This window comes from Microcella putealis (genome assembly GCF_004216575.1).
Lineage (GTDB): Bacteria > Actinomycetota > Actinomycetes > Actinomycetales > Microbacteriaceae > Microcella > Microcella putealis.
In genome coordinates this window covers 31980-89650 of record NZ_SGWW01000004.1, presented here as the reverse complement: position 1 = coordinate 89650, position 57671 = coordinate 31980, and the positions used below count along the sequence as shown (strand labels likewise).

At 69.4% G+C, this 57671-nt stretch carries 48 protein-coding genes, 1 tRNA gene and 1 other RNA gene (1 of these 50 only partly in view); 40 read left to right on the top strand and 10 right to left on the bottom strand.

Translation table 11 applies throughout. The features are described from left to right. From EV141_RS10350 to EV141_RS10335, 4 genes are all read left to right on the top strand, one after another. Positions 1 to 1187: the 3' portion of an ABC transporter substrate-binding protein gene (locus EV141_RS10350; protein ID WP_130485900.1), read on the top strand. It extends 184 nt beyond the left edge of the window; only the last 1187 of its 1371 coding nucleotides appear in the window; the start codon falls outside the window, past its left edge; its stop codon occupies positions 1185 to 1187. A 122-nt stretch (positions 1188 to 1309) separates the two neighbouring features. Beyond that, positions 1310 to 2293: a carbohydrate ABC transporter permease gene (locus EV141_RS10345; protein ID WP_130485899.1), complete on the top strand. Its 984-nt coding sequence runs from the start codon at positions 1310 to 1312 to the stop codon at positions 2291 to 2293. Then, a complete protein-coding gene (locus EV141_RS10340) occupies positions 2290 to 3246 on the top strand; it encodes a carbohydrate ABC transporter permease (protein WP_130485898.1) in 957 nt (318 codons plus the stop codon). The genes EV141_RS10345 and EV141_RS10340 overlap by 4 nt, the downstream gene beginning before the upstream one ends. Before the next feature lie 70 nt (positions 3247 to 3316). Continuing rightward, the gene (locus tag EV141_RS10335) at positions 3317 to 5188 is read left to right on the top strand and encodes an ABC transporter ATP-binding protein (protein WP_130485897.1); all 1872 of its coding nucleotides are present in this window, start codon (positions 3317 to 3319) and stop codon (positions 5186 to 5188) included. Here the strand turns inward: EV141_RS10335 and EV141_RS10330 are convergent. Then, complete coding sequence (locus tag EV141_RS10330) at positions 5185 to 5898, bottom strand: DUF305 domain-containing protein (protein WP_130485896.1); 714 nt, start codon at positions 5896 to 5898, stop codon at positions 5185 to 5187. The two genes, EV141_RS10335 and EV141_RS10330, sit on opposite strands and share 4 nt — an antisense overlap. Before the next feature lie 2 nt (positions 5899 to 5900). After that, the gene (locus tag EV141_RS10325) at positions 5901 to 6581 is read right to left on the bottom strand and encodes a DUF3105 domain-containing protein (protein ID WP_198675538.1); all 681 of its coding nucleotides are present in this window, start codon (positions 6579 to 6581) and stop codon (positions 5901 to 5903) included. A 163-nt stretch (positions 6582 to 6744) separates the two neighbouring features. On the opposite strand from EV141_RS10325, the gene EV141_RS10320 reads away from it, so the two are divergent. From EV141_RS10320 to EV141_RS10270, 11 genes are all read left to right on the top strand, one after another. Then, positions 6745 to 8133 carry a cystathionine beta-synthase gene (locus EV141_RS10320; RefSeq protein ID WP_130485895.1) on the top strand — a complete coding sequence of 463 codons (1389 nt, stop codon included), beginning with the start codon at positions 6745 to 6747 and terminating at the stop codon, positions 8131 to 8133. 8 nt (positions 8134 to 8141) lie between these two features. Next, positions 8142 to 9293 (top strand): cystathionine gamma-synthase, encoded by a 1152-nt coding sequence (locus tag EV141_RS10315; protein WP_130485894.1) that lies wholly within the window; start codon positions 8142 to 8144, stop codon positions 9291 to 9293. 141 nt (positions 9294 to 9434) lie between these two features. Then, the gene (locus tag EV141_RS10310; protein WP_130485893.1) at positions 9435 to 10472 is read left to right on the top strand and encodes a LacI family DNA-binding transcriptional regulator; all 1038 of its coding nucleotides are present in this window, start codon (positions 9435 to 9437) and stop codon (positions 10470 to 10472) included. 608 nt (positions 10473 to 11080) lie between these two features. After that, positions 11081 to 11794: an L-ribulose-5-phosphate 4-epimerase gene (locus tag EV141_RS10305; RefSeq protein WP_130485892.1), complete on the top strand. Its 714-nt coding sequence runs from the start codon at positions 11081 to 11083 to the stop codon at positions 11792 to 11794. Continuing rightward, positions 11791 to 13512, top strand: a complete 1722-nt coding sequence (locus EV141_RS10300) for an FGGY-family carbohydrate kinase (RefSeq protein ID WP_130485891.1) — start codon at positions 11791 to 11793, stop codon at positions 13510 to 13512. Before EV141_RS10305 ends, EV141_RS10300 begins: the two co-directional genes overlap by 4 nt. A gap of 3 nt (positions 13513 to 13515) precedes the next feature. Continuing rightward, positions 13516 to 15051, top strand: a complete 1536-nt coding sequence (gene araA, locus EV141_RS10295; RefSeq protein WP_130485890.1) for an L-arabinose isomerase — start codon at positions 13516 to 13518, stop codon at positions 15049 to 15051. Positions 15052 to 15167: 116 nt separating this feature from the next. Next, complete coding sequence (gene chvE, locus EV141_RS10290) at positions 15168 to 16292, top strand: multiple monosaccharide ABC transporter substrate-binding protein (protein ID WP_375880270.1); 1125 nt, start codon at positions 15168 to 15170, stop codon at positions 16290 to 16292. A gap of 156 nt (positions 16293 to 16448) precedes the next feature. Further along, positions 16449 to 17975: a multiple monosaccharide ABC transporter ATP-binding protein gene (gene mmsA / locus EV141_RS10285; RefSeq protein ID WP_130486005.1), complete on the top strand. Its 1527-nt coding sequence runs from the start codon at positions 16449 to 16451 to the stop codon at positions 17973 to 17975. Further along, positions 17962 to 19197: a multiple monosaccharide ABC transporter permease gene (gene mmsB, locus EV141_RS10280; RefSeq protein WP_130485889.1), complete on the top strand. Its 1236-nt coding sequence runs from the start codon at positions 17962 to 17964 to the stop codon at positions 19195 to 19197. Before mmsA ends, mmsB begins: the two co-directional genes overlap by 14 nt. Positions 19198 to 19352: 155 nt before the next feature. After that, positions 19353 to 20771, top strand: coding sequence for a GH1 family beta-glucosidase (locus EV141_RS10275; RefSeq protein WP_130485888.1), 1419 nt, complete (start codon positions 19353 to 19355; stop codon positions 20769 to 20771). 412 nt (positions 20772 to 21183) lie between these two features. Next, positions 21184 to 21762 carry an HhH-GPD-type base excision DNA repair protein gene (locus EV141_RS10270; RefSeq protein WP_130485887.1) on the top strand — a complete coding sequence of 193 codons (579 nt, stop codon included), beginning with the start codon at positions 21184 to 21186 and terminating at the stop codon, positions 21760 to 21762. An 86-nt stretch (positions 21763 to 21848) separates the two neighbouring features. Here EV141_RS10270 and EV141_RS10265 read toward each other — a convergent pair whose 3' ends face one another. Beyond that, positions 21849 to 22454 carry an Ltp family lipoprotein gene (locus EV141_RS10265; protein WP_241969221.1) on the bottom strand — a complete coding sequence of 202 codons (606 nt, stop codon included), beginning with the start codon at positions 22452 to 22454 and terminating at the stop codon, positions 21849 to 21851. 532 nt (positions 22455 to 22986) lie between these two features. Between EV141_RS10265 and EV141_RS10260 the strand changes: the two genes are divergently transcribed. From EV141_RS10260 to EV141_RS10245, 4 genes are all read left to right on the top strand, one after another. Beyond that, positions 22987 to 24216: a multidrug effflux MFS transporter gene (locus EV141_RS10260; protein WP_130485885.1), complete on the top strand. Its 1230-nt coding sequence runs from the start codon at positions 22987 to 22989 to the stop codon at positions 24214 to 24216. 72 nt (positions 24217 to 24288) lie between these two features. Next, complete coding sequence (locus EV141_RS10255) at positions 24289 to 24954, top strand: phosphatase PAP2 family protein (RefSeq protein ID WP_130485884.1); 666 nt, start codon at positions 24289 to 24291, stop codon at positions 24952 to 24954. A gap of 149 nt (positions 24955 to 25103) precedes the next feature. Next, a complete protein-coding gene (locus EV141_RS10250) occupies positions 25104 to 26387 on the top strand; it encodes a saccharopine dehydrogenase family protein (protein ID WP_130485883.1) in 1284 nt (427 codons plus the stop codon). Positions 26388 to 26450: 63 nt separating this feature from the next. Further along, the gene (locus tag EV141_RS10245) at positions 26451 to 27746 is read left to right on the top strand and encodes a D-arabinono-1,4-lactone oxidase (protein WP_130485882.1); all 1296 of its coding nucleotides are present in this window, start codon (positions 26451 to 26453) and stop codon (positions 27744 to 27746) included. A 59-nt stretch (positions 27747 to 27805) separates the two neighbouring features. Here the strand turns inward: EV141_RS10245 and arfA are convergent, their stop codons facing one another. Further along, positions 27806 to 29434, bottom strand: a complete 1629-nt coding sequence (gene arfA, locus EV141_RS10240; protein WP_311768269.1) for an arabinosylfuranosidase ArfA — start codon at positions 29432 to 29434, stop codon at positions 27806 to 27808. Positions 29435 to 29705: 271 nt separating this feature from the next. On the opposite strand from arfA, the gene EV141_RS10235 reads away from it, so the two are divergent. The 3 genes from EV141_RS10235 (at position 29706) to EV141_RS10225 (ending at position 34097) form a co-directional block, all read left to right on the top strand. Continuing rightward, positions 29706 to 31568 carry a helicase HerA-like domain-containing protein gene (locus tag EV141_RS10235; RefSeq protein ID WP_130485881.1) on the top strand — a complete coding sequence of 621 codons (1863 nt, stop codon included), beginning with the start codon at positions 29706 to 29708 and terminating at the stop codon, positions 31566 to 31568. Positions 31569 to 31579: 11 nt separating this feature from the next. After that, positions 31580 to 32662: an arsenic resistance protein gene (locus EV141_RS10230; RefSeq protein ID WP_157985544.1), complete on the top strand. Its 1083-nt coding sequence runs from the start codon at positions 31580 to 31582 to the stop codon at positions 32660 to 32662. Between the two features lie 121 nt (positions 32663 to 32783). Beyond that, a complete protein-coding gene (locus EV141_RS10225) occupies positions 32784 to 34097 on the top strand; it encodes a flavin monoamine oxidase family protein (protein WP_130485879.1) in 1314 nt (437 codons plus the stop codon). Between the two features lie 18 nt (positions 34098 to 34115). Here the strand turns inward: EV141_RS10225 and EV141_RS10220 are convergent. Then, positions 34116 to 34203 (bottom strand) — tRNA-Ser (locus EV141_RS10220). A gap of 73 nt (positions 34204 to 34276) precedes the next feature. Between EV141_RS10220 and ffs the strand changes: the two genes are divergently transcribed. The 5 genes from ffs (at position 34277) to EV141_RS10195 (ending at position 39897) form a co-directional block, all read left to right on the top strand. Further along, an RNA gene (gene ffs / locus EV141_RS10215) (signal recognition particle sRNA small type) lies at positions 34277 to 34373 on the top strand. A 104-nt stretch (positions 34374 to 34477) separates the two neighbouring features. After that, positions 34478 to 36715 (top strand): phosphate acetyltransferase, encoded by a 2238-nt coding sequence (pta, locus tag EV141_RS10210; protein ID WP_130485878.1) that lies wholly within the window; start codon positions 34478 to 34480, stop codon positions 36713 to 36715. After that, positions 36715 to 37839: an acetate/propionate family kinase gene (locus EV141_RS10205; RefSeq protein WP_260437920.1), complete on the top strand. Its 1125-nt coding sequence runs from the start codon at positions 36715 to 36717 to the stop codon at positions 37837 to 37839. The genes pta and EV141_RS10205 overlap by 1 nt, the downstream gene beginning before the upstream one ends. Positions 37840 to 38357: 518 nt before the next feature. Continuing rightward, complete coding sequence (locus EV141_RS10200) at positions 38358 to 38576, top strand: helix-turn-helix domain-containing protein (RefSeq protein WP_130485876.1); 219 nt, start codon at positions 38358 to 38360, stop codon at positions 38574 to 38576. A 4-nt stretch (positions 38577 to 38580) separates the two neighbouring features. Continuing rightward, complete coding sequence (locus tag EV141_RS10195) at positions 38581 to 39897, top strand: HipA domain-containing protein (RefSeq protein WP_130485875.1); 1317 nt, start codon at positions 38581 to 38583, stop codon at positions 39895 to 39897. A 17-nt stretch (positions 39898 to 39914) separates the two neighbouring features. On the opposite strand, the gene EV141_RS10190 is transcribed toward EV141_RS10195, so the two are convergent. Further along, positions 39915 to 40562 carry an SDR family oxidoreductase gene (locus EV141_RS10190; RefSeq protein ID WP_130485874.1) on the bottom strand — a complete coding sequence of 216 codons (648 nt, stop codon included), beginning with the start codon at positions 40560 to 40562 and terminating at the stop codon, positions 39915 to 39917. A 101-nt stretch (positions 40563 to 40663) separates the two neighbouring features. Continuing rightward, positions 40664 to 41008, bottom strand: coding sequence for a histone-like nucleoid-structuring protein Lsr2 (locus tag EV141_RS10185; RefSeq protein WP_130485873.1), 345 nt, complete (start codon positions 41006 to 41008; stop codon positions 40664 to 40666). Between the two features lie 161 nt (positions 41009 to 41169). Between EV141_RS10185 and galE the strand changes: the two genes are divergently transcribed. The 9 genes from galE to EV141_RS10140 all read left to right on the top strand — a co-directional run bounded on the left by galE (position 41170) and on the right by EV141_RS10140 (position 49918). Next, on the top strand, positions 41170 to 42216 hold the full coding sequence (galE, locus tag EV141_RS10180; RefSeq protein WP_130485872.1) for a UDP-glucose 4-epimerase GalE: 1047 nt from the start codon (positions 41170 to 41172) through the stop codon (positions 42214 to 42216). A gap of 61 nt (positions 42217 to 42277) precedes the next feature. Further along, positions 42278 to 42553, top strand: coding sequence for a type II toxin-antitoxin system prevent-host-death family antitoxin (locus EV141_RS10175; protein WP_130485871.1), 276 nt, complete (start codon positions 42278 to 42280; stop codon positions 42551 to 42553). Next, entirely contained in the window at positions 42540 to 43274 is a 735-nt protein-coding gene (locus EV141_RS10170) for a type II toxin-antitoxin system RelE family toxin (RefSeq protein WP_130485870.1), read from the top strand. Before EV141_RS10175 ends, EV141_RS10170 begins: the two co-directional genes overlap by 14 nt. Positions 43275 to 43340: 66 nt before the next feature. After that, the gene (locus tag EV141_RS10165; protein ID WP_130485869.1) at positions 43341 to 45317 is read left to right on the top strand and encodes a DNA polymerase III subunit gamma and tau; all 1977 of its coding nucleotides are present in this window, start codon (positions 43341 to 43343) and stop codon (positions 45315 to 45317) included. 3 nt (positions 45318 to 45320) lie between these two features. Then, the gene (gene recR / locus EV141_RS10160; protein WP_130485868.1) at positions 45321 to 45920 is read left to right on the top strand and encodes a recombination mediator RecR; all 600 of its coding nucleotides are present in this window, start codon (positions 45321 to 45323) and stop codon (positions 45918 to 45920) included. 146 nt (positions 45921 to 46066) lie between these two features. Further along, positions 46067 to 47332: an aspartate kinase gene (locus EV141_RS10155; protein WP_130485867.1), complete on the top strand. Its 1266-nt coding sequence runs from the start codon at positions 46067 to 46069 to the stop codon at positions 47330 to 47332. Next, the gene (locus EV141_RS10150; protein ID WP_130485866.1) at positions 47329 to 48387 is read left to right on the top strand and encodes an aspartate-semialdehyde dehydrogenase; all 1059 of its coding nucleotides are present in this window, start codon (positions 47329 to 47331) and stop codon (positions 48385 to 48387) included. The genes EV141_RS10155 and EV141_RS10150 overlap by 4 nt, the downstream gene beginning before the upstream one ends. Positions 48388 to 48423: 36 nt before the next feature. Then, positions 48424 to 49110: an SGNH/GDSL hydrolase family protein gene (locus EV141_RS10145; protein WP_241969220.1), complete on the top strand. Its 687-nt coding sequence runs from the start codon at positions 48424 to 48426 to the stop codon at positions 49108 to 49110. A 43-nt stretch (positions 49111 to 49153) separates the two neighbouring features. Then, positions 49154 to 49918, top strand: coding sequence for an SGNH/GDSL hydrolase family protein (locus tag EV141_RS10140; RefSeq protein ID WP_130485864.1), 765 nt, complete (start codon positions 49154 to 49156; stop codon positions 49916 to 49918). Positions 49919 to 50212: 294 nt separating this feature from the next. Here the strand turns inward: EV141_RS10140 and EV141_RS10135 are convergent, their stop codons facing one another. After that, complete coding sequence (locus tag EV141_RS10135; protein WP_241969219.1) at positions 50213 to 51016, bottom strand: sulfite exporter TauE/SafE family protein; 804 nt, start codon at positions 51014 to 51016, stop codon at positions 50213 to 50215. 57 nt (positions 51017 to 51073) lie between these two features. Here EV141_RS10135 and EV141_RS10130 point away from each other — a divergent pair, with 57 nt between their 5' ends. From EV141_RS10130 to EV141_RS10120, 3 genes are all read left to right on the top strand, one after another. Next, positions 51074 to 52546: a malate:quinone oxidoreductase gene (locus EV141_RS10130; RefSeq protein WP_130485863.1), complete on the top strand. Its 1473-nt coding sequence runs from the start codon at positions 51074 to 51076 to the stop codon at positions 52544 to 52546. Between the two features lie 73 nt (positions 52547 to 52619). Continuing rightward, positions 52620 to 53618 (top strand): hypothetical protein, encoded by a 999-nt coding sequence (locus EV141_RS10125; protein WP_130485862.1) that lies wholly within the window; start codon positions 52620 to 52622, stop codon positions 53616 to 53618. Between the two features lie 42 nt (positions 53619 to 53660). Further along, positions 53661 to 54200 (top strand): hypothetical protein, encoded by a 540-nt coding sequence (locus EV141_RS10120; protein WP_130485861.1) that lies wholly within the window; start codon positions 53661 to 53663, stop codon positions 54198 to 54200. Here EV141_RS10120 and galK read toward each other — a convergent pair. Both galK and galT read right to left on the bottom strand, forming a co-directional pair. Then, on the bottom strand, positions 54197 to 55405 hold the full coding sequence (galK, locus tag EV141_RS10115) for a galactokinase (RefSeq protein ID WP_130485860.1): 1209 nt from the start codon (positions 55403 to 55405) through the stop codon (positions 54197 to 54199). The two genes, EV141_RS10120 and galK, sit on opposite strands and share 4 nt — an antisense overlap. Further along, complete coding sequence (gene galT / locus EV141_RS10110) at positions 55398 to 56597, bottom strand: galactose-1-phosphate uridylyltransferase (RefSeq protein WP_130485859.1); 1200 nt, start codon at positions 56595 to 56597, stop codon at positions 55398 to 55400. The genes galK and galT overlap by 8 nt, the downstream gene beginning before the upstream one ends. A gap of 122 nt (positions 56598 to 56719) precedes the next feature. Between galT and EV141_RS10105 the strand changes: the two genes are divergently transcribed. Beyond that, positions 56720 to 57532: a DeoR/GlpR family DNA-binding transcription regulator gene (locus EV141_RS10105; protein ID WP_130485858.1), complete on the top strand. Its 813-nt coding sequence runs from the start codon at positions 56720 to 56722 to the stop codon at positions 57530 to 57532. Positions 57533 to 57671: the final 139 nt, after the last annotated feature.

Genomic DNA, 57671 nt, shown 5'->3' with positions numbered 1-57671 from the left:
CGACCATCGCCGAGGTCGAGGCCGACAACCTCGAGCTCAGCTGGGCTGACTTCGCCAGCTGCACCGGCATCACCATCGACTACGTGTCGTCGCAGGAGTTCGAGACGCAGATCAACGTCCGCGCTCAGGCCGGCGACGCGCCCGAGCTCGCGATCATCCCGCAGCCGGGCCTCCTGCAGCGCCTGATCGCTGAGGGCTACGTCGTAGCCGCCCCCGACTCGGTCGAGGCGAACGTCGATGAGTTCTGGAGCGAGTCGTGGAAGAGCTACGGCACGGTTGACGGCGAGTTCTACGCCGCTCCGCTGATGGCGAGCGTCAAGGGCTACGTCTGGTACTCGCCGGCCGACTTCGAAGAAAACGGCTACGAGGTTCCCGCCACGTGGGACGAGATGATGGCCCTCACGGAAGAGATGGCCGCCAACGGCGCCGACAACGCGGCCTACCGCCCCTGGTGTGTCGGCTTCGCATCGGGTGACGCCACCGGCTGGGTCGGCACCGACTGGGTTGAGGACGCGGTTCTCCGCTTCGCCGGCCCCGAGGCCTACGACCAGTGGGTCGCGGGTGACCTGACCTTCGCGAGCCCCGAGATCACCGAGGCCATTGAGCTGGTTGGCGACATCCTGCTCGACCCGGCCTACGTCAACGGTGGCTTCGGTGGAGCCGAGTCGATCGTCAGCACCACCTTCCAGGACGGTGGATTCCCGATCCTCGAGGGCAACTGCTCGATGCACCACCAGGCGTCGTTCTACGAGGCCCAGTGGGGCGAGGACGTGACGGTTGCTCCGGATGGCGACATCTGGGCCTTCCTGACCCCGCCGGCCGCTGAAGGCGACCCGTTCGCCGTCACCGGTGGTGGCGAGTTCGTCGCCGCGTTCAGCGAGGACGAGGCCACGGCTGCGGTGCAGACCTACCTCTCGAGCGACCTGTGGGCGAACAACCGTGTTGCCCTCGGTGGAGTGATTTCGGCCAACCAGGGCCTCGACGCCTCGCTCGCGAGCTCGGAGCTGGCTGTGCAGTCGATCGAGATCCTTCAGGACCCCGACACCATCTTCCGGTTCGACGCTTCCGACCTCATGCCCGCCGCTGTCGGTGCAGGTTCCTTCTGGACCGGCATGACGGACTGGGTGCTCGGTGAGCTCACGACCGACCAGATGACGGCCTTCATCGACGGGACCTTCCCGCGCTGATAACGCCTGACACACCACCTCAGTGACTGACGTGCACTGAAACCCTGGCCCACCGGAACTTCTGTTCCGGTGGGCCAGGTCGTCAGGTAGCGTGATCTCGAAACCAATGGAGGTTTACCCGTATGGCTGATTTCTGGACAGACGCGTTCGAGAAATTCGGTGTCATGGTTGTCGGCCTTGCGGCGTTCGCCGTGATCGTCGGCGTTCTGCTCTTCTTCGCCGACCGGGCGCCGAAAAAGGGCCGCGACTTCTGGCAGCTGCTGGCCTTTGTGGCCCCGGCGATGCTGCTGCTGCTCGTCGGCCTCATCTACCCCGCCATTCGCACCACCTATCTCGCCTTCACCGACCGCTCGGGCAACGAGTTCGTGGGACTGCGCAACTTCGAGTGGATGTTCACTCAGCCCGAAATCATCACGGTTCTGCTGAACACGGTGGTCTGGGTCATCGTCGTTCCGCTCTTGTCGACGATCTTCGGCCTCGCGTACGCCGTGTTCATCGACAAGGCGCACGGCGAGAAGATTCTGAAGTCGCTCGTGTTCTTGCCGATGGCGATCTCGTTCGTCGGCGCGAGCATCATCTGGCGCTTCGTCTACGAGTACCGCGAGCAGGGCTTCGGCGAGCAAATCGGTATCTTGAACCAGATCATCGTCTGGGTCGGCGGCGAGCCGCAGCAGTTCCTGCAGAACTCGCCCTGGAACACGTTCTTCCTGATCGTCGTCATGGTCTGGATCCAGACCGGCTTCGCGATGGTGCTCTTGAGCGCCGCGATCAAGGGCGTGCCCGTTGAGATCGTCGAGGCCGCTCGCCTTGACGGGGCGAACGCGTGGCAGCAGTTCCGCAACGTCACCCTTCCGGGCATCCGCGGCACCCTCGTCGTCGTCATCACGACGATCTCGATCGCCACCCTGAAGGTCTTCGACATCGTGCGTTCGATGACGGCCGGCCAGTTCGGCACGTCGGTCGTCGCGAATGAGATGTACACGCAGGCATTCCGACGGGCCGAAATCGGTCAGGGTTCGGTGCTGGCGCTGACCCTGTTCATCATGGTGCTCCCGATCGTCATCTATAACGTGCGCGTCATGCGTCAGCAGAAGGAGATCCGATGACCGACGCTACGAAGCAGGCAGAAGACAAGCTTGACCGCCCGCTCGGTCAAAAGAACCAGCCGAAGCCCGAGGGCGAGGTGGCGCGCACGTTCCGCAAGTCGAAAGAGAAGCTGACGAGCCCGTGGGCGACGGCGGCGGCGATCATCATTGCGGTGATCTGGACGATTCCGACCTTCGGTCTGTTGGTCTCCTCGTTCCGTACGGCGAGCGAGATTCGCTCGACGGGCTGGTGGACGTGGTTCGTGAACCCCTCGTTCACGTTGCAGAACTACAACGACGTTCTGTTCGGAGCCGGCGCATCCAGCGAAAATCTGGGGTCGTACTTCGTGAACTCGCTCGTCATTGCGATTCCGGCGGCGCTGTTCCCGATCGCGATCGCCACGATGGCGGCGTACGCGTTCGCCTGGATCAAGTTCCGCGGCTCGGGCGCGCTGTTTGTGCTGGTGTTCGCGCTGCAGATCGTTCCGCTGCAGATGGCCCTCGTGCCGCTGCTGCAGATCTTCTCGGGCGTGCTCGGCATCTCCGGAACCTTCCCGGCGGTGTGGATCGCGCACACGATCTTTGGTCTGCCGTTGTGCATCTTCCTGCTGCACAACTTCATTTCCGAGATTCCCGGTGAGGTGATCGAGGCGGCCCGCGTTGATGGTGCCAACCACACGCAGATCTTCTTCCGCATCATCATTCCGCTGTCGCTGCCGGCGCTCGCGTCGATCGGTATCTTCCAGTTCCTCTGGGTCTGGAACGACCTGCTTGTGGCACTCGTCTTCTCGGGCGGTACCGCCGACGTCGCACCACTGACCCAACGCCTGGGGGAGCTGGTCGGTAACTTCGGTCGCTTCCAAGAGCGTCTGCCCGCGGCGGCGTTCATCTCGCTGATCGTGCCCCTGATCGTGTTCTTCAGCCTGCAGCGCTACTTCGTGCGCGGCCTGCTGGCGGGCTCGACGAAGGGCTGATCGCCGAGGGCTGAACTCGGCAGTTCGCGTACTAAGCAGAAACCCCGGCGGCCCCGCCTAGGCTCAGCGCATGAGCATGGGTGGTGGCCCCCGGGGTTTCCGCGTCTCGAGCGGCGACGTCGAGAAGCAGCGCGCCGAGAACGAGGCCGCGCCGCGCATCCCGAACCTGCTGGGGCGCATTGCCGAGCTGTTCCGCCCGCACCGGCTGACGCTCTCCGTCACGATCACACTCGTGCTCGTGAGCGCGGGCCTCAGCGTGGTGCCGCCGCTGCTGACGCAGCGCGCGTTCGACGAGGGGCTGTTTCCGCCCGGCGGCTCACCGAACCTGCCGCTGCTCGCGCAGTTGGTCGGCATCATGGTGCTCTTGTGGATGCTGAGCGCCGGTCTCGGCATCGGCCAGACCTGGTTGACCGCGACGGTCGGTAATAGCGTCATGGCCGAGCTGCGGGTGAAGCTGTTCGCGCACCTGCAGCAGATGGAGCTCGCGTTCTTCACCCGCACGAAGACAGGCGTCATTCAGTCGCGGCTGCAGAACGACGTCGGCGGCGTCGCGAGCGTGCTGTCGAACACGGTCTCGAGCGTCATCGGCAACACGGTGACCGTCATCGCGGCGTTCATCGCCATGCTGCTGCTGTCGTGGCAGCTCACCCTCGTCGCGGTCATCCTGCTGCCCGCGCTTGTGGCCGCGCAGCGCCGCGTCGGCATCGTGCGCGCGAAGATCGCCGGCCGCACGCAAGAGTCGCTGAGCGACATGAGCGCCATCACGCAGGAGGCGCTGAGCGTCTCGGGCATCCTGCTCGCGAAGAGCTTCGACCGGCAGGAGGCCGAGGTCGCCCGCTACCGCGACGAGAACGCGGTGCAGCGCGACCTGCAGGTGAAGCTGCAGATGTCGGGGCAGTGGTTCTTCGCGCTCGTCAACGTCTTTCTGAGCGTGATCCCCGCGATCGTCTACCTGGTCGCCGCGTTCCTCATTCAGGCGGATGTCGCGGTCACCGCCGGCACGATCGTCGCCTTCACGACGGTGCAGGCCCGCCTCACCTTCCCCCTGCTCGGCCTCATGCGGGTCGCCCTCGACCTGCAGACCTCGGCGGCGCTGTTTGCCCGCATCTTCGAATACCTCGACCTGACACCGACGATCACGGAAAAGGACGACGCGGTGGATGCTCCCCACGATTCGGTGGGCAGCATCCGATTCGATGCGGTCACCTTCCGCTACCCCGACGCCGAAGAGGGCGACGGCCCGCCGACCCTCGACGGGGTGTCGTTCGAGGTCGAGCAGGGGCAGTTCGTCGCCTTCGTCGGGCCGTCGGGCGCCGGCAAGACGACGATCTCGTACCTGATTCCGCGGCTGTACGAGGCGACGGAGGGGCGGGTGCTATTTGCCGGCGTCGACGTGCGCGAGCTGCGCCGCGCATCCTTGATTTCTGAGGTCGGGATCGTAAGCCAGGAGACCTACCTGTTTCACGCGTCCATCGCCGAGAACCTGCGCTACGCGAAGCCCGACGCCTCCGACTCCGAGCTCGAGGCGGCCTGCCGGGCGGCGAACATCCACGACACGATCGCGTCATTCCCGGCCGGGTACGACACCGTCGTCGGCGAGCGCGGCTACCGGCTCTCGGGCGGCGAGAAGCAGCGCATCGCGATCGCGCGCGTGCTGCTGAAAGACCCGCCCGTGCTGGTGCTCGACGAGGCGACGAGCGCGCTCGACTCGACCTCGGAGCGCATCGTGCAGCGGGCGCTCGATAACGCCGCGCGCGGGCGCACGACCGTCGCGATCGCGCACCGGCTGTCGACCGTGGTGGGCGCCGACATGATCCACGTGATCGAGCGCGGGCGCATCGTCGAGACCGGCACGCACGCCAAGCTGCTTGCGCAGGGCGGGCTGTACGCGACGCTCGTCGAGCAACAGCGCACCGACGGGGCGCCGCTCGAGACTGCCTAGCTGCTGGCCTCGAGCAGCTCGGTCATGTAGTCGACCTCGCTCTGCTGCGCGCGCACCATGCCGGCCGCCAGGTCGACGACCACGGGATGCTCGCTGCGCTCGATCACGGCCGACGCCATGTCGACGCCCCCCTGGTGGTGGGCGATCATGAGCTCGAGGAAGAGGCGCTCGGCCTCGACGCCCTCGGCATCGCGCAGCTGCTGCAGTTGTTCGGGTGTCGCGAGGCCCGGCATCGGCTCGCCGGGGGTGTGCGTGTGCTCGGCGCTGCCGTCGTGCGACTCGTGGCTGCCGCCGTCGAGGGCGGGGCGGGTCATCCACGTCATGCTTGGCTCGGGCGCGGCGGCCGGCAGGCCCCACAGTTGCAACCACGCCGCCATCTGGCCGATCTGGTTCATCTGCACAGTCGCCATGTCGAGCGCCATGAGGCGAATCTCGTCGCTGTCTGAGCGGTCGCGCACGAGCAGCGCCATCTCGACGGCCTGCGTGTGGTGGGCCTGCATGTCGCGCGAGAAGCCGGCCTCGGCGCTCGTGTTGGACGGAATCGGGCCGCCTGCGCTCGGCGTCGTGATGCGGCCGAGCAGCACGCCGGCCACGAGCGCGACGAGCACCAGCACGGCGCCGCCGAGCAGCAGGCGCACGCGCGCCGAGCGCTCGGGTGCGGCGGCCGCCGCGGGGCCGGCCGTGCTGGTGGTCGTCGCGCTGTCGGTCATCGTTAGCTCAGGCGGCCGGGGCCGTCGAGGGCGTTCGAGCAGAGGGCGTTCGGCTCGGGCGCGGTGGGCGACAGCCAGTACTTGTCGATGAACTGCTGCAGGCGCTCGTCGCTGGCGTCGTCGACCGCGAGGCGGGCACCCCAGGCGCTGATGGCCACGGGGGTGTCGAGGCCCGAGATGGGCGACACGATGGCGTGCGTCGTCGGGGCGAGGTCGCGCAGGGCGTCGATGGTCTCTTGTTCGACCTGCTCGGGGTCGTAGGCGAGCCACACGGCGCCGTGCTCGAGCGCGTGCACGGCGTACTCGGTCGGCTGCTCTTCCTCGTAGATGCCGCAGTTCAGCCACGAAGGGTTGTGCGGGCCGCCGGCGGGGGGCATCACGTCGTACGACACGGGGTCTTGAGTGTGGGTCGCGTCGAGGCCCGGGTACAGCTCTTCGCCCTCAATCTCGATGGCGGCGCGCTCGGCGGCGGTCAGCGGCACCTGCGCCGGCGGCCGGGTCGCGTTCGTCACGACGACCGTGATGACAATGCCGAGCACCGCGACGATGGCGGTCACCGACAGCACGATGCCGAGCACGCGGCCGCGCTTTTCCTTCTTCTGCTTGGCCTTGAGGGCCGCCACCTTCTCGGCGCGGCGCTTCTCGCGCTGCTGCTTGACGGTGAGGTTCTCGTCGTTCGTCACGGACGTCTCCAACGGGGCTGTGGCGGGCGGAAAGCCCGATTCGGGATGCTCGGGGTGCGTCGCGCGCACGCCTCACGGCACGCACGTCTTCCCATTCTCTCACCCGACGTTGGCGGACGCTGGGACGGGGGCGAGCATCCGCCCCGCCGGTAGGCTCAGGGGCATGAAGTACGCCTCCGCGATCACCGATCTGATCGGCAATACCCCGCTCGTGAAGCTGAATCGGGTGACCGAGGGCATCAGCGCGACGGTGCTGGCGAAGGTCGAGTACCTGAACCCCGGCGGCTCGTCGAAAGACCGCATCGCGACCCGCATCATCGACGCGGCCGAGCGCGACGGGCTCTTGAAGCCCGGCGGCACGATCGTCGAGCCGACGAGCGGCAACACGGGCGTCGGCCTCGCACTCGTCGCCCAGCAGCGCGGCTACAAATGCGTGTTCGTGCTGCCCGACAAGGTCGGCGAAGACAAGCGCAACGTGCTCACCGCGTACGGCGCCGAGATCGTCGTCACCCCGACGGCGGTCGCGCCGGAGGACCCCGAGTCGTACTACTCGGTGAGCGACCGGCTGGCACGCGAGATTCCGGGCGCGTTCAAGCCGAACCAGTACGCGAACCCGAACGGCCCGCTCAGCCACTACGAGACCACCGGTCCCGAGATCTGGCGCGACACCGAGGGCCTCGTCACCCACTTCGTGACGGGTGTCGGCACGGGCGGCACCATCACCGGCACGGGCCGCTACCTGCGCGAGATCAGCGCCGACCGCGAGGGCGGCCGCGTGCAGATCGTCGGCGTCGACCCGGTCGGCAGCGTCTACTCGGGCGGCACTGGGCGGCCGTATCTGGTCGAGGGTGTCGGCGAAGACTTCTGGCCGGGCGCCTACGACCCGGCGGTCACCGACCGTATCGTCGCCGTCAGCGACCAAGACTCGTTCGACATGACCGTGCGGCTGGCCCGCGAAGAGGGGCTGCTCGTCGGCGGCTCGTGCGGCATGGCCGCCGTCGGAGCCCTCGAAGTCGCCCGTGAGCTCGGGCCCGACGACGTGGTGGTCGTGTTGCTGCCCGACGGCGGGCGCGGCTACCTCGGGAAGATCTTCAACGAGCGATGGATGCGCGCCCACGGCTTCGCGGCGCCCACCGGCTCGCCGACGGTGCGGCATCTGCTGGGCGAGCCGCTGCGCGAGCTCGCGCACGTGCGCCGCGAGCACACGGTCGCTGATGCGGTCGCGGCCCTCGAGGCGCACGGCGGCGCGGTGTCGCTGCCGGTGCTCACGGGCGAGCTGCCGCCCGTGCTCGGCGAGGTCGCCGGCTCGGTGTCGACCGCCGGTCTCTTGCGTGCGCTCGCCTCGGGCGACGTCACTCCGAGCGACCCGGTCACCGCGGCCATGAGCCCGGTGATGCCCGTCATCGGTGCCGGCGAAAGCCTCGACTCGGCACGCGAGCGCTTCGCTGAGCGCGGCGCAGGAGGACTTCCGGCCGACACCCTGCTCGTGCTCGACGGGGGCAACCCGATCGGGCTCATCACCCGCAGCGACCTGCTGCACGCGCTCGCCTAAGGACACTGATGACCCACCACGGCTTCTCGACTCGCGCCATTCACGCCGGGCAGGCACCGGATGAGACGACGGGCGCGGTGATCCCTCCCGTGCACTTCTCGACGACGTATGCCCAGGACGGCATCGGCGGTTTGCGCAACGGCTACGAGTATGGGCGCGGCACGAACCCGACCCGCGATGCTCTACAAGAGCAGCTCGCCGCGCTCGAGGGCGGGGCGCACGCGTTCAGCTTCGCCTCGGGCCTCGCCGCCGAAGACGCGCTGTTGCGCGCGGTGCTGAAGCCCGGCGACCACGTGCTCATGGGCGACGACGTCTACGGCGGTACCCACCGCCTCGTGCGCCGCATCTTCGGCGAGTGGGGCATCGGGCTGACGACGATTAACCTAGGCGACCTCGACGGCGTGCGCACGATGATCGGGCAGCTGGCGCCGAAGGTGCTGTGGCTCGAGACCCCGTCGAACCCGATGATGAAGATCACCGACGTGACAGCGCTCGCCGAGGTCGCCCACGCGGCCGGTGTGCTCGTCGTCGTCGACAACACCTTCGCCACCCCCTACCTTCAGACGCCGCTCGCGCTCGGCGCCGACGTCGTCGTGCACTCGACCACCAAGTACCTGGGCGGGCACTCCGACGTGGTGGGCGGGGCGCTCGTGCTGAACGACGACGAGCTCGCGTCGAAGGTCGGCTTCCAGCAGTTTGCGGCCGGCGCCGTCTCGGGCCCCATGGATGCGTGGCTCACCTCACGAGGAATCAAGACCCTCGCGGTGCGCATCGACCGCCACTGCGCCAACGCGCAGGCCGTCGCCGAGGCGATGGTCGGCCACACGGGTGTGGCCCGCGTGCTGTACCCGGGGCTCGCCGACCACCCCGGCCACGCCCTCGCCGCCCGCCAGATGCGGGGCTTCGGCGGCATGGTGTCGCTCGACCTCGCCGGGGGAGAGGCGGCCGCGCGGGCGTTCGCGGAGGGCCTGCAGCTCTTCACGCTCGCCGAATCGCTCGGCGGCGTCGAGTCGCTCGTCAACTACCCGAGCGAGATGACGCACGCCTCGGTGCGGGGCACGGCGCTCGAGGTTCCGGCCTCGATCGTGCGCCTATCGGTCGGCATTGAGGACGCGGCCGACCTCGTCGCCGACGTCGAGCAGGCGCTCGCACGGCTGTAGCGCGAGCCCACCCTGGCCGTGCGCGGGGGCCCCGCGCAGGTGCGGTGCGTCGCCCGCCTTCGCCGCCCGGAAACCTGAGGGGTGCATAATGACGAAACGTGCGTGTGAACGTACACATGCATCCCGCCCGAACGGACACCGATGAGCAACGACGCCCCGACGACCGAACCGGAGCGCACGCGCGCGCCGAACATTCGGGACGTCGCGCGGGTCGCCGGAGTCTCGTATCAGACCGTCTCGCGCGTACTGAACGACAGCCCAAGCATCCGCCCCGAGACGCTGGCGCGGGTGCGCGCCGCGATCGATGAGCTGGGATACCGCCCCAACCAGGCGGCGCGCGCACTCGTCACGAGCCGCTCGCGCACCATCGGGGTGCTCGCCTCACAGACGGTGCATTACGGGCCGGCGACGAGCATCCAGGCCATTGAGGTAGCGGCCCGCGAAGCGGGATACCGCCTGTCGATCACCAACATCAGTTCGGGCGACTACGCGTCGATCAAGTCGGGGCTCGACTACCTGATGTCGCAGTCGGTCGAGGCGCTCGTCGTGATCGCGCCGCAGGTGCGCGTGTTCGAGGCCATTGCCGACCTGCAGGTCGCCGTGCCGTACATCACGCTCGAATCGACCGGGCAGAACACGCAGCACTCGCTGTGGGTCGACCAGGTCACGGGTGCGCGGATGGCGACCCGGCACCTCATCGACCTCGGGCACGAAGAGATCATGCACATCTCGGGCCCGCAGGACTGGATCGAGGCCGAGGCGCGCATGCAGGGTTTCTTGCGCGAGCTCGATGACGCCGAACTGCGCACGCGGGCGCCGATCCTGGGCGACTGGACGGCGTCGTTCGGCTACTACGCCGGGCTCGAGCTCTTGCGCTACCGCGACTTCACGGCCGTGTTCTGCGGCAACGACCAGATGGCTCTCGGCTTCATGCACGCCTGCCGCGAGGCGGGGCTCGACGTGCCGGGAGACATCTCGGTGGTGGGCTTCGACGACATTCCCGAGGCGGCACACTTCGCCCCTCCGCTGACGACCGTGCGGCAGAACTTCGCCGAGATCGGTCGGCGCTCGATTGAGCTGCTGCTCGGCGAGTTGCAGGGCGAGCGCGACCTCAGCCACGAACCGGTGCGGCCCGAGCTGGTGGTTCGGCGCTCGACGGGCCCGCGCTCCGGGCGCTGAAGGCGCGGCGCTCGACCGGGCCGCGCGCCGGGCGCTGAGGGCGCGGCGCTCACCCGGCTGACTCTGCCCGCACAGAGCCTCCCGCACAGAGCCGCCCGACTAGAGCCTCCCGCCTGACCGCCTGACCGCCCGACCGCCTGACCGCCCGCCCGTCGTGAGGTGCGGGTTCTGGACGCAAGCAAGAGGGTGCGGCACCCGCACGGTCGCAGGCGCCTGGCATTGCTCGACGTGCGTACGACCACGTGCGAGTGACGCCTCGACCGTCGAATGTCGCGCCGCGTCCGTCGTGGCCGTGCGAAAAAGACAATCGCGGGCGATTGCGCGCACGGTGTTGACGCTTCTGCACGTTACTGGGTGCGGCGTACCGGCGGCGTTGCCGGTACGGGGCATTTTCGGCGCGGCGCTTCTCGGATCGAGTCAGGATGCGCGGCTCGCGCTGTCCGATCGCGCGCGCGTTATCGAAGTGTGATCGTTTCGCCGCACCCGCGGCTTGACAGATGTGACCGTTTCGCTTGTAGAGTGCACTCACGCCGTGTGAACGATCACATCACGTGTCACACGAGCACCGCACGACCCGACACACGCACCCCCCCAGACGATGGAGTCACATGAGCACCGCACCCTTGAGCCCCGAGGTTCAGGTCGCTGTCGCCCGCGTGCGTGACGAGGTTGCCGCCCTGCACGCCGAACTCGTGCGCTACGGCCTGGTTGTCTGGACGGGCGGCAACGTCTCGGGCCGCGTTCCCGGCGCCGACCTCTTCGTGATCAAGCCCTCGGGTGTCATGTACGACGACCTCGACCCGGCCAACATGATCCTCTGCACGCTCGACGGTGAGGTCGTGCCGAACACCCCCGGCAGCGACCGCAGCCCGTCGAGCGACACCGCCGCGCACGCGTACGTCTACCGCAACATGCCCGAGGTGGGCGGCGTCGTGCACACCCACTCGACCTACGCGACCGCCTGGGCGGCCCGCGGTGAGGCGATCCCGTGCGTCATCACGGCGATGGCCGACGAGTTCGGCGGCGAGATTCCGGTCGGCCCGTTCGCGATCATCGGCGACGACTCGATCGGCCGCGGCATCGTCGAGACCCTGAGCGGCCATCGCTCGCGCGCCGTGCTCATGCAAAACCACGGGCCATTCACCATCGGCAAGGACGCCCGCGACGCCGTCAAGGCCGCCGTCATGCTCGAGGATGTCGCCCGCACGATCCACATCGCGCGACAGCTCGGCGAGCCCCTGCTGATCGCTCCCGAGGCCATTGACTCGCTCTTCGACCGCTACCAGAACGTGTACGGCCAGCCCGCGGGGGAGGCGCGATGACGGCCGCGCAGACCGCCGCCCAGGGCGCTCGCAGCGCCGCCGAGGCCATCGCCACCGGCCGGGTCGCCCTCGGCATCGAGCTCGGATCGACCCGCATCAAGGCGTGCCTCGTCGACGCCGACGCCCCCGCGACCGTGCTCGCCACCGGCAGCCACGAGTGGGAGAACCAGCTCGTCGACGGCCTCTGGAGCTACTCGCTCGAGGCCGTGCACACCGGCCTCGCCGACGCCTACGCCCAGCTCGTCGCCGACGCGACGGCCCGCCACGGCGCCGCCCCCACGACCCTCGCCTCGGCCGGCGTCTCGGCGATGATGCACGGCTACCTCGCGTTCGACGCCGAGGGCGCGTTGCTTACGAACTTCCGCACCTGGCGCAACACGAACACCGGCCCTGCGGCCGCCGAGTTGTCTGAGCTGTTCGCCACGAACATCCCGCTGCGCTGGTCGATCGCCCACCTGCACCAGGCCGTCATCGACTCTGAGCCCCACGTCGGCCAGCTCGCGCACCTGACGACCCTCGCCGGCTACGTGCACGAGCAGCTGACGGGCGAGCGGATGCTCGGCGTCGGCGACGCGTCGGGCATGTTCCCGATCGCGAACGACGCGCACGGCCGACCCGCGTACGACCCCGAGCTCGTGGCCCGCTACGACGCCCTGCTCGCCGAGCGGTACCCGACCGCGCGCGCCGCGATCGCGACGAGCGTCGCGGAGCTGCTGCCGAGCATCCGCGTGGCCGGCGAGGAGGCGGGCCGCCTGACGGCCGCCGGCGCCGCCCTGCTTGACCCCACGGGCACCCTGCAGCCGGGAGGCATCTTCTGCCCCGCCGAGGGAGATGCCGGAACCGGCATGGTCGCCACGAACGCCGTCGCTCCGCACACCGGCAACGTGAGCGTCGGCACGAGCATCTTCGCGATGGTCGTGCTCGATCAGCCGCTCGCGACGCAGCACGCCGAGCTTGACCTCGTCACCACGCCCGCGGGCGACCCCGTCGCGATGGTGCACTGCAACAACGGCACGAGCGAACTCAACCAGTGGGTCGGCACCTACCGCCGCTTCGCCGAGCTCGCTGGCACCCCGATCGACCCCGACGACGCCTACGCCCTGCTGTTCGCCGAGGCCCTCGAGGGCGCCGCCGACGCCGACGGCGTGCTCGCCTACAACCAGCTCTCGGGCGAACCGGTCGCGCAGCTCGCCGCCGGACGCCCCGCCATCGTGCGCACCCCCGACAGCGAGCTGAGCCTCGCGAACGTCATGCGGGCGCAGGTCTACGGTGTCTTCGCGACGCTCGCGATCGGGATGCGCGCCCTCCATAGCGAGGACGTCGCCATTGACGCGCTCTATGCGCACGGCGGCATGTTCCGCACGCCGGGCGTCGCCCAGCGCTTCCTCGCCGCCGCGCTTGACGCCCCGGTCGGCGTCGCCGCGAGCGCCGCCGAGGGCGGAGCGTGGGGCATCGCGGTGCTCGCCGCCTTCACGGCGCAGCGCTCGGCGGCTGTTGCCAGCGCCGACGCGACCGGCTCGGCGACCGCCCCCGCGGTCGGCGGCGCGACCACCGCCACCACCACCGACCTCGGCGCCTACCTCGACGCCACGGTCTTCGCCGGGGCCGACGCCCACGTGATCTCGCCCGCCGCCGACGACGTCGCCGGCTTCACCGCCTACCTCGACCGCTACACCCCGGGCCTCGCCATCGAGCGCACGGCCGCCGAGGTGATCTGACCCATGTCAAGGAGTTCCGTGTCTCGCAGCATCGTTCCCGACCTGTCGACCTACGAGGTCTGGTTCCTCACCGGCAGCCAGAACCTGTACGGCGATGAGACGCTGCGCCAGGTTGCCGAGCAGTCGAAGGAGGTCGTGGCGGGCCTCGAATCGGCCGCGAGCATCCCGGTGCGCGTGGTCTGGAAGCCGACCCTCGTCGACCCGGCGAGCATCGCGCGGGTCATGCGCGAGGCGAACGCCGCCGAGCACGTCATCGGCGTCATCACCTGGATGCACACCTTCAGCCCCGCGAAGATGTGGATCGCGGGTCTCGACGCCCTTACGAAGCCGCTGCTTCACCTGCACACGCAGGCGAACGTCGAACTGCCCTTCGCGGACATCGACTTCGACTTCATGAACCTGAACCAGGCTGCCCATGGCGACCGCGAGTTCGGCTACATCGCCTCGCGCCTCAGCGTCGCCCGCACCACCGTCGTCGGCCACGTCTCGAACCCGGCCGTCACCGAGCGCATCGGCGTCTGGGCCCGCGCCGCCGCCGGCCGTCACGCCACGCAGAACCTGAAGCTCGCCCGCTTCGGCGACAACATGCGCTTCGTCGCCGTCACCGAGGGCGACAAGACCGAGGCCGAGCTGCGCTTCGGCGTACAGGTCAACACCTGGGGTGTCACCGAGCTCGCCGACGCGGTGCACGCCGTCGCCGACAGCGACGTGGATGCTCTGGTCGCCGAATACGCGGAACTCTACGACGTCGAGGCGGCCCTCTTGCCCGGCGGCGAGCGCGCCGACTCTCTGCGCTACGGCGCGGCCATCGAGCTGGGCCTGCGCTCGTTCCTCGAGGCGGGCGACTTCGGCGCCTTCACCACGAGCTTCGAAGACCTCGGAACCCTGCGCCAGCTGCCCGGCCTTGCGGTGCAGCGCCTCATGGCCGACGGCTACGGCTTCGGCGCCGAGGGCGACTGGAAGACCGCGGTGATGGTGCGCGCCGCCGCCGTCATGGGCGCGGGGCTGCCGGGAGGCGCGAGCCTCATGGAGGACTACACCTACCACCTGGTCCCCGGTGAGGAGCTCATCCTCGGTGCCCACATGCTCGAGGTGAGCCCGTCGCTGACGAGCCAGACGCCGCGCCTCGAGGTGCACCCTCTCGGCATCGGCGGGAAGGAAGACCCGGTGCGCCTTGTCTTCACGGCCGACGCCGGCCCCGCCGTCGTCTGCGCGCTGAGCGACATGCGCGACCGCTTCCGACTCGTCGCGAACGTCGTCGAGAACGTCGAGCTGCCGGCCCCGATGCCGAAGCTGCCCGTCGGCCACGCCGTGTGGAAGCCGGCACCCGACTTCGCCACCTCGGCCGCCGCCTGGCTCACCGCCGGCGCCGCCCACCACACCGTCATGTCGACCCAGATCGGCGTCGACGTGCTGCGCGACTTTGCCGCCATGAGCGGCGTCGAACTGCTCGTGATCGACGGTGAAACCACCCTGCCGGGCTTCGAGCAGCAGCTGCGCTCGAACGCGGCGTATTACCGACTGGCGCAGGGGCTGTGACGGGCCCCGCGCATCCATAGACCCCCCGAGGCGACTCGGGAGCGGCCACGACGCCCCCAGCGATGGGCGGCAGACGGCCGAAGCACCACCACCAAACCCCCTCGAAAGGACACACAGTGAAGAACCGCAAGTTCCTCCTCAGCATCGCCGCTGCGGGAGTCATGTCGCTGGCCCTCGCTGGCTGCGCCGGCGACCGTACCGGTGGCAGCACCGGCGGCGACGCTGGAGGCGATGACGCCGCCGGCGGCATCGTCGGCGTTGCGATGCCGACTCAGCAGTCGGAGCGCTGGATCGCCGACGGCGCGAACGTCGAAGAGCAGCTCGAAGCCCTCGGCTACGACGTTGACCTTCAGTTCGCCAACGACGACATCCCCACCCAGGTCGCTCAGATCGAGAACATGATCACCTCGGGCGCCGAAGCCCTGATCATCGCCTCGATCGACGGCACCACGCTCACCGACGTGCTGCAGCAGGCGGCCGACGCGGGAATCCCCGTCATCGCCTACGACCGCCTCATCAACGGCAGCGAGAACGTCGACTACTACACGACGTTCGACAACTTCCAGGTCGGCGTGCAGCAGGCTACTTCGCTGCTCATCGGCATGGGCGTGTTCGACGAGAACGGCGAGCGCACCGACGTCGCCGGCCCGCTGAACGTTGAACTGTTCGCCGGTAGCCCCGACGACAACAACGCCGGCTTCTTCTTCAACGGCGCGATGAGCGTCATCCAGCCGCTGATCGACGACGGCACGCTCGTTGTTCCCTCGGGTCAGACCGCATTCGAGCAGGTCGCGATTCTTCGCTGGCTGCCCGAAACCGCCCAGGAGCGCATGGAGAACATCCTCACCATCATCGGCGACACGCAGATCGATGGCGTTCTCTCGCCCTACGACGGCCTCTCGATCGGCATCATCTCGGCCCTCACCTCGGGTGGCTACTCGACCGACGCCCTCCCGGTCATCACGGGTCAGGACGCCGAGGTCGGCTCGGTGCAGTCGATCATCGCGGGCGAGCAGTACTCGACCATCTTCAAGGACACCCGTCTGCTCGCCGAGCAGGCTGTGGCCATGGTCGACGCGCTGCTCTCGGGCGGCGAGCCCGAGGTCAACGACACCGAGACCTACGACAACGGCGTGAAGGTTGTGCCGTCGTACCTGCTCGAGTCGACGATCGTCACGATCGACAACTACGAAGAGGTTCTGATCGGCAGCGGCTACTACACCGCTGAGGACCTGGGCTAGTAGGTTCCGTTTCATCCGGGTGCGGGTTCGGTGGCGCAACTGTCACCGGGCCCGCACCCACCCCCCGCATTACTCGGCGGCGCGTGAGCGCCGCCATCCCCCATCGCACCACTCGACGAGGAGAGAAGGAGGACGGCCGTGAGCACCATCCTCGAGATGCGATCGATCACGAAAGAGTTCCCCGGCGTCAAGGCGCTGCAGGATGTCACGCTCACCGTCGAACGCGGCCACGTGCACGCGATCTGCGGTGAGAACGGCGCCGGCAAATCGACGCTGATGAAGGTGCTGTCAGGCGTCTACCCGCACGGCTCGTACACCGGCGATATCGTCTTCGAAGACAAGGTCGTCGAGTTCAAAGACATTCGCGACAGCGAGAAGTCGGGCATCGTCATCATTCACCAGGAGCTGGCGCTCAGCCCCTACCTGTCGATCGCCGAAAACATCTTCCTCGGCAACGAGCGCGCCAAGCGCGGCTTCATCGACTGGGACGAGACGAACGCCGAGGCGCAGAAACTGCTCGCCCGCGTCGGGCTCGGCGACAGCCCCACCACGGTTGTGCGCGACATTGGTGTCGGCAAGCAGCAGCTCGTCGAGATCGCCAAGGCGCTGTCGAAGAACGTCAAGATCTTGATTCTCGACGAGCCGACCGCCGCCCTCAACGATGAGGACTCGGCGCACCTGCTCGACCTGATCCGGCACCTCAAGGGTCAGGGCATCACCTGCATCATCATCAGCCACAAGCTCAACGAGATTAAGGCGATCGCCGACGAGGTCACGATCATTCGTGACGGGCGCACGATCGAAACCCTGGATGTCGGTCGGGGCGAAATCTCGGAAGACCGCATCATCAAGGGCATGGTCGGCCGCGACCTCGAGCACCGCTACCCCGACCGCTCGGTCGACATCGGCGAAGAGATCTTCCGCGTCGAAGACTGGACGGTGCACCACCCGACCGACCACGACCGCACGATCATCCACGGCGCCTCGCTCAGCGTGCGCGCCGGCGAAGTCGTCGGAATTGCCGGCCTCATGGGCGCCGGGCGCACCGAGCTTGCGATGAGCATCTTCGGGCGCTCGTACGGCTCGCGCATCTCGGGCCAGCTCTACATGCACGGAAAAGAAATCACCGCGCGCTCGGTGCCCGAGGCGATTCGCAACGGCATCGCCTACGCGACCGAAGACCGCAAGGTGTACGGGCTGAACCTCATCGACGACATCAAGCGCAACATCTCGGCGGCCGGCCTCGGCAAGCTCGCCACGCGCGGCTGGGTCGACGGGGGCGAAGAGCACATTGTCGCCGAGGGCTACCGAAAGAGCATGAACATCAAGGCTCCGACGGTCGACGCGGTGACGGGGAAGCTTTCGGGCGGCAACCAGCAGAAGGTTGTGCTGTCGAAGTGGCTGTACTCCGACCCCGAGGTGCTGATTCTCGACGAGCCGACCCGCGGCATTGACGTGGGCGCGAAGTACGAGATCTACACGATCATCAACAAGCTCGCAGCCCAGGGCAAAGCGGTCATCGTCATCTCGAGTGAACTGCCCGAACTGCTCGGCATCAGTGACCGCATCTACGCCCTGTCAGAGGGCCACATCACGGGCGAGCTTCCCGTGAAGGACGCAACCCCCGAAGCACTCATGGTGCTCATGACGAAAGAAAAGGAGGCCGACCATGTCATCGGCTAGCGCGACTCGCACCCCGTCGACCCGCACCACGTCGACCCGATCGGAGGTGCTCGGCTTCCTCACCTCGCGACTGCGTCAGATCGGCATCTTCCTGGCGCTGATCATCATCGTGATCCTGTTCCAGGTGCTGACCGAGGGCCGCCTGCTCACGGCGGGCAACGTCTCGAACATCATCGTTCAGAACAGCTACATCCTGATCCTCGCGATCGGCATGGTGATGGTCATCATCGCCGGCCACATCGACCTCTCGGTCGGCTCGGTCGCCGCCTTCGTCGGGGCCATGACCGGTGTCATGGTTCAGGACTGGGGCTGGGCCTGGTGGGTCGCGATTCTCGCAGGCCTCGTCGTCGGCGCGCTCGTCGGTTGCTGGCAGGGTTTCTGGATCGCCTACGTCGGGATCCCCGCGTTCATCGTGACCCTCGCGGGCATGCTGATCTTCCGCGGTCTCACCCAGATCGTGCTCGGCAACACCCAGATCACGCCGTTCCCGACCGAGTACCGCCAGCTCGGCGGTGGCTACCTGTTCCCGCAACTGTTCCCGCCAGCCTCGTCGCCGGCCGAGTGGATCACGGTGGGCCTCGGCATCCTCGCGCTGCTGATGTTCATCGGCTCGCAGATTCAGGGCCGCATGAAGCGGGTGCGCCTGAAGCTGGAGACCGAGCCGGCCTGGTGGTTCCTCGTCAAGGTGCTGTTCGGCTCCGGCCTGATCCTGTACTTGACCTTCCTGCTCGGCATCGCGCCCGGATCGCGCGGAACCCCGATTGTGCTGATCGTGCTCGGCGTGCTCGTCGTGGTCTACACCCAGGTGATGAACCGCAGCATCTTCGGTCGCCACATCTACGCCGTCGGTGGCAACCGCAACGCGGCGAACCTGTCGGGCATCAAGTCGCGAACCGTCGACTTCTACCTGTTCGTCAACATGGGCGTCTTGGCGGCGCTCGCCGGCATCATCTTCACCGGTCGCCTCAACTCGGCGGGCCCCGGCGCGGGCAACCTGTTCGAGCTCGACGCGATCGCGGCATCGTTCATCGGTGGCGCGGCCGTGCAGGGTGGCGTCGGCACGGTCGTCGGCGCGATCACCGGTGGTCTGATCATGGGTGTGCTGAACAACGGCATGTCGCTGCTCGGCGTCTCGACCGACTACCAGCAGTTCATCAAGGGCCTCGTGCTGCTGCTCGCGGTGGCGTTCGACGTCTGGAACAAGCGGCGCGCGCGCGGCTAGTCACGAGCATCCGCTCACGGAATGCGCCCCTCGCGAATGCGATGGGGCGCATTTCCGTTTTTTGGCTGGTGGATGCTCGGCGCCGTCGCGCGGAACGCATCCGTTTTCCGCCGGTGTGAGAGCGGTTCCACACCGTTTCGCCGTAGGCTCGGAGCATGAGCGACGACTACCGCCAGCACGGCCTCACCTTCCCCTCCAGCTTCCTGTTCGGGTCAGCCACGGCGAGCTACCAGATCGAGGGTGCGGCGAGCGAAGACGGCCGCGGTCCGTCGATCTGGGACACCTTCAGCCGCAAGCCCGGCGCGGTGCTGCACGGTCACACCGGCGACGTCGCCTGTGACCACTACCACCGCCTCGACGACGACCTCGACCTGATGCAGTCGCTGGGCCTTGAGGCGTACCGGTTCTCGATTGCGTGGCCGCGCATCCAGGCCGACGGAACGGGGCCCGCGAACCCGAAGGGCGTCGCGTTCTACAACCGCCTCGTCGACGGGCTGCTCGCCCGGGGCATTAAGCCCATCGCGACGCTCTACCACTGGGACCTGCCGCAGGCGCTCGAAGACCAGGGCGGATGGACGGCCCGCGACACGGCGCTGCGCTTCGGCGACTACGCGCACCACATGGGCGAGGCGCTCGGCGACCGGGTCGCCGTGTGGACGACGCTCAACGAGCCGTGGTGCAGCGCGTACCTCGGATACGGGGCGGGCGTTCACGCTCCGGGTGTGACCGACCGGCTCGCCACGCTGCGCGCCGTGCACCACCTGAACCTCGCGCACGGGCTCGGCATTCAGGCCCTGCGCGCGAGCGTCACGAGGCCCGACGTGCAGTACTCGGCGACCCTCAACCCGCAGGTCGCGCGCGGTGTCGACGACACGGCCGACGAGGCCATTCGCCGCATCGACGCACTCGGCAACCGCGCCTTCACCGGCCCCATGCTGCGAGGCGAATACCCCGCCGACCTGCTCGCCGACACGGCGGCCATCACCGACTGGTCGTTCGTGCTGCCCGGCGACCTGGAGCAGATCCACCAGCCGCTCGACGTGCTCGGCGTCAACTACTACTCGACCATGCGGGTGCGGCTCTGGGACGGCGTCGGTGAGCGGCAGTCGGCCGACGGGCACGGCGCGTCGCGTGGGACTGCCTGGCCGGGGGCCGCCGAAGAGATCGAGTTTCTGCCGACCGACGGGCCGTACACCGACATGGGGTGGAACATCGACCCTGCGGCGTTCGAAGACCTGCTCGTGGGGCTTTCGTCGGAGTACGGGTTGCCGCTCATGATCACCGAGAACGGCGCGGCGTTCCCCGACGAGGCCGACGAGGATGGCAGGGTGCGCGACGCCGACCGCATCGACTACCTGCGCCAGCACTTCACGGCCGTGCACCGCGCCATGGGGCGCGGGGCCGACATCGTCGGCTACCAGGTGTGGAGCCTCATGGACAACTACGAGTGGGCCTACGGCTACACGAAGCGCTTTGGCATCGTGCGCGTCAACTACGAGACGCTCGAGCGCACGCCGAAAGACTCGGCCCACTGGTACGCGCAGCTGATCCGCGAGCGCGCGATCCCCGCGTAGGGGGTGGGGCCGGGGCTGCGCTGGCTGCGCGCCGCGCTGCGCTGCGCGCCAAGCCTGCCCGCTGCCTCAGCCCGGCCTGCGCCGCTCGCCGCTGGCTGACCCGACCCCTGGCACCGCTCCCACCAACCCCGCGCGTTTGGTGCAACCCTGCGCGTTCGAACGTGCGGTGTTGCACCGTTCTGCGGGGTTTGCGGCAGCACGGCCGGCCACGGTTGCCCGCCGGACTGGCGGCAGCGCTAGCCGCAACCAGTGCCGCAGCCTGACCCGACGCTCTCCGCCGCACCCAACACCGCGCGTTTGGTGCAAAACCGCACGTTCGAACGCGCGGTTTTGCACCAAAGGGCCGGTGTTGCGGCTGAGCGGGTCGGGATGCGCGCATCCCGTTTGCAGGGATGCTCGCCAGAATAGGCGCATGGCTCTGAACATCACGGGGGATGCCCGCGCCGACCAACTGCTGACCAACGACCCGTTCGCGCTGCTCGTCGGCATGCTGCTCGACCAGCAGGTCACGATGGAGACCGCGTTCGCAGGGCCGGCGAAGATCGCCGACCGCATGGGGTCGCTCACGCCCGCCGCGGTCGCGAGCGCCGACCCGGACGAGTTCGTCGAGGTGTTTCGGCAGACTCCGGCGGTGCACCGGTTCCCGGGCTCGATGGCCGGGCGGGTGCAGGCGCTCGCCGAGATCGTGCGCGACGAGTGGGGCGGCGACGCGGCCGCGATCTGGACCGCGCCCACCGACGACGGCAGCGCCCCGACCGGGGCCGACGTGCTGCGCCGGCTGAAGGGGCTGCCCGGCTTCGGCGAGCAGAAGGCCAGGATCTTCCTCGCGCTGCTCGGCAAGCAGTATGGGCTTGAGGCCGACGGCTGGCGCGAGGCTGCCGGCGACTACGGGGTCGAGGGCTCGTACAAGTCGGTCGCTGACATCGTCGACGCCGACTCGCTCGCTCGCGTGCGCGAGGCGAAGAAGGCAGCCAAAGCGAAGAGCAAGTAGTAGGCACGCGAACGGGGAGGGTTCCGAACCGGACCCTCCCCGTGGTGCCCCTGCGTGGGGTCCGCCGGCGCCTGTCTACCCTCAGATCAGAGGCCGACCTGTGTGACTCCGAATGCGGCTTCGTCGGGTGTGAACCCCTCAAAGATGAGCTGATCAATCAGGCCCTGACGTGAGAAGCTCGAGAAGTCGAGGTAGCTCTGCGCTTTGAGGGCTGCTTGCGCGTTCCAGTCAGCGCCGACGCGGTCGACAGCCCAAACGGCATCTGCCTCGGGGTACTCCTCGAACACCAGCTGATCGATGAGGCCTTGGCGGGAGAAGGGGATGAAGTCGAGGTAACCCTCGGCCGAACGCAGGGCGTTCTGCTGAGAAACGGTACCGGCGTTTGCGGCCTCCTCGGCGGCTCGCGCCTCTTCCTCGGCTTGCGCGGCGGCCTCAGCCTCTGCGGCTGCGGCCTCTGCGGCTGCGGCCGCTTCCGCCGCGGCAGCCTCAGCTTCGGGGTCGGAGGTCGGCTCCGGAGATTCGGCAACAATGCTCGACTCGTCGGAAGTAGCGGTCGGGGCGTCATCGCCGCCACCGCTCACTGCCGATGCGACCACGGCAAATGCGAGCACCCCACCCGGAATGAGGAAGCGCTTCTTCTTGAACCAGGGACGGGCTGCGGTGGCGGTCTCGGTCGCTGCTGCGCTCGTCACAGCCGGGGGTGCCGGCGGCGTCGGGGGCGGCGGGGGCGGGGTCGAACTGTATTGCGGTGTATTCGGGGTGTCGCTCATGTAATCCTCGCAAAAAGTGAATGCAACTCTGTGGGTGCTCCTCATGCAAGTCGGCACCACTGACAAAAGCAAGGATCCGCCGTGTGCGTAGTTGGGCTCTTCCGCGCGCGAGGTGTCTGCTTGCCAGCCTTTTGCTGTCTCCGTGCGCCGTAGGGGCCCCCGAACTGGGGTGGCGAAGCCACCCGGCTAGGCTGGTGCTCGAATCGATTCGACACGAGGCCCCCGCAGGCGTAGGCTGACACGGCTCGAGTGCGGAGGCCGGGGGTTTGTGAACGGCGATCCGTCCCGCCCGCGCGAGCCGCGCATCCGCCCGCCTACCGACGCAGACGCGACCGCCGTCGCGTCGACGTCGCCCGCGAGCCGCCGTGCGCGACCAGCACCGCCGCCCCAGACCGACCCCTCGCACTGACGCGCCGACGCCACCCGCGCCGGCGCGCCCAGAAAGGCAGCCCGCGTGACGACCGTCGTGCATCCCGGAGACTCGCTGACCCGCCGTCAGCGCCTCGTCTACGTCATAGTGCTGGGCGCACTCACGGCGCTCGGACCGTTCACGGTCGACCTGTACCTGCCGGCGTTCCCCGCGATCGAGGCCGAGCTCGACGTCAGCACGGCGACGATCCAGCTCACGCTCACCGCCACGATGATCGGCTTCGCCCTCGGCCAGCTGCTCGTCGGGCCCTGGAGTGACAAGGTCGGCCGCCGCCTGCCGCTGCTCGTCGCCACGAGCGTGCACGTCATCGCGAGCATCGGCGTGGTGCTCGCCCCGGACATCACCTGGCTCATGGTCGCCCGCGTGCTGCAGGGCGCGGGCGCGGCGGCCGGTGCCGTCGTCGCGATGGCGACCGTGCGCGACCTGTTCGGTGGCTACCCGCTCGTGCGCATGCTGTCGCGCCTCGCCCTCGTGAACGGCCTCGCGCCGATCGCCGCTCCCATCATCGGCTCGCAGCTGCTGCTGGTGACAGAGTGGCGGGGGCTCTTCGTCTTCCTCGCCATCTACGGCGTCGTCATCGTGCTGGCGTCGTGGCTGTTCATCGTTGAGACGCTGCCTCCCGCGCGCCGCGTCGACCCGGGCCACTCGACGATCGGGCAGCGCTACCGGTCGCTGTTCGGCGACCGCATCTTCGTCGGCGTCGCGCTGGTGGGCGGCTTCACCTTCTCGGGCCTGTTCGTCTACCTGTCGGCGTCGTCGTTCCTGTTTCAAGGCGTCTACGGCCTGGATGCACAGGGCTACGGCCTGCTGTTCGCCATCAACTCGGTCGGCGTGGTCGCGGGCGTGCAGATCGCCTCGAGGCTGGCGAAGTTTGTCGGCCCGCAGTGGATCCTTGGCGTTTCGACCGCCGTCCTCGTCCTCAGCGCGACCGCGATCGTCGTGCTCGACTCGGCCGGCGCTGGCCTCCTCGGCACGATCGTGCCGCTCTGGTTCTTCATCACGGCGTGCGGCTTCGGCTTCCCGTGCGTGCAGGTGCTCGCCCTCGCCAACCACGGCAAGGAAGCTGGCACCGCCGCGTCCCTGCTCGGCGCCCTCAACTTCGGCCTCGCGGGCACGCTCTCGCCGCTCGTCGGCGTCTTCGGTATCTCGACCTCGGTGCCGATGGGGGCGATGATGGCGGCCTGCGGGGCGCTCGCGGTGATCGCACTGTGGGCGGTCGTTCGGCCGTGGACGGTGCCCGCGCTGTCACGCTGATCGCCGGTCGCGCCCTGAACGGTCGCTGACCGTCTGCTCCATGAAAACGGATGCTGCGCTACCGTCGCCCGCATGAGTTCCGTTCGCGAGGCCCGAAAGATCCGTCGACGCTGGCCGGTGATCAGCGCGAGCGTCGGCATCACCGCCGCGGTCGTGCTCGGGGCGCTCATCACGTTCCGGGGTTCTCCGCTCGCGGCCGATGAGGAGTTCATGAATGAACTGCTTGAGGAGCGCGCCCCCTGGTTCGACCTGCCCGCGCTCTTCCTCGACTGGGTGGGTGGCCACCTCGTCGGAATCGTGATCGTGCCGATCGCGATGGTGATCTGGCTGCTGGCGATTCGGCGGCCGTGGGCTGCGGGCTTCTCGATCGTGGCGGCGGCCGTCAGCGCGGGGGTGGTGCAGCTGCTGAAGGCGCTGTTCGATCGCGCCCGTCCCGACTTCATGCTGGTGGCGAGCGATGAGGGCTCGTTCCCCTCGGGCCACGTGGCGAATGCGGCGACGATCGCGGCGGTGTTGGTGCTCGTCTTCGGGCTCACCCGCGAGCGCTGGTGGGTGTGGGTCGCGGGTGCGGCGTACGTCGTTGCCATGGCGCTCGCGCGCACCTACCTCGGCGTGCACTGGGTGACCGACACGATCGGTGGGGCCATCCTCGGCGCCGCGGTTGCGGTCGTGCTGTGGGCGCCGATCGCCGACAGGCTGGCGGCTGAGCCGCGGGCGCGGAGGCCGCGCGGCGGCTGACGCGACGGCTGACGGGACGACGCTGACGCGACGACGCTGACGGGACGACGCTGACGCGACCGGCGCGTCGGCGCGCCCCGCGCATCCGTCGATGACGAGGATGCGCATCCCCCTTGCGCCTTATTGTCCACCTGGATAATATGGGCGGCATGAAGATTCTCCTCGTCGGCGCCGGAGGCGTCGGAGACGCCATCGCCAAGATTGCCGCCCGCCGCTCGTTCTTCGAGCAGATGATCGTGAGCGACTACGACGTGACCCGCGCCGAGCGCACGATTGCCTGGATCGAGGCGAAGCACGGCCCGCAGGGCGAGCGCTTCGTTGCCGCGCAGATTGACGCTTCGGATGCCGCCGTCGTCGAGAGGGTCGCCCGCGAGCACGGCGCCACGATCGTCATGAACGCGGTCGAGCCGAAGTTCGTCATGCCGATCTTCACCGGCGCGAAGGCGGCGGGCGCCGACTACGTGGACATGGCGATGAGCCTGTCGGTTCCGCACCCCGATGAGCCGTACGCGAAGACCGGCGTGAAACTCGGCGACGAGCAGTTCGAGGCCGCCAGCGAGTGGGAAAAGGACGGCCGCCTCGCCCTCGTCGGCATGGGCGTCGAGCCGGGCCTCAGCAACGTGTTCGCGCGCTACGCCGTCGACCACCTGTTCAGCGAGGTCGACGAGCTCGGCACCCGCGACGGCGCGAACCTCGTCGTGCGCGACGACAACGGCAACGAGATCTTCGCCCCGTCGTTCTCGATCTGGACGACCATCGAAGAGTGCCTCAACCCGCCCGTCATCTTCGAAAAAGAGAAGGGCTGGTACACGACTCCGCCGTTCAGCGAGCCCGAGGTGTTCGACTTCCCCGAGGGCATCGGCCCCGTCGAGTGCGTCAACGTCGAGCACGAAGAGGTGCTGATGATGCCGCGCTGGCTCGACGCGAAGCGCGTCACCTTCAAGTACGGGCTGGGCGATGAGTTCATCGGCATTCTGAAGACCCTCAACCAGCTGGGGCTCGACAAGACGCAGCCCATTCGCGTGCGCAGCGCGAACGGGCCCGTCGAGGTGAGCCCGCGCGACGTGGTCGCCGCAGGCCTGCCCGACCCGGCGACCCTCGGCCCCCGCATGACCGGCAAGACCTGCGCCGGCCTCTGGGTGACCGGCACCGGGAAGGACGGCCAGCCGCGCGAGGTGTACCTCTACCACGTGAGCGACAACGAGTGGACGATGGCCGAGTATGAGGCCCAGTGCGTCGTCTGGCAGACCGCCCTCAACCCCGTCGTCGCGCTCGAGCTGCTCGCCACGGGTGTCTGGAGCGGCGCCGGCGTGCTCGGCCCCGAGGCGTTCGACGCGAAGCCCTTCCTCGACCTCATGGCGAAGCCCGAGAGCGAGGGCGGCTACGGCCAGGCGTGGGGGCTCGAGGAGCGCACGCCGGCGGTGACGGCGTAGGGCGCGACCAGCACCACTGCGGGGCGGGGCCGGTTCGTCGGCCTCGCCCCTAACCTTGTTGTCGTGAGCAACGAATCGCCCGCGGGCGCCACCACCTCGTCACCCGCCGGCCACAACTGGGCCGGCAACGTGCGCTTCACCGCGCCCCGCATCGCCCACCCGACGAGCGTCGACGAACTCGCGGAGCTGGTGCGTGCCGCCGCTCACGTGCGCGCCGTCGGCTCTCGCCACACCTTCACCGCGCTCGCCGACAGCGCCGAGCTCATAGTGTCGACCGAGGCGCTGCCCGCGGAGGTGACGGTCGACGCCGACGCGCGAACGGCATCCGTTTCGGGCGGAATGCGGTACGCCGAGGTCGCCCGCGAGCTGCACGCGCGCGGCTGGGCGTTGCGGGCGATGGCGTCGCTTCCGCACATCACGGTCGCCGGCGCGATCGCGACCGGCACCCACGGTTCGGGGGATGCCGTTGGCTCGCTCGCGAGCGCGGTGACCGCCCTCGACGTGGTGCGCTCCGACGGCTCGCTCGTCACGGTGCGCCGCGGCGACGCTGACTTCGCCGGCGCCGTGGTGGCACTCGGTGCGCTCGGCGTCGTCACCCGGGTCGAGCTCGCCGTCGAACCGACGTACGGAATGACGCAGGTGGTCGACCGCGGCCTGCCGTGGGAGTCGGCGCTCGCCGATCTCGACGCGGTCTTCGGCTCGGCCGACAGCGTGAGCATGTTCACCACCTGGGCCGACCCCGAGCGGGTCGACCAGGTGTGGCGAAAGACGCGCGGTGCCGAGGTGCCCGAGCCGCTGCCGGGGTCGGTGCGGGCGGGTGAGCCGGGGCATCCGTTGCCCGGAGGGCCCGCCGAGAACTGCACCGATCAGACGGGTGAGCCCGGGCCGTGGTTCGAACGCCTGCCGCACTTCCGTGCCGAGTTCACGCCGTCGAACGGCGACGAGCTGCAGTCGGAGTACTTCGTGCCCCGCGACCGCGCCGCCGAGGCGATCGCCGCTGTGCGGGCGCTCGCAGCGAGCCCCGGCGTGGGCGACGAGCTGCGGCGCTTGCTGTTCGTGAGCGAGCTGCGCAGCATTCGCGCCGACGAGCTGTGGCTGTCGGGCGCGTACGGGCGAGACGTCGTCGGCATTCACTTCACGTGGCGCCGCGACGAGCCGGCCGTGCGTGCGCTGCTTCCGCAGCTCGAGGCGGCGCTCGCACCGTTCGGCGCGCGACCGCACTGGGGCAAGGTGTTCACGCTCGCCGCCGACGAGCTCGCCGCGCTCTACCCACGGTGGGGCGACTTCGCCGAGCTGCGCGCCCGCTGGGATGCCCGCGGCGCCTTCCGCAACGGGCAGCTCGAGAGCTGGGGCTTCTAGCCGCGATTCCTCTCGCAGCTCGCCCGCGTTGCCGGGCCGTGTCGCGCGTCGCCGCCCGCTCAGGATGCTCGCGCGGCCACCCGAATCAGGCTCCAGCTTTCGGGCGGCAGGCTGGCCTCGACGGCCCCACCCTGCACCGTGACGCCGTCGAGGGCGGTGGGCACGCCGTCGGCCGCCTCCGCGGCCGTCGTGCGCGCGCCGCGGTCGTCGGCGATCACGCTGACCGCCTCGATGACGGAACCCAGCTCGAAGCCGAGCGCATCCACGGTGACGGGTGCGGCGGCCGCGCCCCGGTTAGTCACGGCGATGACGAGCTCGCCCGCCTCCGCGTTGTAGACGACCGTCGGCTGGATCGCCGTGACCGCACCGTGCGCGTCGGTGACGAGCGTCGGCGAGTCGACCCGGGCATCCAGGGTCACGCCGCGGGCGTGGCGCGCGAGCAGCGCGATCGGGTGGAACGTGGTCTGCTTCCAGACCCCGCCGCCCGGCAGCGTGACGATGGGCGCGATGACGTTGACGAGCTGCGCGAGGCAGGCGATCGCGACCCGGTCGGCGTGCCGAATCAGCGTCGAGAGCAGGTCGGCGACGACGACCGCGTCGAGCATCGAGTAGCGCTCGGCGAGCAGGTCTGGCCGCTCCCGCAGCGGCAGGGTCGCGTCGGGTTCGACGGCGTCGAGGTACCAGACGTTCCACTCGTCGACCGAGAGCGTGATGCGCTTCGAGCTGTGCCGGCGGGCAGCGACGGCGTCAGCGATCGTGATCACCTCGGTGAGGAACGCCTCAAACGCGGCGCCGCTCGCGAGGAAGCTCGCCCGGTCGCCGTTGCGCTCTTGGTAGTAGGCGTGCACCGAGAGGTGGTCGACGTGGTCGAAGGTGTGCTCGAGCACGACCCGCTCCCACTCGCCGAAGGTGGGCATGTCGCGCGCCGAGCTGCCGCAGACGACGAGCTCGATGGTGGGGTCGACGCGGCGCATCGCCTGGGCGGCGTGTAGGGCGCGGCGGCCGTAGTCGTCGGCGGTGGTGTGGCCGATCTGCCAGGGGCCGTCCATCTCGTTGCCGAGGCACCAGAGTGTCACGCCGTGCGGCTCGTCGGCGCCGTTCGCGCGGCGCCGCTCGCTGAGCGCGGTGCCGCCCTCGACGTTGCAGTATTCGACGAGTTCGGCGGCGGCGTCGGCTCCGCGCGTGCCGAGGTTGACGGCGAGCATCGGCTCGGTGCCGGTCAGCCGTGCCCAGCGGATGAAGTCGTCGGTGCCCACCTGGTTCGTCTCGATGGCGCGCCAGGCGAGGTCGATGCGGCGCGGGCGCTCGTCGCGCGGGCCGACCCCGTCCTCCCAGCGGTAGTTGCTGACGAAGTTGCCCCCCGGGTAGCGCACGACCGTCGTGCCGAGCTCGCGGGTGAGGGCGGCGACGTCGCCGCGCCAGCCCTCGGCGTCTGCCGTCGGATGCCCCGGCTCGTAGATGCCAGTGTCGACCGCGCGGCCGAGGTGCTCGACGAACGATCCGAAGATGCGCCGGTCGATGTCGCCGACCGTGAATGACGGATGCACGGTGACGCGGGTAGGACGGCTCGCGCCCGGCGCGGTGCCGGCTGCGTGCATGCCCATCGCGGTGCCGGTCGCCGCAAAGGTCGCCGCGCCGGTCGCGGTGCCGGCGCCGTCGGTGGCGGTTGCTGCCTCGTGATCGCTCACCGAGCATCCCTTCGTCGCGATTTGCTGTGACTCCCAACATATACGGCTGGGGTGCCTTGCGCGTGCTCTGGGGCTCCATCCCGTGCGCGCTCGAGCCCCTGTGTCCCGCGAACGGTCAGTAGTGGGGGCCTCTTCTCCGCGAAGCCCCCACTACTGACCATTCACGTTCATTCCGTACCGCAGCGCTCGTCCTCCGCGGGTGACGACGGCGCGGTCACGTGCGTGCGGTGGGGACTCGTCTCGCGGACGCGGCGCGCTTAGGCTCGCAGGCATGAGCGATGAGGCGAGTTCGGCGGCCGCCGCCGACGCGGTCGAGGCGGCGAAGAAGGCACTGGCCGAGGCTGAGGCGGCGCTCGCCGCCGCGCAGGCGCAAGCGGTCGCGGCGACGACCTCGGCCGCGGACGCACGCGTCGACAGCGCGACGGCCACATCCGACGCGGCCGCACCCACCGCATCCGGCCCCCTCGGCGACGAGCAGCTGGCCGCGATTCGCGACGGCTACGCGATCGAGGGCGCCGCCCTCGACATCGGAGCCGTCGTGAACGGGGATGCGCGGGCTGACGTTCCGGTGCGCATCCCGCTCGCGATGATGAACCGCCACGGCCTCGTTGCCGGCGCGACGGGAACCGGCAAGACGAAGACGCTCCAGGTGCTGGTCGAGCAGCTGAGCGCGGCGGGGGTTCCGGTGTTCGCGGCCGACATTAAGGGCGACCTGAGCGGCCTCGCCGTCGCGGGCGAGGGCAGCGAGAAGCTGCTCGCCCGTACCCGCGGCATCGGGCAAGACTGGGTGCCGACCGCGCACCCGGCCGAGTTCTTCAGCCTCGGCGGCATGGGCGCCGGCGTGCCGATTCGCGCGACCGTGTCGAGCTTCGGGCCGCTCATGCTCGCGAAGGTGCTGGGGCTCAACAAGACGCAAGAGTCGAGCCTCGCCCTCGTCTTTCACTACGCCGACGTGAACGGGCTCGCGCTCGTCGACCTCGACGACCTGCGCGCGGTGATCCAGTTCTTGACGAGCGACGACGGCAAGGCCGAGCTGAAGGCGCTCGGCGGGCTGAGCAGCGCGACGGCCGGCGTTTTGCTGCGCGAGCTGATCGCGTTCTCGGCCGACGGCGCCGACGTCTTCTTCGGCGAGCCCGAGTTCGACACCGCCGAGCTGCTGCGCACGACCGCCGACGGTCGGGGGCTCGTCAGCCTGCTGCAGGTGCCGGGGGTCGCCGACAAGCCGGCGCTGTTCTCGACGTTCCTCATGTGGCTGCTCGCCGACCTGTTCAACGACCTGCCCGAGGTGGGTGACCTCGACAAGCCGAAGCTCGTGTTCTTCTTCGACGAGGCGCACCTGCTGTTTCGCGACGCGTCGAAAGATTTCTTGGCCGCGATCACGCAGACGGTGCGGCTCATTCGCTCGAAGGGGGTCGGCGTGTTCTTCGTGACGCAGACCCCGAAGGATGTGCCGAGCGACGTGCTCGCGCAGCTGGGCTCGCGTATTCAGCACCAGCTGCGCGCGCACACGCCCGACGACGCGAAGGCGCTCAAGGCGACCGTGTCGACGTACCCGAAGAGCGGATACGAGCTGGGCGAGGTGCTCACAACGCTCGGCATCGGCGAGGCGATCGTCACCGTGATGAACGAGAAGGGCGCCCCGTCGCCCGTCGCCTGGACGCGGCTGCGCGCCCCGCAGGGCTCGATGGATCCGGCACCCGCCGCCACGATCGACGCGGCCGTCGCGGCGTCGCCGCTCATGGCCCGCTACGGCGAGGTGGTCGACCGCGAGTCGGCGTACGAGCTACTGACCGAGCGGATGAACGCGGCCGCCGCCGCGGAACAGGCGCGCGAGCAGGCGGCCGAGCAGGCGAAGGCTGATGCCGCGACCGCGCGTGACCGTGCCACGGCCGAGCGTGACGCGGCGAAGCGGGAGGCGGCGGCGAAGCGCGAGTACGAGGAGGCCTTGCGCGACCTGCGGGGCGGCACCGCCGGGGGCACGTCGACGCGGCGCCGCACGACGACGCGGCGCTCGCCAAACGCGGGTGGCGGCGGGGCTGCCGGGGGCCTCGGCGACCTGCTGGGCTCGCGCGCGGGCCAGACGATCGTGCGCGAGGTGGTGCGCGGCATCTTCGGCACCCTCGGCCGCCGGTAGGTGCCGAGGTGGTGAACTCAGCGATTTCGGACGCGGCGCCGGTCGGTCGGCTCGAGCGCCTCCAGGTGCTCGTCTATGTCGGCGCGCTGGCGGCGGGCCTCGCGCTCGGGGCGCTCGTGCCCGCGGCGGGAGACGCCCTGGCCGTGTTGGTGCTGCCGGCGCTCGCCGCCCTGTTGTTCGTGACGTTTTTGCTGGTGCCGTTGGCGCGCATCCCTGACGCGGTTCGGGATGCACGGTTTCTGCTGACGGCGCTCGTCGCGAACTTCGTCGTGGTTCCGCTGCTGGTGGCGGGTCTGGTGCTGCTCGTGCCCGAGCGGGTGGCCGGCGTCGACGGGTCGCTCATCGTGCTCGGGGTCGTGCTGGTGCTCGTCGTGCCGTGCACCGACTGGTTTCTGACGTTCACGCAGCTCGCCGGCGGCGACACGGTGCGGGCGGTCGCGTTCACGCCCGTGTCGCTCGTGCTGCAGCTCGCGCTGTTGCCCCTCTACGTCTGGATCATCGCCCGCCCCGACACCTCCCTCACCCTCGATGCGGGCGCACTCGCCACGACGATCGCGGTCCTGCTCGGCCCGCTCGCCCTCGCCGCGCTGCTGCAGGGGCTGCGCCACCGCGCGCACCGCACCGCGGACCTCCACGCGCGCGAACGCGCCGACGACCGCACGCCCGACCGCGCGACCGATTCCCCGGATGCACGCCCGACACCCCCCGCCCCTCTCGACCGCGCATTCACCGTCGCCGAGCGCCTGCCAGTGCCGCTCCTGGCGGTGGTGCTCTTCGCCGTAGCCGCCTCAGAACTCGCGGCGGTCGTCGACGCGGCCCCGCTGCTTCCCCTGCTCGTGGCGATCTTCGCCTTCTACTTCGTCACCGCAGTCGCGCTCGGCATAGTGACAGCCCGCCTCGCGCGACTTCCCGCCGCCCCCGCCCGCACCCTCGTGATGAGCCTCGCCACCCGCAACTCGTTCGTCGTGCTGCCCATCGCACTCGCGCTCCCCGAGGGGGCAGAGCTCGTCGCGATCGTCGTCGTCACGCAGACGCTCGTCGAGCTCACGGGCGCGGCGATCCTCGTGCGTGTGCTGCCGCGCCTCGTGCGCTGAGAAAACTGCCGTCGCCCTCGACTCCCTACTCCGGTGGAGGAGTTCCTACACCCGAGCAGCATCCAAGCGACCGCACGGTGATCCTTCGTACGCTGGGCACACGGAAGACAAAGGAGTCGACATGAACCGCAGCGACGTCATCGTGCTGGGCGCCGGCCTCGCCGGTCTCTCCGCCGCGCGCGACCTCGCCGCGCACGGCGTTGACGTGCGCGTGCTCGAGGCCCGTCACCGCGCGGGTGGCCGCGTCGACCAGACCACGCTCCCCGACGGCCGGCTCATGCAGCTCGGCGGCGAGGTCATCGGACCCTCCCACACCGCCTACACGCAGCTCGTCGCCGAGCTCGGGCTGACGCTCGTGCCCGCCTTCGCCGCCCTCCCCGGCCACGACGTCTGGATGCTCGCCGACGGCCGCCGCGTCGGCGAGCTGCCGTTCTTCGACGACGCCGACCGCGCATCCTACGAACGAGCAGAGGCCGAGTTTCGGCGGCTTGTCGCGACCGTCGACCCCGACGACCCCTGGTCGCACCCCGACGCCGACCGCCTCGACCGCCTCAGCGTCGGCCAGTGGCTGCGCGAGGTGGGCGCGACGCCGAATGTGGTGCGCGCCCGCGACATCGCGATGCTTGCCCTCGCCGCCGAGTCGGTCGAGCGCACCTCCCTGCTGAGCGACCTGCGCAAGGAGGCCGTCACGGGCGAGCCCGGCTTCTACAACTACGACGTGTGGGAGGTCAGCCGCGTCGCCGAGGGCTCCGCCACGGTTGCCCTGCGCATGGCCGCCGAGCTCGGGCACCGCGTGACCTACGGTGCCGAGGTCGTGCACGTCACGCTCAGCAGCAGCGGGTGCACGGTCGAGCTCGCCACCGGCGAGCGGTACACCGCCGATACCGTGCTGTCGACGATCCCCGCGGGGCCGCTGCGGCGCATCCGCATTGACGGCCTCAGCGACGCGCGCCGCGCATCCCTCCATCGCCAGCGCCACGCGCTGACCTCGAAGGTGACCGTCGCCTACGCCGAGTCGTTCTGGGCGGCCGACGGGCTGAACGGCACGATGTATTCCGAGACCGGCATGATGGGCGGCACCTGGGTGCAGCGCGACGGCATCCTCTCGGCGCTCGTGCCGCCCGAGCGGCAGAGCGCCTTCCTCGCGACCGCCCCCGGGCGGGTTCACGACGAGCTGATCGACGAGCTCGCGGCCGCCTTCGGTCCGGATGCGCGTGATGCGCAATCCCTCATCGTGCGTCGCTACGCGGTCGATCCGTACACGCTCGGCTACATCACGAGCTGGCGCCCCGGTGACGTGATGGGTGTCGGCCCGCTGCACGGCACGCACGAGCCGCCGTTTTACGTCGCCGGCAGCGACCAGTGGGTCTGCGGCTACATGGAGGGCGCGGTGCGCACCGGCCGCGCGGCCGCCGCCGCGATGCTCACGCAGTAGCACTTGCCAAACACAATCTGGCGGAGGATAGGGGATTCGAACCCCTGAGGGCTTGCACCCAACACGCTTTCCAAGCGTGCGCCATAGGCCACTAGGCGAATCCTCCAGGCGTCAGCCCGCGCATCCTGGTCGAAACCGGTGCGCGAACGCGACCTGGCGATCCTACCGGTAAAGTAGAGCTCGGCTCCTCGCGTGGCGCCATCCAGGCCAACTCCCCCAGGGCGGAAACGCAGCAAGGGTAACCGGGCTCTGGCGGGTGCGCGAGGGGTCCTTTTTCTTTTCTGGCGCGGATGCGCGCGCACCGTCCGCGCGGACGTCGCTGTGGATCCGCCCGCATTCACCTAGCCCCCTCACAGGCCGCCTCCCTAGGCTGGGAGTCAATGGCACGCAACCTGTACATCACGTCCGCCGAGGGCAACTCGGGTAAGTCGACCGTGGCGCTCGGCGTGCTTGATGCGCTCTCGAGTCGCGTGCAGCGCGTGGGGGTGTTTCGCCCGATCGCCCGCACGACCGCGCACCCCGCGGCTGGTGAGGCCGGCAACCACGCCGCCGACCGCGACTACGTGCTCGAGACCCTGCTCGCCCACGATGGTGTCGACCTCGACTACGAGACCTGCATCGGCGTCGGCTACGACGAGGTGCACGCCGACCCCGAGGCGGCGATGGCGACGATCGTCGAACGCTTCCGCGCGGTCGAGCGGCAGTGCGACGCGGTCGTGATCGTCGGCTCTGACTACACCGACGTCTCGAGCCCCACCGAGTTCACGGTGAACGCGCGCATCGCCGCCAACCTGGGGGCGCCGGTGATCCTCGTGATCGGGGGGCGTGCATCCGGAGCCAGCGGCGGGCGAGGCCTCGCCGAGTCCGGCCCGCGCAGCCCCGAAGAGGTGCGCCGCGCCGGCGAGGCGGCCGTCGCCGAGCTCGCCCACGAGCACGCGACCCTGCTCGCGCTCATCGCGAACCGTGCCGACGCTGACCGCCTCGACGACATCACCCGCGAGCTGCAGACTCTCGACCCGAACGCCCTCGTCGGCGCGATCCCCGAAGACCGCTACCTGATCGCCCCCACGGTCGCCGCCGTCATGGCCAGCTGCGACGGCGAGCTGTGGCGCGGCGAGGAGGCGCTGCTGCAGCGCGAGGTCATGGGCGCCGTCGTCGCGGGCATGAGCATGGAGAACGTGCTGCCCCGCCTCACCGAGGGCGCCGTCGTCATGGTGCCGGGCGATCGCAGTGAGGTGCTGCTGGCGGTGCTGATGGCGCACGCGAGCGAGACGTTCCCGAGTATTGCCGCGATCATCCTCTACGGCGGGTTTGAGACGCCCGACAGCGTGCAGTCGCTGATCGACGGGCTCGACCCGACGCTGCCGATTATCCGTACGCCGTACGGCACCTACGACACGGTGCTGCGCATCACCGAGAGCCGCGGCCGGCTCGCCGCCGACTCGCAGCGCAAGTACGACACGGCGCTGGCGCTCTTCGAAGAGCACATTGACGCATCCGCCCTGCTTGACCGGGTCGACGTCAGCCGCAGCGACGTCGTCACGCCGCTGATGTTCGAGTACGACCTGCTCGAGCGGGCGCGCAGCCAGCGCAAGCGCATCGTCTTGCCCGAGGGCGACGACGACCGCGTGCTGCGCGCGGCCGCGACGCTGCTGAAGCGGCAGGTCTGCGACATCACGATTCTGGGCGACGAGGTGGATGTTCGGGGCCGCGCCGCCGAGCTCGGTCTCGATCTCGACGCGGCCGAGATCGTCAGCCCGTTTGATCGCGAGCTGCGCGAACAGTTCGCGGTCGAGTACGCGCGGCTGCGCGCCCACAAGGGTGTCACGGTCGACTTTGCGCGCGACGTGGTGACCGACGTGAGCTACTTCGGCACGCTCATGGTGCACATGGGGCTCGCCGACGGCATGGTGTCAGGCGCCGCCCACACGACGGCGCACACGATTCGCCCGAGCTTCGAGATCATCAAGACCGACCCGGGCGTGAGTGTCGTGTCGAGCGTGTTCCTGATGTGTCTCGCCGACCGGGTGCTGGTGTACGGCGACTGCGCGGTCGTGCCCGACCCGTCGAGCACGCAGCTGGCCGACATCGCGATCTCGTCGGCGGCGACCGCGCAGCAGTTCGCGATTGAGCCGCGCGTGGCGATGCTGTCGTATTCGACGGGCGAGTCGGGCTCGGGCGACGACGTCGAGAAGGTGCGCGCCGCGACGGCGTTCGTGCGCGAGCGCCAGCCCGAGCTGCTCGTCGAGGGCCCCATTCAGTACGACGCGGCGGCCGAGCCGAGCGTCGCCGCGACGAAGATGCCCGGCTCGCCGGTCGCCGGACGCGCCACCGTCTTCGTCTTCCCCGACCTGAACACCGGCAACAACACGTACAAGGCCGTGCAGCGGTCGGCGGGCGCCGTCGCGATCGGCCCGGTGCTGCAGGGCCTGCGCAAGCCGGTGAACGACCTGTCGCGCGGGGCCCTCGTGCAAGACATCGTCAACACGGTCGCCATCACGGCGATTCAGGCGCAGCGCACCCCGCCGCCGGCGACGACGGCCATCCCCATCATTTCGCGCGACGACGCGGCGGCCGCCGCCGAGTCGGGTGTCACGCGCGGCGAGGGTGACGCCTGATGCGCGTCTTCGTCGTCAATTCGGGCTCGAGCTCGATCAAGTACCAGCTGATCGACACCGTCACGAGCGAGCGGGTGCTCGCGGGCACGCTTGAGCGCATCGGCGAGCCCGGCGGTGACGCCGCTGACCACACCTCCGGCATGCGCCAGGTGCTCGATTCTCTCGGCGCGGATGCCCGCATCGCCGCCGTCGGTCACCGCGTCGTTCATGGCGGGGCCCGGTTTACGGCCCCCACGTTGATCGACGATGCAGTGGAGCGCGAGATTGACGAGCTGAGCGCGCTGGCACCGTTGCATAACCCGGCGAATCTGGCGGGCATCCGGGCGGCGATGACGGTGCTGCCCGAGGTGCCGCACGTCGCCGTGTTCGACACGGCCTTTCACCAGTCGATGCCGCCCGAGGCGTTCACGTACGCGATCGACCGCGAGCTCGCGGCCGAGCACGGGGTGCGCAAGTACGGGTTCCACGGCACGAGTCACCAGTTTGTGGCCGAGCAGGCCGCCGTCGTGCTGGGCCGCCCGCTCGACGAGCTGAAGCTGATCGTGCTGCACCTCGGCAACGGGGCGAGCGTCACCGCCGTCGATGGAGGTCACTCGATCGACACGTCGATGGGCCTGACCCCGCTGCAGGGCCTCGTGATGGGCACGCGCTCGGGCGACCTCGACCCGGCAGTGCTCGTGCACCTCAACCGCGTCGCGGGCCTCAGCGTCGACGAGCTCGACACCCTGCTCAACAAGAAGAGCGGCCTGCTGGGGCTGACGGGTCGCAGCGACATGCGTGACGTGACGGATGCGGCTTCCCGCGGCGATGAGCTCGCCGAGGCGGCGCTCGCCGTGTGGGCCCACCGCATTCGCCACTACATCGGCGCGTACCTCGCACATCTCGGCGGTCTCGACGCGGTCGTGTTCACGGCCGGCGTCGGCGAGAACAACGCCGCCCTGCGCGCCCGCGTCATGGAGGGCCTCGAGCACCTCGGCCTGCGCGTCGACCGCTTCCTGAACGGCCGCGCCGTGCGCAACGCCCGCATCATCTCGCCGGCGCTCGAGGGCCCGAAGGTGCTGGTCGTGCCGACGAACGAAGAGTTGGCGATCGCCCGCCAGACGGCCGAGCTCGTCGGGGGCTGACAGGCGCTTGCGCGCGAGCGGTAGCCCCACAGCGCGGCGACTCGCTCAGCCGTGTCGACCGCCTACGGTCGATACCGGGGCGTCGTTGCTGGGCGTTGCGCGCTGAATGAGCGCCGTCGCCGGGCGTCGCGCGCTGACCGGGCACCGTCGCCGGGCGTTGCGCGCTGACCGGGCGCCGTTGCTGGGCGTCGTGCGTGCTCAATGCTTGCTGTCGCGATGTCTCGCATGCAGTGCGCCGCGCCTACTCGGGTGTAGGAACTCCTACACCCGAGTAGTCTCCCGACGTTCACTTTGTCGCCCCGGGCGCGCACAGCGATCCTCGCGAGAGCGGCACCCACTCGGCTCATGATCGCGGCCCGTTGGCCGCCTTCTACTCGTCGGCGCCCGAGCCTGTCGGCCGGGCGGAGCTACCGCTCATTGTGCACTTTCATGCACACTGCCTCTTGTGCATGTTCGTGCACCCCTAATAGAGTGCACGAACGTGCGCACTCTATGGCGGCGTCAGTGAGGGGGCGAGCATGTTCACCACACCGCGCGAGGCGGGAATGCTATTGCGGCGGCTGCGCGAAGACGCAGGGTTGTCGCAATCGGCGCTCGCCGACCGGGCAGGGGTCTCGCGGCGCTGGCTGATCGAGTTTGAAAACGGCAAGCCCTCGGTCGACATGTCGAAGGTGCTCGACTGCTTTGCGGTTTTCGGCGCGGGCTTTGACGTCGTGACCCGACGCGAAGAAAGCTGATGCCGTGAGTATCGCGCTCCACGTTCTTCTGAACGGTCAGCACTGCGGCACCGTCACGCAAGACGACCGGGGCGACACGCGATTTCGCTACGAACCCGACTATCAAGACGACGCAAACGGCTCAGGTGGCTCAGGTGGCCGCACGATCACGCCCCTGTCGCTCTCGATGCCGCTCGTGCTCACTGAGCACCGTAAGCGGGTGGTGCTGCCGTTCCTCGACGGGCTGCTTCCCGACAGCGCTGAAGCGCGCCGTGCCATCGCTGAGCGTTTCGGCGTGAACCCCGCAAACCCGGTCGCGATCCTTCGGCACGTCGGCTCCGACGTTGCGGGTGCGCTGCAGTTCGTGGCGGAAGGCGACGATCCGCCGGAGGTTGCACTCGAGCGCCTGGAGTATCGCGCGCTCTCGACCGTTGACGTCGGCGCTCTCCTTCGCCAGGCGATCGAGCGCTACGCAAGCGGGCGACTTTTCGGTGATCCCGAATCCGTCGGGCGCTTCAGCCTTGCGGGTGCGCAGCCCAAGATCGCGCTCGCACGCACGAGCGATGGCTCCTGGACTATGCCCCGTGGGTCCGCGGCCTCCATCCACATTCTGAAGCCTGCCGTCGGTGGTTACCGACGCCTCGATGTGGTCGAATACCTCACCCTGCGCACCGCAGCGCTTCTCGGTGTCGACGTTGCCGATTCGTCTCTCGACGAGATCGACGGCCTCCCTGTCTTTGTGACGCGCCGATTCGATCGTGTGGTGAGTGGCGACGTCGTGACGCGCCTCCATCAGGAGGATCTGGGTCAGGCGCTTGCTGTGCCGCCGTCGAAGAAGTATCAGCGCACTGACGGCGGCCCCGGCGTCGCGGATGCCGCCCGCTTGCTGCGCGGTCTTCCGCGACCGACGGACCGTGCCGAGGCAGCCTGGGCGTTTTATCGCGGGCTCATGGTCAACACCGTTCTGGCGTGCACCGACGCTCACATCAAGAACTATTCGGTGCTCCTCGATGGCAACCAGGTTCACCTCGCGCCTCTCTACGACATGGCGAGTTTCGCGCCGTACGCACAGCCGGGGCAGGCCGTGCTGTCGGCGATGAAGATCGGCGGCGAGTATCGATTCGACGCGATCGGGGAGGTGCAGTGCCTCGCTGCGGCGCGCACCCTCGGCGTCGACGCGGGCCGTGCGGCGGAGTTCGTGCGCCACCTTCGCTCGCACGCCCCTGATGCAGCCGCGACCGCGCGCAACGAGCTCGCCAGCGCCGACTCGGAGACCCGCGCCGTCGCCGACGAGTTCGTCACGAGCGTCGCCGCGCTGCCTCTCGTCCGTGGCGCGGCGTAAGCAAGGGCGTGTCGGCGCTACAGCCCGACAACCGCCTCGGCGATCGGCGCATCCCCATTCACGACCTCGAACTGCGCCCCGACGCCGCCCCCGGTGGTGAGCAGCGAGTACAGCACGGCGGCAACGTCGTCACGTGAGATGGTGCCGCTCTCGTCGGCTCCCACCCGCACCGCGCCCGTGCCGGGCTCGTCGGTCAGCCCACCCGGCCGCACGACCGTCCAGTCGAGGTTCTCGTTGCCGCGCACGGCGGCGTCGGCTTCGCTCTTGGCGCGCAGGTAGATCTGGAACACGTCGTCGGAGTTCGGGTCGAAGCTGTCGGCCCCGCGCGACGAGACGATGACGTAGCGGCGAATGCCGGCCTGCACGGCCGCGTCGGCGAGCAGGATCGCCCCGTCGCGGTCGAGGGTGAGCTTGCGCTCGGCCCCGCTGTTCGGCCCGGCCCCAGCGGCGAACACGACGGCGTCGGCCCCGGTGACGGCTTCGGCGACCCTCGCGTCGTCGTCACGCTCGAGGTCGACGATGATGGCGCGCGCCCCGTCTGATTCGACGTCGGCCGTGTGGTCGGCGTTGCGGATGAGCGCCCACGGCTCGTGGCCGTTCGTGCTCAGCAGGCTCGAGAGTTTGCGCGCGATTTGTCCGTGTCCTCCGGCGATAGCAATTTTCATGAGGTCCACACAAACAGTTGGGGCTGGGCGCCGCCTCCATGTGGCGGGCCCAGCCCCGATCATCCGAATATTTTTATGGCGAACGGATGCTCGCCCGAGCCTTACTTTCCGGTGGCCGCTTCGTACGCCTCGACAATATTTGCCGGAATGCGCCCGCGGTCGCCGACGGTGTGCCCGTTAGCGTTCGCCCATTCGCGAATAGCGGAGGTATTGCTCTTGGCGCCGCCGCGCTTCTTGGGGGCGGCGCTGCGGGCGGATGCCGCACCAGCGCTGGCGCGACGGCCGGCGCTGATGAACGGTGCGAGCGCGTCGGCGAGTTTCTGCCGGTTCGCGTCACCGAGGTCAATTTCGTAGTGAGCGCCGTTCAAAGAAAAGCGCGTCGTGACGGCGTTATCGCCGAGTTCACTTCCGTCGAGGTCGTCGACGAGAACAATTTTGTGTGCCATGGCGCTCACACTAGCGAATAACACGAACCCACCAAGACCGCATTGTGGAAAAAGTCGCGCTTTCAGCCCTTTCAGGGCGCTTAGCCACTTTCTCAAGAGAATCGAGATACTCGACGGGGCTTATCGCGCTGACCCCTCGCCCCATGCGGCACGATAGGGGCATGCGCGTTCTCATTACCGGCGGTTCTGGCTACATCGGTTCGCACGTCGCGCGGCTGTTGCGCGATCGCGGCGACGACGTCGTGGTGGTCGATGACTTCGTGACGGGTATCCGCGAGCGGGTCGCGGAGTTTCCGCAGCTCGAGCTGTCGCTCGCCGCGCCCGGCGCCGCTGAGGCGGTCGCCGACTTTGCCCGCGAGCATGGGGCCGAGGCGATGATTCACTTCGCTGGCCGCAAGCAGGTGCCCGAGTCGGTGGCGCAGCCCCTCATGTATTGGAACGACAACGTGGCCGGGCTCGCCGCCGTTCTGCAGGCGTGCGAGTCGGCCGGCGTCGAGCGGTTCCTTTTCTCGAGTTCGGCGGCCGTGTACGGGGATGCGTCGGGTCACGTCACCGAGGACGCCCCCTGTCACCCGGTGAACCCGTATGGCGCGTCGAAGTTGGCGGGGGAGTGGCTGACGGCCGACGTCGCCCGCGCGACGGGGCTGAGGGCGACGAGCCTGCGCTACTTCAACGTGGCGGGCGCTGGCTGGCCTGAGCTCGCCGACACGGCGGTGCTGAACCTGGTGCCCATGCTCATGGAGCGCCTCGCCGCTGGCGCCGCTCCCCGCATCTTCGGCGACGACTACGATACGGTCGACGGCACGTGCGTGCGCGACTTCATTCACGTGCTCGATCTGGCCGAAGCGCACCTGGCGGCCCTCGACGCGCTCGCCGACGCCCCCGCCCACCAGCACCCGGTGTTCAACGTCGGCACCGGAACCGGCAGCAGCGTGCGCCAGGTGGTCGAGGGCTTGCGCGCCCGCTGGCCGCACGCCGCCCCCAATGCATCCACCCCGAGCTCGCCCGCTGTCGGCGACGCCGCCGGCGCGCCCCCCGTTCCTGCCGCGGTGGTCGAGCCGCGCCGCCCGGGCGACCCGGCCGAGGTGGTCGCCGACCCCACCCGCATCGCCGAGGCGCTCGGCTGGCGCGCCCGCCTCACCCTCGACGACATCCTCGACTCGGTCGTCGGTGCTCGCGACGACACACGCGAGCGGCACGGGGCGTGATCCTGCTGCACCACGGTGCGAAAAAATGTACATTTCTATGTACTTTGAGTAGTCTTGTGTCATGACCTCAGCTGAGCCTCTCACCATCTCCTCGACCGTCGCCGCGCGACGCGGGGTGGGCTTCATCACCACGCAGGCGCAAGAGCGCCCCGTGACGCTGACCAGTCACGGCAAACCTGTTGCCGTGGTGATGTCGGCGGCCGAGCGCGATGAGCAGCGGCGACTTCTGCGTGAGTTGGAGATCACGGTGCTGAGCGCCGCGGCGAATTTGGTGGCTGACCGCTCGACGATGCTGTCCGCCCAGGAGGCGAGAGAACGGCTTCGTGCCTCCCGTTGACTCGTTACCCGACGAGCAAGCTGAGGTCGTCTTCACCGAGCAGAGCATCGATTGGCTGATTGAGAACCTCACTGAGGCCGAGCGTGACGACGTCTTCGACACGATCGTGGGTCTCTTTCGCGCACCACGCGGTAAGCACCCGCTCTCGAACCAGAACGCTACGAACCTTGTCGGGTTCAACACGGTCGAGGCAGCGCGACGCGAGTTCAGAATCATCTACCGGGTGACGGTGACCGACGGCGTCGGTCTCATCGAGATCATCGCGATCGGCCAGCGGCGCGATGGCGAGGTCTATTCCGCCGCCGACGATCTGGTGCGTTCCGGCACGCTCACCGAGTCAGAGCAAACGCAGATCTGGGATGCGCTGACTCTGCTTGATGAGACAAAGACCCGCCTCGGCCTCGAGCAGTGGGATTACGCGGAAGAGCCTGCCCCGGACGGCCTCGTGAAGGCGGCGAGCGCCGCCGGCATCGACGAGGATGTCGCGAGGCTGTTGTCGAAAGATGAACTCGTTGCTGCGATGGCCGCCGCATGGGAGGGCGGAACGCTCGACCCGCAAGCCGGCATCGCCGCCGCACTGCGGCGGATTGCCACCAGCACAACCCCGGATCGCATTCTGGCTTCTCGCCGCACAGAACGCTGCGGCGTGATGATGCCGAAGCTGGGCAAGCCGTGCGTTCGCGTGAAGGGCCACGCCGGCGCCCACCGCGGCAGCCGCTGACCGCGACCCTCACCCTCGACTGTCATCCTCGACTCGGTCGTCGGTGCTCGCGACTACTCTTGACGAGTGTCCACCGCCCTGTATCGCCGCTACCGGCCCGAGTCGTTTGCCGAGCTGATCGGGCAGTCGCACGTCACTGATCCACTGATGGCGGCGCTGCGCGGCGACCGAGTGAATCACGCCTACCTCTTTAGTGGCCCGCGCGGCTGCGGCAAGACGACGAGCGCCCGCATCCTGGCCCGCTGCCTGAACTGTGCCGAGGGCCCCACCGACACCCCGTGTGGCGTCTGCCCGAGCTGCGTTGAGCTGAGCCGGCAGGGCGGCGGTTCGCTCGACGTGGTCGAGATCGACGCGGCCAGCCACAACGGTGTCGACGACGCACGTGACCTGCGCGAGCGCGCCGTGTTCGCCCCGGCCCGCGACCGCTTCAAGATCTTCATCCTCGACGAGGCGCACATGGTGACCCCGCAGGGCTTCAACGCGCTGCTGAAGATCGTCGAAGAGCCGCCGCCGCACGTGAAGTTCATCTTCGCGACGACCGAGCCCGAGAAGGTCATCGGCACGATCCGTTCGCGCACCCACCACTACCCGTTCCGCCTGGTGCCGCCGGCGCAGCTGCTTGAGTACGTCGACCAGCTGGCCGCGAGCGAGGGCGTGAAGGTCGAGCCGGGCGTCATGCCGCTCGTGGTGCGCGCCGGCGGGGGTTCGGTGCGCGACACCCTGTCGCTGCTCGACCAGCTGATCGCCGGCAGCGACGCCGACGTCGTCACCTACGAGCGCGCGGTCGCGCTGCTCGGCTACACGCACGGCGCGCTACTTGACGATGTGGTCACCGCCCTCGCCCAGCAGGATGCTGCGGCCGCGTTCCAAGCGGTCGATCGCGTCATTCAGACGGGCCAAGACCCGCGTCGTTTTGTCGACGACCTGCTCGAGCGGCTGCGCGACCTCATCGTCGTGCAGGCGACGAGCGACGACGCCTCGGCCGTGCTGCGCGGTATCCCGCAAGACGACCTCGAGCGCATGCACGCGCAGGCCGCCCACTTCGGCCCGGCGCAGCTGAGTCGCGCGGCCGACATCGTGAACCGGGCCCTCACCGAGATGACCGGAGCGACCTCGCCCCGCCTGCACCTCGAACTGATGACCGCGCGTCTGCTCGTGCCCGCCGCGGACGAGCCCGCCCGCGGCGCCCTGGCCCGCGTCGAGGTTCTCGAGCGCCGCGTCGGCGTCGACGGCCCGCTGCCGGCGGCCGCGAGCACCCCCGCCGCGTCGGCCCCCGCGCCTGCACCCGTTGCTCCCGCGGCCGCCCCGGCTCCCGCTCCTGAGCCGGCACCCGAGCCCGTAGCCGCTGCACCGGTCGACATCGAGCGCATGCGCCAGTCGTGGCCGGCGATCCTCGACCGCATCCAGCAGCTGAAGATGTCGTCGTGGACGGTCGTCTACACGGCCTTGCCCGCCGCCCTCGACGACGACGTGCTGACTCTCGTCTTCACGAACGCGTCTGACGCCGCCGCGTTCAAGCAGCGCGGCAACCCGGCCGAGATGGTGAGCGAGCACGTGCGCCAGGCGATCCTCGGCGAGCTGGGTCTGCGCGTGAAGTTCTTGGTGCGCGTCGACTCGGCCCGCGCCCCACGTCCGGACGCGGCAGCAGCACCCACCGAGCAGCCCGCCGACCCGGAGCCTTCCCCAGCGCCGAAAGCCGCTGCCGGTCCCGCCCCCAGCGCCGCGCAGGCCACACCCGAGAAGCAGCCTGACCCCGAGCCGGCCGCCCCGGTCACCGAGTGGGCCGTCGCTGCGATCCCCGGCGCCCCGGCACCCTCATCCGTCGATGCCCCGCCCATTGACGACGAGCCGCCGCCCGCCGACGACGAACCCGAACCTGAGCCCGAGCCGCCGGCCCCCGTGCACCTCACCGAGATTGCGGGCCGTCAGCGCTACGGTGAGGCGGTCGTGCGCGAGGTGCTCGGCGCCCGCTTCATCGCTGAAGAGCCGATTGCTCCGACCGTTGTTCCACAAGAGGCTCCGCCCGAGCCGGAGGGGTTCTAGCCCGTGTACGACGGCATCATTCAAGACCTGATCGACGAGTTCGGTCGCCTGCCCGGCATCGGCCCCAAGTCGGCCCAACGCATCGCCTTCCACATTCTGCAGACCGAGTCGTTCGACGTGACGAAGCTCGCGACCCTGCTCATGGATATCCGCGAGAAGGTGCGCTTCTGCGAGGTCTGCGGCAACGTGGCCGAAGAGGCCCAGTGCTCAATCTGCCGCGATCCGCGCCGCAGCCCCACCACGATCTGCGTGGTCGAGGAGGCGAAAGACGTCGTCGCGATCGAGCGCACCCGCGAGTTCCGCGGCCTCTACCACGTGCTCGGCGGAGCGATCAGTCCCATCGACGGCATTGGCCCCGACGACCTGCGCATCAGCCAGCTGCTAACCCGCCTCGCCGACGGTACGGTCACCGAGGTCATCATCGCCACTGACCCGAACCTCGAGGGCGAGGCGACGGCCACCTATCTGACCCGCCTGCTCGTTCAGCCGGGCCTCACGGTCTCACGCCTGGCGAGCGGCCTGCCGGTCGGCGGAGACCTCGAGTACGCCGACGAGGTCACCCTGGGCCGAGCCTTCGAGGGCCGCCGCCAGATCCAGCACTAGTGCGACGCCTCTACCCCCGCGGTTACGCGGCGTGACCGCCTCATGCATGCAGACGCATGGGTGCCCAGTAGACTGACGCTCCAGGCCGCCACCGTCGCCGCGCCCCGCAGCACCCGCCCCTCCCGCACAGCCACCCCAGGAGCACCGTGAGCCTCATCGTGCAGAAGTTCGGGGGATCGTCGGTCGCCGACGCCGAGAGCATCAAGCGCGTCGCTAAGCGCATCGTCGAGACCCGCAAGGCCGGCCATGACGTCGTCGTGGCCGTCAGCGCCATGGGCGACACCACCGACGAGCTTATCGACCTCGCGCTTGAGGTCACCCCGCAGCCCGACCCGCGCGAGATGGACATGCTGCTCACGACGGGCGAGCGCATCTCGATGGCGTTGCTCGCGATGGCGATCAAGAGCATGGGTCACGAGGCGCGCTCGTTTACCGGCAGTCAGGCTGGCATGATCACCGACGCCCGTCACGGCGCAGCCCGCATCGTCGACGTCACGCCGGTGCGCGTTCGCGAAGCTCTCGACGACGGGGCCATCGCCATCGTCGCCGGCTTTCAGGGCTTCAGCCGCGACAGCAAAGACATCACGACCCTCGGGCGTGGCGGCTCCGACACCACGGCTGTCGCCCTCGCGTCGGCGCTCAAGGCCGAGGTGTGCGAGATCTACACCGACGTTGACGGCGTCTTCAGCGCTGACCCTCGCGTCGTCAAGCGCGCGCGCAAGCTCGACCAGGTTTCGACCGAAGAGATGCTCGAGCTCGCCGCCGCTGGCGCCAAGGTGCTGCACATCCGCGCCGTCGAGTTCGCTCGCCGCCACAACGTGACCCTCCACGTGCGATCGTCGTTCAGTCACCTTCCCGGCACCCTCGTGGTGCCCCCCAGTGAGAAGGACACCATGGAAGAACCCATCATCACCGGCGTTGCCGGCGACCTCACCGACGCGAAGATCACCGTGGTCGGCGTGCCCGACACCCCCGGTATGGCGGCCGACATCTTCACGATCGTTGCGAAGACGGGCGCCAACATCGACATGATCGTGCAGAACGTGTCGCTGGCCGCGACCGGGCGCACCGACATCTCCTTCACGCTCCCGAAGTCTGACGGCGACAAGGTGCTCACCGCCCTGCGTGCCGAGCAGCCGACCATCGGTTTCCAGTCGCTGCAATACGACGACCAAATCGGCAAGCTGTCGGTCGTTGGTGGCGGCATGCGCACGAGCGCGGGCGTCAGTGCCGCACTCTTCACCGCGCTAAAGGAGGCGGGCATCAATATGGAGATGATCTCCACCTCCGAGATCCGCATCTCGGTCGTCACACGGGCCGACGTGCTCAACCACGCCGTGCAGGTCGTGCACACCGCCTTCGGCCTCGACGCCGACGATGAGGCTGTCGTCTACGCGGGAACCGGCCGATGAGCGCGGGTATCCGTCTCGGCGTTGTCGGCGCGACCGGGCAGGTCGGCGCCGTCGTGCGGCAGCTGCTGCTCGACCGCAATTTTGCCCTCGCGGAGGTGCGGTTCTTTGCGAGCGCGCGCAGCGCGGGCACGAGCATCCCGTTTGGTGACCGCGAGATTGTCGTCGAAGACGCGTCAACCGCCGACCCCACGGGGCTCGACATCGCCATCTTCAGCGCGGGCGCGACGCTCAGCAAGGCGCAGGCTCCACGCTTCGCGGCCGCCGGCGTGACCGTCATCGACAACTCGTCGGGCTGGCGCATGGACCCGGAGGTGCCGCTCGTCGTCTCCGAGGTGAACCCGCACGCCATCGACCAGGCTGTCAAGGGCATCATCGCGAACCCCAACTGCACGACCATGGCCGCCATGCCCGTGCTGAAGGTGCTCGACCGCGAAGCGGGCCTCGAGCGCCTCATCGTCAGCACCTACCAGGCCACCTCGGGTGCCGGGCTCGCCGGCGGCGAAGAGCTGCTCGCGCAGGCGAAAGCCGTCGTCGCGCAAGACGCCATGGGCCTCGTGCACTCCGGCTCGGCCGTCGAGTTCCCGGCAGGCGAGAAGTTTCCGAAGTCAATCGCGTTCAACGTGATCCCGCAGGCGGGCAACTTCGTCGACGACGGGCTCGGCGAGACCGACGAAGAGAAGAAGCTGCGCAACGAATCGCGCAAGATTCTCGAACTGCCCGAGCTGCGCGTCAGCGGAATCTGCGTGCGCGTGCCCGTCTTCACCGGCCACTCGCTCGCCATCAACGCCGAGTTCGCCCGCGCCATCTCGCCCGAGCGTGCGCGCGAGCTGCTCGCCGACGCCCCCGGAGTTCAGCTGATGGACGTTCCCACGCCGCTCGACGCCGCCGGCGCCGACCCGTCGTTCGTCGGCCGAATCCGCACCGACGAGGGCGTGCCCGGCGGGCGAGGGCTCGCGCTGTTCATCTCGAACGACAACCTGCGCAAGGGTGCCGCGCTCAACGCGGTGCAGCTGGCCGAGCTGGTGGCGGCGAAGAAGGCGGCCGCGGCGGCGTAGCCGAACCGGCTGCGGGGAGTGCGCCGAATGCGTTGCATGAGAATGACCAAGCCGCTCGCCGCGGTGATCACTGCGTTCGCCGCGGCGGGGCTCGCCGCCTGCGCGGCGATCCCGCCCGAGCCGCAGGCGACGGCGACGCCACCCGACGGTGACGGCCCCATGGTCGCCTTTTACGGCGACTCCTACACGCTCGGCACCGGGGCGACGGGCGCCGACGCGCGGTGGTCAACCATCATCAGCGCCGACCGCGGCTGGCGCGAAGTAAACCCCAGCGTCAATGGGCTGGGCTTCATCAACAACCGTTCCGTCTTCGGCGACGGAGACCTGCCGTCGATCATCATCGACGCTGCGCCCGACGTCGTGATCGTCACGATGGGCCTCAACGACAATTTTGCCTACGAGCGCCGACCCGACGAGCGCGACCGCATCCGCGAACAGATCGGCATCGACCTCAACCGCCTGCGCGACGGTCTTCCCGATGCCCGCATCGTCGTCGTCGAGCCGTTCTGGTACACCGACGCGCGGCCAGACAGCGTGCAGATCATCATCGACTGGGTGCGCGAGGGCGCCGAGGCGATCGGGGCCGACTACATCGCCGGGGCCTCCCGCTACATCGAGGGCCGCCCCGAGCTGATGGCGGCCGACGGCCTGCACCCCAACGACGACGGGTATGCGGTCATTGCCGAGCGGCTCGACGTCGAGTTCGCCGCGCTGGGTCTGTAGTCCCTGCGACCATTAGGTCGTGGTCTCGCTAGGCTCGGTCGCGATGTCTGTGCCGACTCTGCCTCGCTCCTACGCCGCAATTGGTGACAGCTTTACCGAGGGCATGGGCGACGAACTCGCTGACGGAACGCCGCGCGGCTGGGCAGACCTGGTCGCCCTTGGCTTCGCCCACGCCCTTGGGGCACCTGTGGGGTACGCGAACTTCGCGATCCGCGGCCGGCTGCTCGGCCCGATCCTCACCGAGCAGCTCGAGCCCGCCATCGCGTTGGCTCCCGAGATCCTGAGCATCAACGGGGGCGGCAACGACATCATGCGGCCGCGGGTCAGCGTCGCTGCTACGGCCGACCGCCTCGTGGCCGCGGCGGAGCGCGCGAGCGATGCGGGCATCCGCGTGGTGGTGGTCAGCGGCGGTAACCCGACCGAGCACATCCCGCTGGGCCCGGTGTTTCAGCGTCGTGGCGACGAGCTCGCCGACGCGGTGCGCGCCCGCCTGAAGCGCTCGCTGCACGAGATTGCCTTCGTCGACAATTGGGGTGACCGCGAGCTGCGGGCCCTCCGCTACTGGTCGATTGACCGCCTGCACTTGAATTCGCTCGGCCACGCGCGCGTGGCGGCAAACGTGTTGGCCGCGCTGGGGGTGCCCGCCCCGCCCGCTGGTGCCGACGAGCCCGAGCTGCAGCGCCCCCGCACCGCAGAGTACTGGCGCGAATACGTACTCCCCTGGATCGGCCGTCGGCTCACCGGCCGCTCCTCCGGCGACGGGCGCACTGCCAAGCGCCCCACCCTCGAGCCGATCGCCCCCGCGTAGCTCTGAGGCCACGCTGCCCACCCCACGCCGTCCGCAGCTCGAGCGCGTTGGCCCAGGCCCGCGTGACGTATTGCAGGAATCCAGAGGCGCCCGCCGCGGAAACACGCGGGTCGCGGTCGCGAGTGGGGCCCGTTTTCCTGCACAACGTCACGCCGTACGTCGGAGCTCCGCACGTCACGCCGATCGAGGCCGGCACACAACGCACCTGGCACCGCGACGCCCCGCCGACGTGGCGGGCCGAACCAGATTCGACTTCCCGCTGTGGTGGAAGGAACGCAGAGGGGCGAAAGCGCCCTACTCCGAACCCTCGCCCGGGCCGTCGCCCTCGCGCTCGCGCTTCTCGCGGGCCTGCAGGCGCACGGCGCGCACCGAGAGCTGCGCAACAACGAAGACCAGCAGCAGGCCGAACAGCACACTCGCGAGCGCCGGCGGCACCAAGAACGCCATGGCGACTCCGCCGCTCGACGCGAGCACAGCAGCCAGACCCACCACGAGTCCGTCGCGCAGCCGCACGAGGCCCGCCCGCAGGTTCGGAATCGTGCCCGCAATCGAGGCCGGAATCATCGCCAGCAGCGACGTTCCCTTGGCGAGCAGGTCGCCCATCCCGAACAGCGCGATCAGCACCGGCACCGCGATGATGCCGCCGCCGATGCCGAACATGCCGGCCGCCAGGCCCATCACGAGGCCGAGTCCGACGAGCGCCACGACAACGCCCACTGAGAGGTCGAGCGACCCACCCCGCTCGGGCGTCTCGAAAATCAGGTACACGGCCGCGGCCGCGAGCCCGACAATGAACAGCCAGCGCAGCCACGCGAGCGGCAGGGTCCGCAACAGCCAGGCGCCGATCGGGGCGCCGACGATCGTGCCCGCACCGATCAGCAGGGCGGCGACCCAGTCGACCTGCCCGCCGACGCCGTAGAGGATCGAGCCGACGATCGCGGTCGGCACAATCGCGACCAGTGAGGTCGCCGCGGCCTGCCGCTGATCCATGCGCGCGAGCCACAACAGCAGGGGCACCATGACGATGCCGCCGCCGACGCCAAACATGCCGGAAAGAAATCCGCCGATCGCGCCGACGGCAAGAAGGGCCAGAATCACCCACCCACCCTAGGTGCCCCGGCCTGACCCCCAGAATCGAGCGGCTAAACTCGCCGCGTGAGTGAACCGATCGACGTCGCCCTCATTGGCGGCGGAATCATGAGCGCAACCCTCGGCACGATGCTGCAGCAGCTCGAGCCTGAGTGGGACATCCGCATCTACGAGCGCCTGGGCGACGTGGCCCAAGAGTCCTCGAACCCCTGGAACAACGCGGGCACGGGCCACGCCGCCCTCTGCGAGCTGAACTACACGCCCGAGAAGCCCGACGGCACCATCGACATCACGAACGCCGTGAAGGTCAACGAGCAGTTCCAGGTCTCGCGCCAGTTCTGGTCGTACCTCGTGAACGAGGGCCTGCTGCCCGACCCGAGCGCGTTCCTTTCCGCCACCCCGCACATGAGCTTCGTCTGGGGCGAGAAGAACGTCGAGTACCTCCGCAAGCGCTACGAGGCGCTGAAAGATCACCCCCTCTTCGCCGGAATGCAGTACAGCGAAGACCCGGCCGAGATCCACCGCTGGGCCCCGCTGCTCATGCCCGGCCGCGCCAAGGGTCAGCCCGTCGCGGCCACCTTCATCGCGTCCGGAACGGACGTCGATTTTGGTGCCCTGACCCGGATGCTCGTCGACGGTCTCGAAGAGAACGGCGCGCAGGTGCTCACCGAGCACACGGTCACCGGCCTGAAGCGGCAGAAAGACAACACGTGGCGCCTGACGCTGCGCCACGAGGTCGGCAACACCCCCACGCACGTGAACGCGAAGTTCGTCTTCGTGGGTGCCGGCGGCTACGCGCTGCCCCTGCTGCAGAAGTCGGGAATCCCGGAAATTCGCGGATTCGGCGGGTTCCCCGTCAGCGGCGAGTGGCTGCGCACCGACAACCAGGAGGTCGTTGCGCAGCACCAGGCGAAGGTCTACGGCAAGGCGTCGGTCGGCGCCCCGCCGATGAGCGTGCCGCACCTCGACACCCGCGTCGTCGACGGCGAGAGCTCGCTGCTGTTCGGCCCCTACGCCGGCTTCAGCCCCAAGTTCTTGAAGTCGGGCTCGCTGTTCGACCTGTTCTCGACGATCCGCTGGCACAACATCGTGCCCATGCTGCAGGTGGCCCTGCGCAACTTCGACCTGCTGAAGTACCTGATCGGCGAGCTGCTGGCGAGCCGCAGCGACCGTGAGAACACCCTGCGCGAGTTCTTCCCGAACGCGAAGGGCGACGACTGGTACGAGATGGTCGCCGGCCAGCGCGTGCAGATCATCAAGAACATTCCGGGCAAGGGCGGCACGCTGCAGTTCGGCACCGAGGTGGTCGCGAGCGCCGACGGCTCGATCGCCGGCCTGCTGGGCGCCTCGCCCGGCGCCAGCACGGCGGCGCCGATCATGCTCGACCTGATCGAGAAGTGCTTCCCCGACAAGGTCGACGCCTGGAAGCCCACGCTCACGCGCATGGTGCCCTCGTACGGCAGCACCGTGTCGGCCGACCCGAAGGTCGCCGACAAGCTGCTCACCGAGACGGCCGCCACGCTCGCGATCGCACGCTGAGGCCCGGCGCGACTCACCTCAGCCCCCGCACCTGAGGGGCGCATTGGTGCGGGCTGAGCGATAGCCTGAGGACATGTCCATTCGAGGCGGGGTGCCGCGATCGCGCGATCCCCGCCGCCGGGGCCGAGCATCCCGATCGTCGATCGCCTCGATGGGGTGGGGCGCGTGGGCCGGCATCGCCGCGCTCGTCGTCGTCAACATCGTGCTCGTCGCACTGCTCATCGGCCGGCCCGAGCCCGAGGTCGACGAGATCGCGTCGCCCGGCCTGATCAGCGAACCGATTCCGACGCCGACGCCGAGCGAAACCCCGTCGGCCTCCCCGACTCCCGAACCTGAACCAACCCCGCCGGCGACCGCCCCCGGCCAGTACGTGCTCGCCGCCGTCGACGGCGCGACCGCCTCGCGCGTCACGACCGGCGCGTGCCCCACGGCCACCGCGACCCTCGAACGCACCGTCGACGGCGGAGCCACCTGGCAGCCGAGCGACGCCACCGCGGCGACCGGCATCACCGCCGTGCAGCGCCTCATCGCCTCGTCGGCCGAGCAGCTCGCGCTCATCGGCTCACAGGCAGACGGATGCGCGCCCACCCTCGCGCGCACCTTCGTCGGTGGCGAGCTCGACGCCGCCTGGTACGTGCCGGCTGACGACCGGGCAAGCGTGCACGCGCCCGCGGTCGGAACGGTCGCCGCGCCGTGCGGGGCGGTCACGGCGATCACGGCCGCCTCGAACACCGTCGCGGCGGTGCTCTGCGCCGACGGAACCGTGCACGCGACCGCAGACCGCGCATCCACCTTCACTGGGGGAGTCGCGATCGCGGGCGCCCAAGCCGTCGCTGCTGCCGGAGACGGCTGGGCCGTCGCGGCCCTCGGCGTTGACGACTGCGCGGGCGTCGCGATTGCCCAAGTCGGTGCAGACGCGACCGGGTTTGAGTTCGTCGGCTGCCTGCCGCTCGACGCCGAGACCGACGGCCTCGCGGGGCGCGTCGCCCTCGCGGCCGGCGGCGGAACGCTCTGGGTGTGGGCGGGCGAGCAGCTCGCGCGCTCCGAGTCAAACGGTGCCAGCTGGTTGTAGAGACCCGCCGCCCGCGCCCCGCGCGCTTGCTAGCGTGGTCGTATGGCTGATGTCGACGAACGCTCGGATGCTCGCCGCACGCTGATCGCGCGCCTCGCCCTCGTGACGTCGGTCGCCCTGTTCGCGGCGCTCAGCGTGTGGTTGCTGATCGCCGGTCCACCCGAGGTCATCGGGCACTTCTCCGCTAACAACGGCGGGCCCCGCTACGACCCGACCGCGCAGTTCGTCGCCATCATGGCGGGGCTCGTGGCATTCCTCGTCGTGCTGTTCGCCTCAACGGGGTGGCTGATGCGGCGCGTGCCGATCGGGCTCATGAACATTCCGAACCGCGAGCGGTGGAACACGCCAGCGCGCCGCGAGATTCTCGCTCGCCGCGTGGGCGCCGACATGAATCTCATGGGTGCGGCCAGCGTGCTGCTCATCGTCGCGATGATGGTGCTGAGCGCGCTCGGCGGGCTCGGCGTGACGCCCCCCGGCTGGGCGTTTGTCGTGACGATGGGGGTGTTTCTCGTGGTGATTGCCGCCATCGCGTTCGGGATGCTCGGCAAACGCTACGACCCGAGCACCTTGCCGCCCGACTAGTTGCGGGCCGCCCCGTCGCTGGCCCGCACAACGAAGGTGTCGGGGGCGCTGAAGCCGTGCTCGCCGAAGGCGTTGTCGACCGCGACCTGCACGCGCGACAGGTCGTCGAGCTTCACGAGCGCGATCGCCGCGCCGCCGAAGCCTCCGCCGGTCATGCGGGCACCGATCGCGCCGGCACTGACCGCGGTCTCGACGGCGAGGTCGAGCTCGGGCACCGAGATCTCGAAGTCATCGCGCATGCTGCGGTGCGAGGCATCCAGCAGCTCGCCGATCGCGAGAGGGCCGCTCGGCGCACCCTCATCGGAACCGACACCCCGCAGCGTGTCGACGGTGTCGAGTACGCGCTGGTTTTCGGTGACGACGTGCGCCACGCGGCGGTAGGTGACGTCGTCGAGCAGCTCGCGGGCGCGCGGCAGATCGGCGACCGACACGTCGCGCAGCGACTCGACGCCCATCGCTTCGGCGCCTCGTTCGCAGGCGGCACGACGCTCGCCGTACCCGCCGGTGGCGTGCGAGTGCTTGACCCCGGTGTCGATGACGAGAATCACGAGGCCCGCCTCGTCGAGGCCGAGCGGCACGACCTGCGCCTCGAGCGAGCGACAGTCGAGGAAGACCGCGTGGTCCCGCACGCCGAGCAGCGACGCCGACTGGTCCATGATCCCGGTCGGGGCTCCGACGGCGATATTCTCGGCGCGCTGGCCGACGCGGGCAAGGGTTGGGCGGTCGAGACCCAGCTGCCAGATGTCATTCAGGGCGAGCGCCACCGCGCTTTCGATCGCGGCAGACGACGAGAGGCCGGCGCCCACGGGGACGTCCGAATCGATGAGCATGTCGAGGCCCGGCACCGCGGCCAGGTCCGCCCCGAACTCGGCGAGGCCGAGGGCCCAGGCAACGCCCAGAACGTAGGCTGACCAGCCCGAGAGCTCGCGGCCGGTGTCGTCCGTTGAGAGCGCAGCCAGAGCATCCAGCGAAATTTCGACCATCTCGTCGGCGAACGTCGACGCGACCCGCAGCATGCGGTCGTCGCGCAGCCCCACGCCGACGACGGTGCGCCGGTCGATCGCGAACGGCAGCACGAAGCCGAGGTTGTAGTCGGTGTGCTCACCGATCAGGTTGACGCGGCCGGGGGCCGACCAGAGGCCGTCGGGCTCGTGCTCGAACACGGCGTGGAACCCGATGCGCACGTCGTCGCGAATGTCAGTCAACGGCTTTCTCCCAACCAGAGCGAATGAAGGCGGCCTGCGCCTCGGGGGTCACGTCGCCGATGAAGGCGCCCATGGCCGCCTCAGATCCTGCCAGGTACTTCAGTTTGTCGGCTGCGCGCCGGGGCGAGGTGAGCTGCAGCATGAGGCGCACGGTGTCGCGGTGCGTGTTCACGGGAGCCTGGTGCCAGGCGGCGATGTACGGCGTGGGGGTGTCGTAGAGGGCGTCGAGGCTGCGCACGAGGCGCCGGTAGAAGGGGGCGAGGTCGTCGCGCTCGGCCTTCGTGAGGGCGGCGAGGTCGGGCACGTGGCGGTGCGGCAGCAGGTGAATTTCGAGCGGCCAGCGTGCCGCGAACGGCACGTACGCCGTGAAGTGCTCCGTCGACGCGATGATGCGCTGGCCGGCGCCCGCGTCGCGCTGGTCGGCCGCGGTGCCCTCGCCCCGCTCAAAATCGAGGATGCGCGCAAACAGGTCGTCGCCGACGCTCGCGATCGAGCGCAGCACCCCCTGCGTGCGCGGCGTGATGAACGGGTACGCGTAGATCTGCCCGTGCGGGTGGGGGAGGGTCACACCGATCTCTTGCCCGCGGTTCTCGAACACGAACACCTGCTCGATGCCGGGCATGGCGCTGAGCGCCTCGGTGCGCTGGGCCCACGCCTCGATGACGGTGCGGGCGCGCGCGACGGTCTGCGAGCCGAACGAACCCTCGTGCTCGGGCGAGAAGCAGACGACCTCGCAGCGGCCGACGCTCGTGCGGCTGCGGCCGAGGCCGATTGCGGCGGTGTCGTCGAGGCCGGTGGGGGCGTCGTCGGCAGCCGGAACACCGGTCAGCTCAGTGCCCGCGGCGTCAGCGCCCGCCTCGGCGGGAAGCGCGGGCCCGAACGACGGCGAGCGGTTCTCGAACACGGCGACGTCGTACACGTCGGGCAGCTCGCTCGGGTTGTCAGGGGATTGCGGCGCCAGGGGGTCCTGGTCGGCCGGCGGCAGAAACACCCGGTTCTGGCGCGCGGCCGCGTGCGACACCCACTCGCCGGTGAGCACGTCTTGCCGCATCGTCGCGGTCGCGGGGCGCGGGTCGAGTACGCGGGCGTCGGCCTTGCGCGTCTCGGGCGACGGCAGCGTCGAGTCGACGTCGTCGACGTAGATCAGTTCGCGCCCGTCGGCGAGGCGCGTGGAGTGGATGCGGTGGGTCACGAGTCCACGCTACGCGCGCGCGGTTTCGAACGCGTAAGCCGTACGCTTTCGATATCGACAAGCTTCGAAAGGGGTGCGGTGCTCGCGACGCGAGCCGCGCATCCAATATTGCGAGAGAAAGGATGCCCGTGGCCGGTTCAGAGACGGCGGCGATGCGTCGCGAGCGCCTCGCCGCCTCGATCGCGCGCCGGGGCTTCGCGCGGGTCGTCGACCTGGCGCGCGAGACCGAGGTGAGCGAGGTCACGGTGCGCACCGACCTGGCGGCGCTCGAGGCCGAGGGCCGGATCGCGCGCGTGCACGGCGGGGCGGTGCCGCGGGGGCCCGTGACCGAGCGCGAGCTGAGCGTCGAGCGCACCCGCACGCGGTTGGCCCGCGCGAAGGAGGCGATCGCGGCGGAGGCGGCGGCGCGCGTGCATCCGGGGCAGAGTGTGCTGCTCGACGTGGGGTCGACGACGCTCGCCGTGGCGCACGCCCTCGTCGCCCGGCGGGAACTGAGCGACGTCGTGATCGTCACCAACGGCCTCGCGATCGCCCTGGCACTCGAGCCGGCGCTGCCGCGGTTCACCGTCGTCGTCACCGGCGGAACCCTGCGCTCGCTGCAGCACTCGCTCGTGAACCCGCTCGCGACCACGCTGCTTGACGGGGTGCACGCCGACCTGGCGATCATTGGGGCGACCGGAGTCGACGCCGTCGTCGGGGTCACGAACGTGAACCTGCCCGAAGCCGAGGTGAAGCAGAAGATGGTCGCCGCGGCGTCGCGCGTCGTGCTCGTCGCCGACAGTTCGAAGCTCGGCGTGGCGCACCTCGGGCGGGTGGCGGCGCTCGCCGAGGTCGACGAGCTGATCACGGATGCGCGGGGTGGGGTTGATCACGCGCCGCTCGCTGACGCGGGCCTCGCCATCACTGCGGTGACCGTCGGGGCGGGGCTCGGGTAAGACGAGGAGCGGTTCTTCAGGTCCTACTGTTGCGCCCCTCTTCCTCTTCCTCTTCCTCTTCCTCTTCCTCTTCCTCTTCCTCTTCCTCTTCCTCTTCCTCTTCCTCTTCCTCTTCCTCTTCCTCTTCCTCTTCCTCTTC

Excerpts from the sequence above, each read along its gene's own strand:
- EV141_RS10345 (WP_130485899.1), top strand. The coding sequence starts at position 1,310 with ATGGCTGATTTCTGGACAGACGCGTTCGAGAAATTCGGTGTCATGGTT.
- EV141_RS10340 (WP_130485898.1), top strand. The coding sequence starts at position 2,290 with ATGACCGACGCTACGAAGCAGGCAGAAGACAAGCTTGACCGCCCGCTC.
- EV141_RS10335 (WP_130485897.1), top strand. The coding sequence starts at position 3,317 with ATGAGCATGGGTGGTGGCCCCCGGGGTTTCCGCGTCTCGAGCGGCGAC.
- EV141_RS10330 (WP_130485896.1), bottom strand. The coding sequence starts at position 5,898 with ATGACCGACAGCGCGACGACCACCAGCACGGCCGGCCCCGCGGCGGCC.
- EV141_RS10320 (WP_130485895.1), top strand. The coding sequence starts at position 6,745 with ATGAAGTACGCCTCCGCGATCACCGATCTGATCGGCAATACCCCGCTC.
- EV141_RS10315 (WP_130485894.1), top strand. The coding sequence starts at position 8,142 with ATGACCCACCACGGCTTCTCGACTCGCGCCATTCACGCCGGGCAGGCA.
- EV141_RS10310 (WP_130485893.1), top strand. The coding sequence starts at position 9,435 with ATGAGCAACGACGCCCCGACGACCGAACCGGAGCGCACGCGCGCGCCG.
- EV141_RS10305 (WP_130485892.1), top strand. The coding sequence starts at position 11,081 with ATGAGCACCGCACCCTTGAGCCCCGAGGTTCAGGTCGCTGTCGCCCGC.
- EV141_RS10300 (WP_130485891.1), top strand. The coding sequence starts at position 11,791 with ATGACGGCCGCGCAGACCGCCGCCCAGGGCGCTCGCAGCGCCGCCGAG.
- araA (WP_130485890.1), top strand. The coding sequence starts at position 13,516 with ATGTCAAGGAGTTCCGTGTCTCGCAGCATCGTTCCCGACCTGTCGACC.
- mmsA (WP_130486005.1), top strand. The coding sequence starts at position 16,449 with ATGCGATCGATCACGAAAGAGTTCCCCGGCGTCAAGGCGCTGCAGGAT.
- mmsB (WP_130485889.1), top strand. The coding sequence starts at position 17,962 with ATGTCATCGGCTAGCGCGACTCGCACCCCGTCGACCCGCACCACGTCG.
- EV141_RS10275 (WP_130485888.1), top strand. The coding sequence starts at position 19,353 with ATGAGCGACGACTACCGCCAGCACGGCCTCACCTTCCCCTCCAGCTTC.
- EV141_RS10270 (WP_130485887.1), top strand. The coding sequence starts at position 21,184 with ATGGCTCTGAACATCACGGGGGATGCCCGCGCCGACCAACTGCTGACC.
- EV141_RS10255 (WP_130485884.1), top strand. The coding sequence starts at position 24,289 with ATGAGTTCCGTTCGCGAGGCCCGAAAGATCCGTCGACGCTGGCCGGTG.
- EV141_RS10250 (WP_130485883.1), top strand. The coding sequence starts at position 25,104 with ATGAAGATTCTCCTCGTCGGCGCCGGAGGCGTCGGAGACGCCATCGCC.
- EV141_RS10235 (WP_130485881.1), top strand. The coding sequence starts at position 29,706 with ATGAGCGATGAGGCGAGTTCGGCGGCCGCCGCCGACGCGGTCGAGGCG.
- EV141_RS10225 (WP_130485879.1), top strand. The coding sequence starts at position 32,784 with ATGAACCGCAGCGACGTCATCGTGCTGGGCGCCGGCCTCGCCGGTCTC.
- pta (WP_130485878.1), top strand. The coding sequence starts at position 34,478 with ATGGCACGCAACCTGTACATCACGTCCGCCGAGGGCAACTCGGGTAAG.
- EV141_RS10205 (WP_260437920.1), top strand. The coding sequence starts at position 36,715 with ATGCGCGTCTTCGTCGTCAATTCGGGCTCGAGCTCGATCAAGTACCAG.
- EV141_RS10200 (WP_130485876.1), top strand. The coding sequence starts at position 38,358 with ATGTTCACCACACCGCGCGAGGCGGGAATGCTATTGCGGCGGCTGCGC.
- EV141_RS10190 (WP_130485874.1), bottom strand. The coding sequence starts at position 40,562 with ATGAAAATTGCTATCGCCGGAGGACACGGACAAATCGCGCGCAAACTC.
- EV141_RS10185 (WP_130485873.1), bottom strand. The coding sequence starts at position 41,008 with ATGGCACACAAAATTGTTCTCGTCGACGACCTCGACGGAAGTGAACTC.
- galE (WP_130485872.1), top strand. The coding sequence starts at position 41,170 with ATGCGCGTTCTCATTACCGGCGGTTCTGGCTACATCGGTTCGCACGTC.
- EV141_RS10175 (WP_130485871.1), top strand. The coding sequence starts at position 42,278 with ATGACCTCAGCTGAGCCTCTCACCATCTCCTCGACCGTCGCCGCGCGA.
- EV141_RS10150 (WP_130485866.1), top strand. The coding sequence starts at position 47,329 with ATGAGCGCGGGTATCCGTCTCGGCGTTGTCGGCGCGACCGGGCAGGTC.
- EV141_RS10145 (WP_241969220.1), top strand. The coding sequence starts at position 48,424 with ATGAGAATGACCAAGCCGCTCGCCGCGGTGATCACTGCGTTCGCCGCG.
- EV141_RS10140 (WP_130485864.1), top strand. The coding sequence starts at position 49,154 with ATGTCTGTGCCGACTCTGCCTCGCTCCTACGCCGCAATTGGTGACAGC.
- EV141_RS10125 (WP_130485862.1), top strand. The coding sequence starts at position 52,620 with ATGTCCATTCGAGGCGGGGTGCCGCGATCGCGCGATCCCCGCCGCCGG.
- EV141_RS10120 (WP_130485861.1), top strand. The coding sequence starts at position 53,661 with ATGGCTGATGTCGACGAACGCTCGGATGCTCGCCGCACGCTGATCGCG.
- EV141_RS10105 (WP_130485858.1), top strand. The coding sequence starts at position 56,720 with ATGCCCGTGGCCGGTTCAGAGACGGCGGCGATGCGTCGCGAGCGCCTC.